Annotated in this window: 57 protein-coding genes, 1 rRNA gene and 1 riboswitch (1 of these 59 running past the window's edge); of the genes, 3 read left to right on the top strand and 55 right to left on the bottom strand. The window is 47.4% G+C overall.

Features of this window, described 5'->3' with window-relative positions:
• The 27 genes from HF638_RS26900 to pth all read right to left on the bottom strand — a co-directional run.
• A protein-coding gene (locus HF638_RS26900; RefSeq protein ID WP_169483012.1) for an anthranilate synthase component I family protein crosses the window boundary here: on the bottom strand, window positions 1-1,332 show its 5' portion. 282 nt of this gene lie to the left of the window's left edge; 1,332 of the gene's 1,614 nt are visible here — the first part of the coding sequence; its start codon is at window positions 1,330-1,332; its stop codon lies off the left edge, out of view.
• 140 nt (window positions 1,333-1,472) lie between these two features.
• The gene (cysK, locus tag HF638_RS26895) at window positions 1,473-2,411 is read right to left on the bottom strand and encodes a cysteine synthase A (protein ID WP_169483011.1); all 939 of its coding nucleotides are present in this window, start codon (window positions 2,409-2,411) and stop codon (window positions 1,473-1,475) included.
• 345 nt (window positions 2,412-2,756) lie between these two features.
• Complete coding sequence (locus HF638_RS26890) at window positions 2,757-3,707, bottom strand: peptidyl-prolyl cis-trans isomerase (protein WP_169483010.1); 951 nt, start codon at window positions 3,705-3,707, stop codon at window positions 2,757-2,759.
• A 23-nt stretch (window positions 3,708-3,730) separates the two neighbouring features.
• Window positions 3,731-4,651, bottom strand: a complete 921-nt coding sequence (gene hslO / locus HF638_RS26885) for an Hsp33 family molecular chaperone HslO (RefSeq protein WP_047844508.1) — start codon at window positions 4,649-4,651, stop codon at window positions 3,731-3,733.
• 73 nt (window positions 4,652-4,724) lie between these two features.
• The gene (locus HF638_RS26880) at window positions 4,725-5,495 is read right to left on the bottom strand and encodes a type III pantothenate kinase (RefSeq protein ID WP_169483009.1); all 771 of its coding nucleotides are present in this window, start codon (window positions 5,493-5,495) and stop codon (window positions 4,725-4,727) included.
• A 6-nt stretch (window positions 5,496-5,501) separates the two neighbouring features.
• Window positions 5,502-6,368 (bottom strand): carboxylating nicotinate-nucleotide diphosphorylase, encoded by an 867-nt coding sequence (gene nadC, locus HF638_RS26875; RefSeq protein ID WP_169483008.1) that lies wholly within the window; start codon window positions 6,366-6,368, stop codon window positions 5,502-5,504.
• Complete coding sequence (gene nadB, locus HF638_RS26870) at window positions 6,365-7,996, bottom strand: L-aspartate oxidase (protein ID WP_169483007.1); 1,632 nt, start codon at window positions 7,994-7,996, stop codon at window positions 6,365-6,367. The genes nadC and nadB overlap by 4 nt, the downstream gene beginning before the upstream one ends.
• Window positions 7,997-8,031: 35 nt before the next feature.
• On the bottom strand, window positions 8,032-8,970 hold the full coding sequence (gene nadA, locus HF638_RS26865) for a quinolinate synthase NadA (RefSeq protein ID WP_169483006.1): 939 nt from the start codon (window positions 8,968-8,970) through the stop codon (window positions 8,032-8,034).
• A 299-nt stretch (window positions 8,971-9,269) separates the two neighbouring features.
• The gene (ftsH, locus tag HF638_RS26860) at window positions 9,270-11,315 is read right to left on the bottom strand and encodes an ATP-dependent zinc metalloprotease FtsH (RefSeq protein WP_169483005.1); all 2,046 of its coding nucleotides are present in this window, start codon (window positions 11,313-11,315) and stop codon (window positions 9,270-9,272) included.
• 100 nt (window positions 11,316-11,415) lie between these two features.
• Window positions 11,416-11,955: a hypoxanthine phosphoribosyltransferase gene (gene hpt, locus HF638_RS26855; protein WP_169483004.1), complete on the bottom strand. Its 540-nt coding sequence runs from the start codon at window positions 11,953-11,955 to the stop codon at window positions 11,416-11,418.
• 52 nt (window positions 11,956-12,007) lie between these two features.
• Window positions 12,008-13,447, bottom strand: coding sequence for a tRNA lysidine(34) synthetase TilS (gene tilS, locus HF638_RS26850; RefSeq protein WP_169483003.1), 1,440 nt, complete (start codon window positions 13,445-13,447; stop codon window positions 12,008-12,010).
• 44 nt (window positions 13,448-13,491) lie between these two features.
• Window positions 13,492-14,439, bottom strand: coding sequence for a serine/threonine protein kinase (locus HF638_RS26845; RefSeq protein WP_169483002.1), 948 nt, complete (start codon window positions 14,437-14,439; stop codon window positions 13,492-13,494).
• Window positions 14,423-15,175: a VWA domain-containing protein gene (locus tag HF638_RS26840; RefSeq protein ID WP_169483001.1), complete on the bottom strand. Its 753-nt coding sequence runs from the start codon at window positions 15,173-15,175 to the stop codon at window positions 14,423-14,425. The genes HF638_RS26845 and HF638_RS26840 overlap by 17 nt, the downstream gene beginning before the upstream one ends.
• Before the next feature lie 85 nt (window positions 15,176-15,260).
• Window positions 15,261-17,768, bottom strand: a complete 2,508-nt coding sequence (gene spoIIE / locus HF638_RS26835) for a stage II sporulation protein E (RefSeq protein ID WP_211175808.1) — start codon at window positions 17,766-17,768, stop codon at window positions 15,261-15,263.
• 481 nt (window positions 17,769-18,249) lie between these two features.
• Complete coding sequence (locus HF638_RS26830) at window positions 18,250-18,780, bottom strand: S1 domain-containing RNA-binding protein (RefSeq protein WP_017691357.1); 531 nt, start codon at window positions 18,778-18,780, stop codon at window positions 18,250-18,252.
• 198 nt (window positions 18,781-18,978) lie between these two features.
• Window positions 18,979-19,314, bottom strand: a complete 336-nt coding sequence (locus HF638_RS26825; RefSeq protein WP_169483000.1) for an FtsB family cell division protein — start codon at window positions 19,312-19,314, stop codon at window positions 18,979-18,981.
• Between the two features lie 11 nt (window positions 19,315-19,325).
• Window positions 19,326-19,895, bottom strand: a complete 570-nt coding sequence (gene yabQ, locus HF638_RS26820; protein WP_169482999.1) for a spore cortex biosynthesis protein YabQ — start codon at window positions 19,893-19,895, stop codon at window positions 19,326-19,328.
• Entirely contained in the window at window positions 19,892-20,176 is a 285-nt protein-coding gene (gene yabP / locus HF638_RS26815) for a sporulation protein YabP (protein ID WP_056697424.1), read from the bottom strand. The genes yabQ and yabP overlap by 4 nt, the downstream gene beginning before the upstream one ends.
• 175 nt (window positions 20,177-20,351) lie before the next feature.
• Complete coding sequence (locus HF638_RS26810) at window positions 20,352-20,630, bottom strand: RNA-binding S4 domain-containing protein (RefSeq protein ID WP_036606120.1); 279 nt, start codon at window positions 20,628-20,630, stop codon at window positions 20,352-20,354.
• Entirely contained in the window at window positions 20,630-20,902 is a 273-nt protein-coding gene (locus HF638_RS26805) for an HU family DNA-binding protein (protein ID WP_017691362.1), read from the bottom strand. Before HF638_RS26805 ends, HF638_RS26810 begins: the two co-directional genes overlap by 1 nt.
• A 306-nt stretch (window positions 20,903-21,208) precedes the next feature.
• On the bottom strand, window positions 21,209-22,702 hold the full coding sequence (gene yabN / locus HF638_RS26800) for a bifunctional methyltransferase/pyrophosphohydrolase YabN (RefSeq protein ID WP_169482998.1): 1,494 nt from the start codon (window positions 22,700-22,702) through the stop codon (window positions 21,209-21,211).
• Window positions 22,703-22,849: 147 nt separating this feature from the next.
• Window positions 22,850-24,598, bottom strand: a complete 1,749-nt coding sequence (locus tag HF638_RS26795) for a putative polysaccharide biosynthesis protein (RefSeq protein WP_169482997.1) — start codon at window positions 24,596-24,598, stop codon at window positions 22,850-22,852.
• A 174-nt stretch (window positions 24,599-24,772) separates the two neighbouring features.
• Window positions 24,773-25,315, bottom strand: a complete 543-nt coding sequence (spoVT, locus tag HF638_RS26790) for a stage V sporulation protein T (RefSeq protein ID WP_036606123.1) — start codon at window positions 25,313-25,315, stop codon at window positions 24,773-24,775.
• Between the two features lie 323 nt (window positions 25,316-25,638).
• Window positions 25,639-26,787 (bottom strand): peptidylprolyl isomerase, encoded by a 1,149-nt coding sequence (locus tag HF638_RS26785; RefSeq protein ID WP_062838089.1) that lies wholly within the window; start codon window positions 26,785-26,787, stop codon window positions 25,639-25,641.
• On the bottom strand, window positions 26,771-30,298 hold the full coding sequence (gene mfd / locus HF638_RS26780) for a transcription-repair coupling factor (protein ID WP_169482996.1): 3,528 nt from the start codon (window positions 30,296-30,298) through the stop codon (window positions 26,771-26,773). Before mfd ends, HF638_RS26785 begins: the two co-directional genes overlap by 17 nt.
• 273 nt (window positions 30,299-30,571) lie before the next feature.
• Window positions 30,572-30,802: an anti-sigma-F factor Fin gene (gene fin / locus HF638_RS26775; RefSeq protein ID WP_017691368.1), complete on the bottom strand. Its 231-nt coding sequence runs from the start codon at window positions 30,800-30,802 to the stop codon at window positions 30,572-30,574.
• A gap of 98 nt (window positions 30,803-30,900) precedes the next feature.
• Window positions 30,901-31,461, bottom strand: a complete 561-nt coding sequence (gene pth / locus HF638_RS26770) for an aminoacyl-tRNA hydrolase (protein WP_169482995.1) — start codon at window positions 31,459-31,461, stop codon at window positions 30,901-30,903.
• Between the two features lie 141 nt (window positions 31,462-31,602).
• On the opposite strand from pth, the gene HF638_RS26765 reads away from it, so the two are divergent.
• On the top strand, window positions 31,603-31,803 hold the full coding sequence (locus tag HF638_RS26765; protein WP_024633712.1) for a hypothetical protein: 201 nt from the start codon (window positions 31,603-31,605) through the stop codon (window positions 31,801-31,803).
• A gap of 105 nt (window positions 31,804-31,908) precedes the next feature.
• Here HF638_RS26765 and HF638_RS26760 read toward each other — a convergent pair whose 3' ends face one another.
• The 14 genes from HF638_RS26760 to HF638_RS26695 all read right to left on the bottom strand — a co-directional run bounded on the left by HF638_RS26760 (window position 31,909) and on the right by HF638_RS26695 (window position 44,866).
• Complete coding sequence (locus HF638_RS26760) at window positions 31,909-32,862, bottom strand: ribose-phosphate diphosphokinase (RefSeq protein WP_017691370.1); 954 nt, start codon at window positions 32,860-32,862, stop codon at window positions 31,909-31,911.
• 100 nt (window positions 32,863-32,962) lie between these two features.
• A complete protein-coding gene (glmU, locus tag HF638_RS26755; protein WP_211175811.1) occupies window positions 32,963-34,354 on the bottom strand; it encodes a bifunctional UDP-N-acetylglucosamine diphosphorylase/glucosamine-1-phosphate N-acetyltransferase GlmU in 1,392 nt (463 codons plus the stop codon).
• A 77-nt stretch (window positions 34,355-34,431) separates the two neighbouring features.
• Window positions 34,432-34,626 carry a hypothetical protein gene (locus tag HF638_RS26750; RefSeq protein WP_124118801.1) on the bottom strand — a complete coding sequence of 65 codons (195 nt, stop codon included), beginning with the start codon at window positions 34,624-34,626 and terminating at the stop codon, window positions 34,432-34,434.
• A gap of 83 nt (window positions 34,627-34,709) precedes the next feature.
• Window positions 34,710-34,994, bottom strand: a complete 285-nt coding sequence (spoVG, locus tag HF638_RS26745; RefSeq protein ID WP_017691372.1) for a septation regulator SpoVG — start codon at window positions 34,992-34,994, stop codon at window positions 34,710-34,712.
• A gap of 188 nt (window positions 34,995-35,182) precedes the next feature.
• The gene (gene purR, locus HF638_RS26740) at window positions 35,183-36,010 is read right to left on the bottom strand and encodes a pur operon repressor (RefSeq protein ID WP_062838094.1); all 828 of its coding nucleotides are present in this window, start codon (window positions 36,008-36,010) and stop codon (window positions 35,183-35,185) included.
• Between the two features lie 97 nt (window positions 36,011-36,107).
• Window positions 36,108-36,962 carry a 4-(cytidine 5'-diphospho)-2-C-methyl-D-erythritol kinase gene (gene ispE / locus HF638_RS26735; protein ID WP_026081373.1) on the bottom strand — a complete coding sequence of 285 codons (855 nt, stop codon included), beginning with the start codon at window positions 36,960-36,962 and terminating at the stop codon, window positions 36,108-36,110.
• 149 nt (window positions 36,963-37,111) lie between these two features.
• Window positions 37,112-37,288, bottom strand: a complete 177-nt coding sequence (locus HF638_RS26730) for a small, acid-soluble spore protein, alpha/beta type (protein WP_017691375.1) — start codon at window positions 37,286-37,288, stop codon at window positions 37,112-37,114.
• Window positions 37,289-37,541: 253 nt separating this feature from the next.
• Window positions 37,542-37,817 carry a biofilm formation stimulator Veg gene (gene veg, locus HF638_RS26725; RefSeq protein ID WP_053778931.1) on the bottom strand — a complete coding sequence of 92 codons (276 nt, stop codon included), beginning with the start codon at window positions 37,815-37,817 and terminating at the stop codon, window positions 37,542-37,544.
• Window positions 37,818-37,970: 153 nt separating this feature from the next.
• The gene (gene yabG, locus HF638_RS26720) at window positions 37,971-38,867 is read right to left on the bottom strand and encodes a sporulation peptidase YabG (protein ID WP_017691377.1); all 897 of its coding nucleotides are present in this window, start codon (window positions 38,865-38,867) and stop codon (window positions 37,971-37,973) included.
• 59 nt (window positions 38,868-38,926) lie between these two features.
• Complete coding sequence (gene rsmA, locus HF638_RS26715; RefSeq protein ID WP_169482994.1) at window positions 38,927-39,829, bottom strand: 16S rRNA (adenine(1518)-N(6)/adenine(1519)-N(6))-dimethyltransferase RsmA; 903 nt, start codon at window positions 39,827-39,829, stop codon at window positions 38,927-38,929.
• Between the two features lie 4 nt (window positions 39,830-39,833).
• Entirely contained in the window at window positions 39,834-40,379 is a 546-nt protein-coding gene (gene rnmV / locus HF638_RS26710; RefSeq protein WP_169482993.1) for a ribonuclease M5, read from the bottom strand.
• A 155-nt stretch (window positions 40,380-40,534) separates the two neighbouring features.
• Entirely contained in the window at window positions 40,535-41,719 is a 1,185-nt protein-coding gene (locus tag HF638_RS26705) for a ubiquitin-like domain-containing protein (RefSeq protein WP_169482992.1), read from the bottom strand.
• Between the two features lie 271 nt (window positions 41,720-41,990).
• Window positions 41,991-42,244: riboswitch (cyclic di-AMP (ydaO/yuaA leader) on the bottom strand.
• A 241-nt stretch (window positions 42,245-42,485) separates the two neighbouring features.
• The gene (locus tag HF638_RS26700; protein WP_211175806.1) at window positions 42,486-43,256 is read right to left on the bottom strand and encodes a TatD family hydrolase; all 771 of its coding nucleotides are present in this window, start codon (window positions 43,254-43,256) and stop codon (window positions 42,486-42,488) included.
• Window positions 43,257-43,588: 332 nt separating this feature from the next.
• Window positions 43,589-44,866: an HD domain-containing protein gene (locus tag HF638_RS26695; protein WP_169482991.1), complete on the bottom strand. Its 1,278-nt coding sequence runs from the start codon at window positions 44,864-44,866 to the stop codon at window positions 43,589-43,591.
• Between the two features lie 317 nt (window positions 44,867-45,183).
• Between HF638_RS26695 and HF638_RS26690 the strand changes: the two genes are divergently transcribed.
• Window positions 45,184-45,438 carry an AbrB/MazE/SpoVT family DNA-binding domain-containing protein gene (locus tag HF638_RS26690; protein ID WP_024633700.1) on the top strand — a complete coding sequence of 85 codons (255 nt, stop codon included), beginning with the start codon at window positions 45,184-45,186 and terminating at the stop codon, window positions 45,436-45,438.
• A gap of 283 nt (window positions 45,439-45,721) precedes the next feature.
• On the opposite strand, the gene rsmI is transcribed toward HF638_RS26690, so the two are convergent.
• The 12 genes from rsmI to HF638_RS26630 form a co-directional block, all read right to left on the bottom strand.
• The gene (gene rsmI / locus HF638_RS26685) at window positions 45,722-46,606 is read right to left on the bottom strand and encodes a 16S rRNA (cytidine(1402)-2'-O)-methyltransferase (RefSeq protein ID WP_169482990.1); all 885 of its coding nucleotides are present in this window, start codon (window positions 46,604-46,606) and stop codon (window positions 45,722-45,724) included.
• Window positions 46,607-47,386: a tRNA1(Val) (adenine(37)-N6)-methyltransferase gene (locus HF638_RS26680; protein ID WP_169482989.1), complete on the bottom strand. Its 780-nt coding sequence runs from the start codon at window positions 47,384-47,386 to the stop codon at window positions 46,607-46,609.
• Window positions 47,387-47,481: 95 nt separating this feature from the next.
• The gene (yabA, locus tag HF638_RS26675; RefSeq protein ID WP_017691386.1) at window positions 47,482-47,850 is read right to left on the bottom strand and encodes a DNA replication initiation control protein YabA; all 369 of its coding nucleotides are present in this window, start codon (window positions 47,848-47,850) and stop codon (window positions 47,482-47,484) included.
• Between the two features lie 28 nt (window positions 47,851-47,878).
• Entirely contained in the window at window positions 47,879-48,679 is an 801-nt protein-coding gene (locus HF638_RS26670; RefSeq protein WP_053778939.1) for a PSP1 domain-containing protein, read from the bottom strand.
• A 118-nt stretch (window positions 48,680-48,797) separates the two neighbouring features.
• Window positions 48,798-49,769 (bottom strand): DNA polymerase III subunit delta', encoded by a 972-nt coding sequence (gene holB, locus HF638_RS26665; RefSeq protein ID WP_062838101.1) that lies wholly within the window; start codon window positions 49,767-49,769, stop codon window positions 48,798-48,800.
• A 9-nt stretch (window positions 49,770-49,778) separates the two neighbouring features.
• Window positions 49,779-50,222, bottom strand: a complete 444-nt coding sequence (locus tag HF638_RS26660) for a YaaR family protein (protein WP_017691389.1) — start codon at window positions 50,220-50,222, stop codon at window positions 49,779-49,781.
• Between the two features lie 342 nt (window positions 50,223-50,564).
• Entirely contained in the window at window positions 50,565-50,894 is a 330-nt protein-coding gene (locus HF638_RS26655; RefSeq protein WP_017691391.1) for a cyclic-di-AMP receptor, read from the bottom strand.
• Between the two features lie 61 nt (window positions 50,895-50,955).
• Window positions 50,956-51,603, bottom strand: a complete 648-nt coding sequence (gene tmk / locus HF638_RS26650) for a dTMP kinase (RefSeq protein ID WP_169482988.1) — start codon at window positions 51,601-51,603, stop codon at window positions 50,956-50,958.
• Between the two features lie 216 nt (window positions 51,604-51,819).
• Window positions 51,820-52,512 (bottom strand): LrgB family protein, encoded by a 693-nt coding sequence (locus tag HF638_RS26645; RefSeq protein WP_169482987.1) that lies wholly within the window; start codon window positions 52,510-52,512, stop codon window positions 51,820-51,822.
• The gene (locus HF638_RS26640) at window positions 52,482-52,832 is read right to left on the bottom strand and encodes a CidA/LrgA family protein (RefSeq protein WP_169482986.1); all 351 of its coding nucleotides are present in this window, start codon (window positions 52,830-52,832) and stop codon (window positions 52,482-52,484) included. Before HF638_RS26640 ends, HF638_RS26645 begins: the two co-directional genes overlap by 31 nt.
• Before the next feature lie 234 nt (window positions 52,833-53,066).
• Window positions 53,067-54,893, bottom strand: coding sequence for an aminotransferase class I/II-fold pyridoxal phosphate-dependent enzyme (locus HF638_RS26635; protein ID WP_169482985.1), 1,827 nt, complete (start codon window positions 54,891-54,893; stop codon window positions 53,067-53,069).
• A 256-nt stretch (window positions 54,894-55,149) separates the two neighbouring features.
• Entirely contained in the window at window positions 55,150-55,335 is a 186-nt protein-coding gene (locus tag HF638_RS26630; protein WP_062838106.1) for a sigma factor G inhibitor Gin, read from the bottom strand.
• A gap of 493 nt (window positions 55,336-55,828) precedes the next feature.
• Between HF638_RS26630 and HF638_RS26625 the strand changes: the two genes are divergently transcribed.
• Window positions 55,829-56,353: a hypothetical protein gene (locus HF638_RS26625; RefSeq protein WP_169482984.1), complete on the top strand. Its 525-nt coding sequence runs from the start codon at window positions 55,829-55,831 to the stop codon at window positions 56,351-56,353.
• A 591-nt stretch (window positions 56,354-56,944) separates the two neighbouring features.
• On the opposite strand, the gene HF638_RS26620 is transcribed toward HF638_RS26625, so the two are convergent.
• The gene (locus HF638_RS26620; RefSeq protein WP_082763048.1) at window positions 56,945-57,385 is read right to left on the bottom strand and encodes a hypothetical protein; all 441 of its coding nucleotides are present in this window, start codon (window positions 57,383-57,385) and stop codon (window positions 56,945-56,947) included.
• A 212-nt stretch (window positions 57,386-57,597) separates the two neighbouring features.
• Window positions 57,598-57,671: ribosomal RNA gene (rrf, locus tag HF638_RS29085) — 5S ribosomal RNA — on the bottom strand; the annotation flags it as partial.

Here is a 57,671-nt window from a genome sequence, read left to right as displayed (position 1 = left end):
AGGCTCAAGCTCCTCGATAATCTCCATGGTGCGCACTTTGGGCGCTCCTGTAATCGTTCCACCCGGGAATGTCGCAGCGATCACATCAAATGCCGATAATCCTTCTGCCAGCCTGCCTTCCACTTGGGAAACGAGATGCATGACATGGGAATACTTCTCGATGGTCATCAATTCCGGCACATGAACCGAACCGTAGGCCGCAATACGTCCGATATCATTACGTTCCAGATCGACGAGCATAATATGCTCCGCCCGTTCCTTCTCACTGCTGAGCAGTTCATCCGCCATAGCTTTATCCTCTGCTTCATCACGGCCCCTTCTTCGGGTCCCTGCGATGGGACGTGCACTGACTTTGCCATTCTCCACTTTGACCAGAAGTTCGGGAGATCCACTTACCAGTTGAAACTCTGGACTACGCAGCATACCCATATACGGTGATGGATTCACAAGGCGCAGCCATTCATAAATATGCTCAGCGCTCGAATGAAGCCGCTTCTCCTGTCTTAAGGACAGATTCACCTGGAACACATCGCCCTGCCTGATATATTCCTGTACCGTACGCACAGCTTGTTCAAAGTCCTCCTGGGGAAAGGAGGTTTCCCATCCTTCCGATTCCCTTTCCGCATCTTCAGGCTGCGGTGTACGATTGACCTGCTTGTTGCGGCGTTCCAGTGCCTGCTGTTGTTCCTCGGCCTGTGCAGCCCCCATAATATGAAGCCAACGTTTCTGCATCGCTGTCGCTCGTGTTTCTGCCGCTGAATATAGGCTAAGGATATCCGTTTCGTTCCGGTTAGGCTCTATAGCCAGATGAACCATGCAGAAAAGTGCCTGCTGCTCATGGTCATACGCCCATATTTCTTCAAAGCGCATCCACCAATAATCCGGCAAAGCCGGGTTATCTTCAGCCATAACTGGAAGCTTCTCCAACGATCTTGCTACATCGTAGCTGAGATAACCTGCGTATCCACCCCCAAAGTCTGGAGCCCCATTAACCTTGGGTGCGCTATACGGCGCAGTCCATCTCTTCAATACATCAAGCGGCTTGCCGCTGTCTGTCGAGGTGGTTCCTTGCGTCACATCATGAATAATCGCTTCTTGACCTTTACCGGAAATAACGGATACGGGGTCTAACCCCAGAAATGTATATCTCCCGCCTTTGCCATTCTCCAGCACAATTGCGTATGGTGACGCCTGCTCCCAGGCTGCCTCCCACGATAACGGTAAACCGCCATGATACGGTCCCTCATCCGACTTCGTGATATAGGGCATCATGGTCCAGCCTTGTCCAGCCCACTCCGTCCAGTCGGCGTATGTTGTCATCAGGTGTGTCATTGCGGTGTGCCGCCCTCCATCTGTCGCTAGTTCTATTGTCTGATAGTATACTAAAGCGCCGCCCCTTTTAAAAGCATTACGCCAAAAATCCTCCATACCCGTCATACGGGCAAGGAGGATTGGTTTTGTCATTTGTAGACTTAGCCTTCGAAGTTGTAAAGCGGTGTGCTGAGGTAACGTTCGCCGTTACTTGGCACAATCACGACAACGCGCTTGCCTTCACCCAACTGTTTCGCAACCTGAAGACCTGCACGGATCGCCGCACCGGAAGAAATACCGGACAGAATGCCCTCTTCCTTCGCTACCTGACGAGCCGTCTCGAATGCATCATCATTCTCAATGTGAATGATCTCATCATAGATTTCCTGATCCAGAATCTCAGGGATAAAGTTGGCACCAATCCCTTGGATCTTATGTGGTCCTGGTTTGCCGCCTGCCAGAATTGGCGAAGCTGCTGGCTCAACCGCAACAATTTTAATACCAGCGAAAGCTTCTTTGAGCACTTCGCCTGTACCTGTAATTGTTCCGCCTGTACCAATTCCCGCAACGAAAGCATCCAACGTACCACCCACAGATTGGATCGCGTCCACAATCTCAGGGCCAGTCGTTTCACGGTGGATCTTCACGTTGGCTTTATTTTTAAATTGCTCAGCCATGAAATAGGATGGGTTTTCTTTCAGCAGTTCTTCGGCTTTTTTTACAGCACCATTCATACCTTCCGCTCCAGGTGTAAGCACAAGCTCAGCACCATACGCACGAAGCAAGTTGCGACGCTCCAAGCTCATTGTCTCAGGCATTACAATAACGGACTTGTAGCCTTTGGCTGCAGCCACCATCGCGAGTCCGATTCCCGTGTTACCACTTGTTGCTTCGATAATGGTATCACCTGGTTTCAGCTTGCCTTCTTTTTCCGCTTCTTCCACAATGCTAATTGCGATACGGTCTTTCACACTTGAACCTGGATTCTGGTACTCCAGCTTCACGAATACTTCAGCACTGCCTTCAGGTACGATACGGTTCAGACGAACAAGCGGAGTACCTCCGATGAGTTCTGTTACGTTATTAACTACTTTAGCCATATGAATGCCCTCCTTAGTGGATGAATAAAACTTGAGTCCTGTTAACCTATACTGTGCGGCCGGTAGCCTCTGGATGTTATAGAAGAACTGCGGAAATCCTGTTGATCCTATCCCTTGCTGCTAAGATTTCTAGACAGGGTGGAGGTTTCCGAAAGTTTCTTTGTTCATAAAATAAAGCTTTTATATCCGAGTAAACGAGTAGGTATTTATTATTTTCATCTTATCAACGTTAACCCTTATTGTCAATATGAGTACTCAAAAAAATACTCTGCCTTCGGCCCTAAGACCGCAGACAGAGTATTTTTATCAAGATGTAGCAGTACGAGAAAATCTTCTCCATTGAATTCAGGAGGCAGGAATTTCGGACAGGATCACGGCTTCATACTTGTTGCGCAGCATTTGCTCTACCTGCGGCAACGGATCGGCCTGACTCAGAGCCAGTTGCATTCGAATCTCCTCATGGACCTCTTCGGCAGACTGCACCTGGCGTTCTTCTTTATCATTAAGTCTGATAATAGCATAGCCCTCTTCCACTCGAACTGAACCAGCAATATCGCCCACATCCAGCCCGGCAGCGAGTTGAAGGATTTCTTCTGGCTGGAATGGATCATTCCGCTCAATCCATCCCAGCCTCCCACCAGCATCACGAGAGAAGCTGTCCGTCGATTGACTGCGAGCAGCTTCTTCAAAATCTTGTCCCTTCTCCAACGCATCCAGTAAGGAATCGGCTTCCTCTTCTTCCTTCACTACGATGATGGACAAGTCATATTTCTCGGGGGAAACGTAATCCTCACGGTGTTCAGTCCAGTAATGCTCAATATCTGCATCCTTGATCTGTATGCTAATCGTTGCGATTTTCTCAAGCAGCAGCCTGTAGCCGGCTTCCAATTCAAGTTCCTGTTTCGACAGGCCCAATTGAGACTTCATTTCGTCAAAATATGATTTCTCTGAATCGTACCCATCCATCGCGGCGGCAAGTTCTCTTGCAATCTCTTGGGGAGTGACGATCAGCTTGCGTTCAATTGCTTCGGCATATACTGCTTTACGGTTTAACATCTGGAGTAATAACTCACTGCCGTAACGTCTTTTCAGCGCATCGGTCCACTCTTTGTCCGTGATAACTTCTCCGTTGATCGTCGCTACGGTGCTTCCTTCTTCCGTATTGGCATCATGGGATGCATCTGCCTCGTCTTTGCCCTGTCTGAGACCATGCATAGCCATAACCGTTCCCATAACCAGCATGCCCAGCGTCAAGACAATTACAGCCGTCCACAACCCTTTTTCCTGTCTTGTCATTCCGCATCCCGTCCCCGCATAGATCAGTTCTTGGCTTGCTCTAGGATGGTCTCAAGTTGTTCTTTGTTAAAGTCATAGGCTTCATTACAGAATTGGCAGACCACTTCAGCCTGGCCCTCTTCTTCAATTAATTGCTCCATCTCCGTTTGGCCCAGGCTGATCAGCGTCTTCTCTACCCGCTCACGTGAACACTCACAGCTAAAATGTATATCCAGTCCTTCCATCACTTGTACATCTGGCAACAATCGGCGAAGCAACTCTTCCAACTCAAGTCCCTGCTCCAGCAACGTCGTCACTGGCGGCAACGTACTAATGGCGTTTTCGATCGCCGTGATCTCTGGATCTGTCAATCCCGGCAACAGCTGCATAATGAATCCACCTGAGACAATAACGGAATTATCCGTATCAACGAGCACACCAACGCCTACAGCAGAAGGTGTTTGCTCCGATTGCGCAAAGTAGTACGTGAAGTCTTCGCCCAGTTCTCCTGAAATAATAGGCACACTACCACGATATGGCTCTTTCAGTCCCAAATCCTTCGTTATGTTGATGAAACCTTCCGTTCCAACTGCGCCTGCAACGTCCAGTTTACCCACACTATTACTTGGCAAGTGTACATGCGGATTAGAAACATATCCTCGTACTTCGCCTTTCGCATTGGCATCAGCTACAATCTGTCCAATGGGGCCATCACCGTTGACTTGTACCGTTAACTTCTCTTCACCTTTGAGCATTGCACCCATAATGGCTGCTGTTGTAACCGTACGCCCCATGGCAGCTGTAGCCGTGGGAAACGTATCGTGTCTTCTGCGTAGTTCCTCAACCAGTTCCGTAGTCTGGATAGCAAAGGCTCTTACCTTTCCATTCATTGCTGTACCACGAATTAACCGGTCATGCTTGTTGTTGTTTTCCAAGTCATTCAGCCTCCTTTGGCGTATCGCCATAATAGTCGTAACACAGAAAAAACGGCACAACACTTAAGCTGTAATCTCAGCTCGCTGTATGCCGTCACTATGCTCACCTTTCCCGGTTCCGCTCATATATAATACGCAGCCCTTCAAGCGTAAGCAGCGGATCAACTTCCTCTATACTACGGGTTTCTTCTGCGATAAGTGTAGCAAGACCACCCGTCGCGATAACTCGGGGCTTCGCTCCCATCTCCTCGCGAATACGTTCTACAATACCATCTACCTGCCCTGCATAGCCAAATATAATACCCGCTTGCATAGCATGAATAGTATTACGGCCAATGACCTTTTTAGGTTTCTCCAGCTCTATACGAGGCAACTTGGATGCCCGCTCATAGAGCGCTTCAGTGGCGATCTGAATGCCAGGTACAATAGCTCCCCCCAGGTAGTGACCTTTCTCGTCAATACAGTCAAAGGTCGTTGCAGTACCGAAATCGACCACGACGAGAGGGCCGCCATACTTCTCAACGGCTGCCACTGCATTAACAATACGATCTGCACCCACTTCACGTGGATTCTCGTATCGCAGGTTCAGGCCGGTTTTGATACCAGGCCCCACGAGTAATGGTTTTTTGCCTACATATTTCTCACACATCGCTTCGATTACATTCACCAGTGGCGGAACCACCGATGAGATGATTACACCTTCGATGTCGCTTGCCCTGATGCCGGACATATGAAATAAATTATAAATCAATACGCCGTATTCATCCACTGTTGACTGACGTGATGTACTCAGACGAAAGTGGTGCAGCAACTCCCGGCCTTGATATACGCCGAGCACCATATTGCTGTTCCCCACGTCTACAACTAGAATCAAAGAGGTTCACCCCTCTTTCTTTTCATTTAAATCCAGGCTGATATCCAGGCTCTCAAAAGAATAGGTTAACCTGCCAACCGAAATTACATCCACACCGCTCTCTGCAATTCCACGAATGGTCTGGAGAGATACGTTACCTGATGCTTCAACCTTCACATGTGGAGCCTGCTCACGAATGAGTTCAACCGCTTCACACATCCGATCTGGATGCATGTTATCCAGCATAATGATATCTGCCCCGGCTTGCAAGGCTTCTCTCACCTGCTCCAGATTCTCAGTCTCCACTTCAATCGTCATCGTGTGCGGAATAACGGTTCGTGCTCGATGTACCGCTTCGGTAATTCCGCCTGCACCCTTAATGTGGTTATCCTTAATCATAACGGCGTCGTAGAGTCCAAATCGATGATTCGCTCCGCCCCCCACGCGCACCGCGTATTTCTCGAGTAACCGGTGACCCGGCGTAGTCTTACGTGTATCCACGAGCCTAGTCTTAAGGCCATCCAGCACGTCCACATAGGCACGTGTACGCGTAGCTATTCCCGACATACGTTGCAGCAAGTTAAGTGCCAGTCGCTCACCCGTAAGCAGTGAGTGTGTACTTCCCTCTACCTCGGCCAGAATCGTTCCATGCGTGACCTTGTCTCCGTCTTTTACCTTCGGTGTAAATACAAGTTCAGGATCGACTACCTGAAATACGAGTTCGGCTACGGTCATGCCTGCAATAATACCATTATCTTTAGCATGTATAATGGCCTTGGATTGGTTGCCTGCTGGGATCGTCACACTTGTTGTAACGTCACCTGCGCCAACATCTTCACGAAGCCAGTTTTTAATCGATTCGATAAGTCCATCATTATATCCGTTCAGTATCATGACATCAATTCCTCCACAATCGCTTGTTCTCGCTGCTGCAGACTATGCTTCTGCCACACGACATCATCACGTGCCGGGAAATCTTCACGATAGTGAGCTCCCCGACTCTCCTCGCGGTGTAATGCTCCGCTAGTAACTAACCAGGCACAAGTCAGAAGGTTGGCATACTCCAGTTCTTCCTTTTGGGTAAGTGTCTGATCAAAAAATTGCAATTCCTGTTGCAGCTTGTCCATGGCCTTCTGCAGATTCTCACCATTCCGGCGTAAGCCGACCTGACGAACCATCATTTTCTGTAGTCGCAAGCGTCTTTCGGATATAGGTTTTTGCTCTTTCATGATCTTGCTATTCATGTCCACAGATGCGGTCGAAGTTCCTCTTACTTGTAGTGAACCGAGCGGGGAAAGTGATTGAATGCGATCAACAATTCTCCGGCCAAATACAATCGCTTCAGACAAGGAGTTGCTTGCCAGACGGTTAGCTCCATGCACTCCTGTAGAAGATACCTCACCACACGCGAATAACCGGGAGATGCTGCTCTCTCCACTAAGATCCGTTTTCACTCCGCCCATCATGTAATGGGCAGCAGGTGCAACGGGAATCCAGTCCGTTGTCATATCCAATCCATAACGCATACAAGTCTCATATATGGTAGGGAAACGATGCTTGATCATCTCCGGCTGTTCATGTGTAATGTCCAGATACACAAAGGTGCTGTTGGTAGACTCCATCTCACTAACAATCGCTCGTGCCACGATATCACGTGGTGCCAGTTCAAGCTGGGCATGATATCGATCCATGAAGCGTTCGCCCTTCACATTACGTAAATATGCTCCCTCACCACGTACGGCTTCTGACACAAGGAAACGTGGTGCCCCCGGGTAACAAAGAGAGGTGGGGTGGAATTGGATAAATTCCATGTCACGAACGACAGCCCCAGCCCGGTAGGCCATGGCTACACCATCGGCAGTAGCTACATCCGGATTCGTCGTGTATCGGTACAGTTGTCCCGCCCCACCAGAGCAGAGAACGGTTGCCTGTGCCTTCACGAACACTTGGGATCCATCATCCTTCTGAATCAGAGCGCCGATGCATTCCCCTCGATCTCGATCCGTAATCAGGTCAATCACAAAGTGCTCATCCCATACTTCAATTCCAGGATGTTCATTCACTTCGACCGCAAGCGCACGTACAATCTCATATCCCGTTGCATCCCCGTTGGCATGCAAAATACGGCGGTGGCTATGCGCACCTTCCTGCGTCAACGCCAACTCGCCGTTCTCCAGGTCAAACAACGTACCCAGACGAATCAGTTCCTTCACCCCGTCCGGACCCTCATTCACCAATACCTCTACCGCCTCGGAGCGGCATAAGCCCGCTCCTGCAACAAGTGTGTCCTGTAAGTGGTAAGCAGGTGAATCATCTTCAGCAATAACCGCAGCGATTCCTCCCTGCGCATACCTGGTGTTACTTTCTAGTAACGACTTCTTCGTGATCATTAATACACGTTGTTGCTCACTTGCCTTAATGGCGGTGAACAGACCAGCAATCCCTGAGCCTATAACCAGTACATCCGTCTCTACCATGGGTAGCGCAGACAGATCAAAATCAACTAAATATTGCGGTATCATGTTATTCACCTGTCTTGGAGCAAGAGTAGCGCATTCTACTTCACCAATAACATGCGCTCTAGTGATTCTCTGGCTTTGTCGGCAACGGCCGGTGGCACATAGATTTGCGGCTTCATCGTTTCCAGGCATTTCACCAGTTTCTTCAAGTTGTTGACCTTCATGTTAGGACATACGAGGAACTTGGTCGCAAAATGAAACTGTTTATCCGGACTATCCAGACGAAGCTGGTATCCAGTACCATCTTCGGTACCTACAATAAATTCCTTCGCTGATGAATTTTTGCAATACTCCAGAATGGCTGTTGTACTGCCTACAAAATCACCCATCTCTACAACCTCAGGACGACACTCTGGATGGACAACAAACTCTGCATTCGGATGCTTGGCTCTCATCTCCACCACATCTTTGACTGTGAGCATATCATGCGTGTTGCAGTAGCCTTCCCAGATAATCATTTTCTTGTCTGTATGCTGCTGCACATAATGTCCCAGGTTTTTATCTGGTACCCAGATAATTTCGTCGGAATCCACCGATTGAATAACTCGAACTGCATTCGCTGATGTACAACAGATGTCAGTCTCTGCTTTGATCTCAGCCGAGGAATTGATATACGTAACCACCTTGGCATTAGGGTGTTGTGCTTTCAATTTGCGTAGTCCATCCACATTCACCATATCTGCCATCGGGCAACCCGCACGCTCATCCGGGATAATAACTGTTTTGTTCGGCGCCAGAATTTTAGCGCTTTCACCCATAAAGTGAACACCACAGAATACGATCACATCTGCATCTGTTTGTGCTGCCTTCTGGGCTAATAGAAACGAATCTCCACGGAAGTCAGCAACCTCCTGAACCTCGTCACGCTGGTAATAATGGGCAAGAATAATGGCATTACGTTCCTTCTTCAACTCCAAAAGCCGCTCACGCAGCTCGCGGTTCATCTCAGCCTTGCGCTCTAAAGCCAGAGCTTCCACCTGTGATCCTCTCCTTTATCGGGACAGCGTCATGCGCTGTTTCGTAGGGCTAACCTAAGTCGTTATCTTCGCTTGAGAAACGAATCACAAGCGGTTTAACAACTAATTTACACAACGTTCATGACTCTGTCAATAAATGAAAAAGGTCCAGAACAGCGCTGTAACCACCCGTTTGCTAACTGGTTCGCCATCTAACTCCCGTTTATCTTTATCTATCCTCTTTTAAAATAATGGACAAAAAAAGAGAGCCCGAGGGCTCTCCTGATCTCACCTGCTGTCCTAGCCAGATGTATTATACATTAAGACGTTGGCTTCGTTCCACCATCATCCGGGTTATTGTTATTACCCTTTTCCAGATTCGGAGCTTCGTTCGGAATATCTCCGGCTGGTGGCTCAGGCGTTTCATCTTTACCTTGAATGCGGACACGCACATCACCGATGTTGTCGATGATAGGCTCTCCGCCCTCAGTTGGCGTACCTTCACCATCATTGTCGTTCTCTGCTTTTGGAGTCAAAGAACCTGTCTCGATCAATTGCTTGATCTGATCCATTTCCAAAGTCTCAACCTCAAGCAAAGTTTGAGCGATCAGATGCATCTCTTTTGAATGTTTAACAAGCAAGTCCTTACATTTCTCATAACATTCATTAATAAAGCGTTGCATTTCCTGATCAATCTCGTAAGCAATGGAATCTGAGTAATTCTGTTCATGACCGATATCCCGACCAAGGAATACCTGTCCTTGTGAACTTCCGAATTGCATAGGACCCAATTTCTCACTCATACCGTATTCCATAACCATGCTGCGAACAATACCTGTCGCTTGCTGGAAGTCACTGTATGCACCAGTACCAATTTCTCCGATGAACAATTCTTCAGCTACACGACCTCCGAGGAGTCCGGTTACTTTATCAAGCAGTTCCTGCTTGGTAACCAGCATACGGTCTTCTTTTGGCAACATGATTACATATCCACCCGCACGTCCGCGCGGAATAATGGTCACTTTATGTACCATATCAGCATGTTCGAGGAAGTATCCTACAATGGTATGACCTGCTTCGTGATAAGCAACGATTCGTTTCTCGCGATCACTGATGACACGGCTTTTCTTCTCCGTACCAACGATGACACGGTCAATCGCTTCGTCAACTTCTTTCATGGAAATATCTTTACGGTTACGACGTGCTGCAAGCAATGCCGCTTCGTTCAAGAGGTTTTCCAAATCCGCACCAGAGAAGCCTGTTGTACGTTTCGCGATAATATCCATCTTCACATCTTTGGTCAGTGGTTTATTACGGGAATGTACTTTCAGGACAGCTTCACGGCCTCTTACATCAGGGCGGTCAACCGTAATTTGACGGTCAAAACGTCCTGGACGCAGCAAGGCAGGGTCCAAAATATCTGCACGGTTCGTTGCGGCTATGATGATAATACCTTCGTTAACTCCGAATCCGTCCATCTCAACGAGCAACTGGTTGAGTGTTTGTTCACGTTCATCGTGACCACCACCAAGACCAGCACCACGCTGACGTCCTACAGCATCAATCTCATCGATAAAGATGATACATGGGGCATTTTTCTTCGCATTTTCAAACAAATCACGTACACGTGATGCACCGACACCGACAAACATTTCCACGAAGTCGGAACCTGAAATAGTGAAGAATGGTACACCCGCTTCACCGGCTACGGCACGAGCGAGCAATGTTTTACCGGTACCTGGAGGCCCTACAAGCAATACGCCCTTAGGAATCCGTGCACCTACTGCTGCGAATTTCCGAGGATCCTTGAGGAAGTCTACAACCTCAACAAGTTCCTGTTTCTCTTCGTCAGCACCCGCAACATCTTCAAATGTAACCCGCTTCTTCTCTTCGTTATAGAGACGAGCACGGCTTTTACCAAAGTTCATTACTTTACCGCCGCCGCCTTGAGCCTGATTAAACAGGAAGAAGAACAGCAGGAACATAATGATCAAAGGAATAAAGGAAGTCAGCAACGTCAACCAGATGCTGTCACCTTTCATTGGCTCCTGATGATATTGGAAATTGTTAGTTTCACTTGCAGCTACAAGTTCACTAATTGCCTCATCTGTAGGAGGAATATACGTTGAGAAATTTTCTGATTTGGCGCCATCAGGTGCCTTCTTGTATTGACCGGTCACGAGGTACGTTTGACCGTTGAATTGAACCGTCAATTCAGAGACATTGTTGGCTTTGATCGCTGTACGCAACTGATCATATCTAGGATTATCGGTGGCTTCGCCGCCATTGCTGACGAACTGGACTATCCCCACCACAACTAAAAAAAGAATCAAATAAAAACCAGAATTCCGGATGAACCGATTCATCCCCTACCTCCTCTCGAGACACTTTAATTATTTTAACATAGCCCGACATGGCTTCTCAACAGAAGCCAAGAACAGCTCAAGGCTTGGGTCGGGCAGGATATTAGCTACTGTAGACTTCCGGCTTCAAAATCCCGATATAGGGCAGGTTCCGGTACTTCTCGGCAAAATCCAAACCGTAACCAACGATGAACGCGTCAGGAATGTCAAAGCCTGTGTAATGAGCTTCCAACTCAACTTTACGGCCTGAAGGCTTGTCGAACAGCGTAACCACACGCACCGATTCGGCACCGCGGTTCTCTAGCAGTTCAATCAGATAGCTGAGTGTAAGTCCGCTGTCGATAATATCTTCGACAATCAGGACTTCCCGTCCTTCAACGGATACATCCAGATCCTTAATGATTTTGACAACACCTGATGACTTGGTGGAAGCGCCATAACTGGATACCGCCATGAAATCCATTTCAACAGGTACCGTTATGTTTTTAACCAAATCAGCCATAAATATAAACGCACCCTTGAGCACACAAATGACCAAAGGATTGCGGTTTGCATATTCGGCACTTAGTGTTGCGCCTAATTCCTTGACTTTAATCTGAATTTCTTCTTCACTGATCAATACTTCCTGAATGTCGTTCTGCAACTGTGCGAACCTCCTAAGTTATACTATGAAAGCCTTACCTGAACCATAACCACTACCCCTGAATCGCTGAATCGCCTACAGTCATGTACAGGATTGCGGAAGTGCCCTCCCTGACAGGAGCCACATTGGACCGTCGAACACCCGGTAACCAGATGATATGACCTGCTCCATCACATACCACAGGAATACGTGGACGAACAGATGGGGGGATTTTCTCATCGATGAAAATATTTTTCACCTTTTTGCTTCCGTTTAATCCCATCACTTTCATGGTATCTCCAGGTAACCGTGAACGCACAACCAGCGGCATAAGCAGTTGATCCGCATCAAACGCGGCTTGATCCGCCGATTCTGGTACATGATAGTCCTCGGGACTCACCGGCATCAACCGAATATACCGGTTAATCTCGGTGAGTGAAAGCTCATAAGTTCCACTCCATTGCTTAAGACGATACTCGTAAGATTGATCCTGTACGTCCGTCCGTATGCCAAAAGAAATCAGATTATACTCCCGAGTGCAGGCGAGTGTCTGTCCTATATCCAGGCTCCAGGTCGTCACATGGGTCTCCATGACCTTGCGACGAATGGTTTCTATACGGGTAAAGTCGACAAAATCACTGTCCAAAGGCAGATAATTCAATATTAGTTTAATCAACCTTCGTTGTAAAGCGACATGTAACTTCAAGAAGGAAGGCACCTCAAAGGTTTGCCTTCCGCCGTTCACCTGCACTAGACACCTGTATGTGTCATATGCACTCTGCTCCATGAAATCGTCTTCATCACCCACAATTTCGGCAAGCCGATTCAATGACGGCGTGAGTTGTCCATTATACTGCCCCAAAAAAGGAAGCACATCCAAGCGAATGGCATTACGCCGATATTTACGCAGGGAGTTGCTCTCATCATTGAAATACATAAAACCCTGGGTATTACAAGCTTCTACAAGGTCTGTCTTGTTTATACGAAGGCATGGACGAATAAGTTCCACATTTTTTTCTCGCCTTTTAAACTTCATTCCTGCGAGTCCCGACAAGCCGGTTCCACGAAGCAAATGAAGCATGACCGTCTCTGCCTGATCATCCGCATGATGTGCCAAAGCGATGCTTGCCGCATTATATTTGGAAGCCACTTCGTGCAGAAAGGCATATCGCTTGTTGCGGGCCGCTTCCTGTGGTCCTTGACCCGTAAGCTCCATATATGAAGGAACATCGGCCTTAGTCCATTCAAAAGCAATCCCAAGCTGCTGTGCCAGTTCCATCATTTTCTCCGCTTCATCATCAGATTCACTCCGGAAGCCATGATGCACGTGGGCACAGATCAATTCAAGTGGCACATGCCGCTTGCTGATCTCGTGCATGATATGCAAAAAAGCCACCGAGTCCGGCCCGCCCGATACTGCGACGACAATCCGATCCCCGGGAACCCATAACTGATGCTCTTCCGCTGCATCCAGCACGTTATTCACCAGCATGTTCCAGCGTAAAGCCTCCATACCTGTTCCTCATTCCTTGCGTTATGTATATGCACCCTCACAGATCAGAAACGTAGTGCATAGATGAGCACCCCAATAAGTAATATCACAGATACAGCAAATGCGTTCTTAAGCCAGCGCGGTGTTGTACTTTTGGAACGACGACGAAGAGGCGTGGGGCGTGCCATCATTTCCTTCCATCCTTGTGCCGCATGGCCTGCATCACGAAACTGACCTCGTAAGGCTTGTATCGTCCAATTGCGAAAAGGACCCAGTCGTTCACTGCGCTCCACCAGCGCTACGAGCTGATTCACACTTCGCAGTTGCGGCAAACCTTCGGCTGCAAGTGCCTTGAGCGCGTCTGCTTCAAGTACATGAATCAACAATAATGCAAAAGCAAATACATCATAGGTACCATCTGCTGTTCGACTACCTGCATTCCAGAAGCCCCGATCATACCATTCGGTGAACTGCTTGACGCTTCGACCAATCGACGTAACTCCGCCGTAGTCGATCAATTCCACCTGCCCATAATCGGATACCAGCACATTCTGAGGCTTGAGATCACCAAACACCCATCCCGCCTGATGCAATTGTGCCAGCTTCTGCAAGAGTCTAAGTCCAACCAGAAGTGTCCAGTCTGTCCCCTGACGCCGAATGAAGTGATGAAGAGCCTCACCTCGAACGTAACGCATCACATAAAAAGGAATATCCCGGCCACGAACGGCATAATCATCCACATCTTTAAGATAGGAAGGAATGCCGCTCTGCCGAAGGGCCTCATGATTACGCTGTAGTTGAAAAGATTTGAGCACATTGACTTCCGATTGCAGATCTACCGGGTCAAATCCCATTTTAAGCGCGTAGTGTTTGCCATTTTCACCCCGTTGGACAAGAAAAACGATGCCATTGGCTCCTTTGCCCAGTAGCTTCCGAATCGTGTAACGACTGCGATTCCATTTCCCTGTAACCACGGTTCCTGGCGGGAAAGAGGCGTCAGACAACGTTGTCACCGAGCATCCCTTCTCTTTCAATGCGATAGTTCCCTTCTATTTCCTGCTGTTCCTCCAGTGTACCATAACGGTAAAAATCAATCACCTTCTGAATTGCAGGACCTGTCGGCGTTGCACCCTTCATCTGCAAACGTCCAAACAGGGACCGAACCCGGCCTGGATCCGTTGTCCAGTCAATATCCATTACCGCATCTTCTCCACTGTGTCGTCCCGGAAAATGAAATACGGAAAGCTTGCTCTGACCCATGCGCGCCTGCAAACTTAACATTAAATCGCGAATGCCTTCTTCTACCGCAGCCAGTTTGGGCTTCATGCTGGCACTGACGTCAATCAGCAATATCACCTGTAACGCTGTAGTTTCAGCCATATCATCCATTACTTCCACGACCCGGGCGCGTTGTGCAGGCTCCAGATCCGTTACCGTTTTGGGCTCCTTCTCTCCCAAAATTTGTGTTAACTCTCTATTAACCGCCTGCTGAATGGTCTGAACCACCGTTTTCCTTGTCATCATCTGCATGGTATGGGCAAGCTGCCGTGTACCTACAATTTGGCTGATTCCACCTCCAGCTCTGGCAATATCCTCAATCTCCCGGCTGCCCAGCTCACCAATGGTTCCATAATCAATCACACCAACCACATTAACCGTAATCCCCTCTTCCTGCGCTTCGGCCGCTGCCAGCACCGGACTTGGTCCTACATTGGAACAACCGTCGGTGATCAACAAGATTTGCTTCATCCGATATCCCTCCGTTATTCGTTACTCTCCAACTCTATGACTAGCATTGCCAGAATGAAGAGACTTCAAACAGAAGAATATGCAATTAACTGACGGTCCGTGGACGCTCCATCCGGTTGATGCCAGGCACACGTAGTGTGGCCCATTCAGGGCGGAAATGCTCTACTTTTCCAACAACGACGGTCATATCATCCAAAATTTCATGCTGCTGATATCTTATGACACTCTCAAGCAGGCAATCGGCCAAATCTTGCGGATCATCTGTATCAATCTCTTGAATGAGTCGTTTCATCCATAGCTCTTTGTTCACCGCATACCCCGGTGCATCATAGATGCCATCCGTCATCATAATGAGGATATCCCCCGGCTGAAGCTGTACCGTCACCAGATCCACTTCAATATCTTTAATAATACCGATTGGCAAATTACTGGCTGAGACTTGAATAACCTCCTGTCCACGTTTGATAAAGCTTGGTGTTGATCCGATTTTCATAAACGTGGTCTCCGCCGTATATTCATCAATCAGCGCCATATCAACTGTGGCATACATCTCTTCAGGTGAGCGCAACATCAGAACGGAGTTCACCGATTTGATTGCCAGTTTCTCGTCCATTCCTGACTGTAGCAACTGTTCCAGAATATTCAGAGCTGCACTGCTCTCCATGCGCGCCCGTTCTCCATTGCCCATTCCATCACTGAGCGCCACCGCAAATGTACCGTTACCTAACTCAACCGTACTGAAGCTATCGCCTGACATCACATCTCCCCCTTTGGCAGCAGCAGCAACACCGGTGGTTACCTCGAACGTTTTGGCTGAACCAAACGTAACGGTCGCCAGTCCCTGACGAGGGTCGGTCATGGTCTCATGCAAGACGGCAATATGCTCGTCCAACACATCCGAGATCAGCGGAGCAATCATTTTCCTGCACTCATCGAATCCACGTGTATATGCATGTACAATCTCAATCTCTACATTGCCCGCTTCCAGATTGATGATCTCAATGGAGTGAATGGACAAGCCCAATGACTCCAGTGCGTCCCGAATCTGCTCCTCCTGTTGCACCATCTCATCACTTTCCCGCTGAATTTCTTTGGCAAGGTCCTCCATGACCTGAGATACACCAGATAATTGCTCTGCAACCAGCTGCCGGCTATCGATAATTTGACGCTTCCACTGCATGTTATGTTGATGCAGTCCATACTGGGCACGCATGACTTCAAGGACCTCTTCCGGTTTCGCACACACCCTGTTCCAGTCGACTGGAATCTGCTTGCCTGAGATCTCCGGGTTTCCTTCAATCGTACTCATCACGTCCGTCATATATTTGTAGGTTTGAATAAACTTCGCATCCCAGCATTGTGTACGCTTGAAGCAGCTTGCACATGTGCCCTCGGCAACCGCATTCATGAAATGGTCCATTCCACCTTCTTTCTGTACCTGCTCCCCTGCACCGGACATCTGATCAAAGCTACGTGACAATTGACGGAATACCTGTGAGAACCGGGTTACCCGTTCTGCCGTGATATCCCGTATCCGTTTGGCATACTCATGCTGCGATTTGGTATGATCCTGCGTACCCGGTACATATTTGGATATCGCCGTCATCAGGCTTTTAGGTGTTAACATGAATAGTACGATAGCTGCACACGTCTCCCATAATGAGTTCATCACATCGCCCAGTCCGCCCAGATATATGGATAGAATGGACGAACCCAGCAGCATGCCCAGTGCAACCGCCGCACGTTTGCCTTCTCGAAGCATACCCGCCAGCATCCCGGCAAAAGCAAGCAGGCTCATCTGATACACCGCTGACATGTCAGCCAGACTCAGAATCAAGCCGGTAATGACCCCAACTGAGGCTCCAAGGGGGGCTCCGCCCACCAGCGCAAAGATTAATATGAGGTAACGGGAGAGCATATGCTCGACGGATAAAGACTGAATGGTCCACCCTACGGCTCCCGTCATAACGGAAGCGAGCAATATGATCAGGCAGAGGATCTCCTCGTTCTTTAGGCTGAACTTTTTTTTGCGGTAGGTGAAGATCGGTATGGCTTGTATAAAAACAAGGGTGAGCACGAAACTTAGTACGGAATCCATCGTGAGCATCAGCATCGCGTACCAGCTGAAGGATGGTCCAATCACAACCGCGAATAACTTGACCATAAATGTAGTCGTAAACACCATCGTTGGTGCATAAGATAATTCAGCACGATCATATGACTCCAGACCGCGGAAGAGCAGATAAAAGATGGCGATCTCCGATGCAACAATGAGTGGTACCGGAAACGGTGCAAAGAGACTGCCTGCGAGAAGTGCAGTGCCTACCGGAATGATGTAATCCCTGCGCATGAAAGCAATTACGGCGAAGTAAGCAATGGCAAAGGGAGATAACTCATTCAGGATCATGGCCTTTCCGAGCAGGAACCCCATAAACGTAAGCAGCAGTACCCATTTGCGGGAAGCAACCATTTGGACAGCCTTGCGGGAGCCAAGCCATTGTTTCAGACGTACCGACAGCTCCTCCCGAGCTTCCGTACCTCCTTTACCTGCTTTCATTCCCGGAAATTGAATGACATTCCACTTTTCCATCATCCTCAAGGCACCCCATTCGATTAATTTGAATTTTCGTGTTTCGTTCTCGATGGTTCTGATTATAGATAGATTAGAAGACGTAGTTTGTCAGAATAGGTGGGCAGGGTTCAAAAAGTTTACGACAAAAGAAACGAGCTTGGCGCGGTGGTGCGAAACCCCCGGCCTTATTGTGGTTTCATTCACTCTCCTACTTGTTTCCGACAAGGGAAATGTCTGATTTTGAACCGGAGTTAGTTTGGCCTCGCCATCATTTGAGCAGGATAGCTGTGGAATGCCACGGAAACCTGTCGGTAAAAAATGGTAGACGACAAATGTTCTTATGGTTCCAATTTGCCGTGCAGAAAAACTGGGGATATGGAGCTTCACCTTACAAAAAAAGCTATTCAGCTACTTATCTGTGAAAGATGAAAGTAAACGCAAAAAAACCGTTAGCCCATGGGCTAACGGTTTTTTTTATATGTTTAGATCAGGTTGAGACAGATTACACACGCTTGGCTCCGCGGCCTCCGCGTTTGCCTTCTGTGTTCTTCTTAAGCGAAGAGATCCGCTCTTCACTATCTTTCAGGAAGCGTGACATTTTATCCTCAAATGAAGGTTTGCCTGCTGCGGGCTTGAAAGAACGGCCTCCGCGGTCACCACGGTTAAATCCACCGCCGCCGCCACCACGACCTTGGCCACCACTTGGGCCTCCGCCGCTGAATCGTTCGCGATCTCCTCCACTGCGTTCCGGTCTAGGAGCTCTCGGGGGTCTGGATTGTGTTTGTTGCTCAACCGGTTTGTCAACAGCTTGCTTAATGGAAAGTCCGATCTTGCCATCCTTGTCAACGTTGATAACCTTCACTGTAACGAGGTCATTCAGCTTCAGGTGGTCGTTGACATCTTTGACGTAATTGTCGGCGATTTCCGAGATGTGAACGAGACCCGTGACACCTCCTGACAGATCCACAAATGCTCCAAAATGCGTGATTCCTGTCACCTTGCCCTCTAACTTGGTGCCCACTTCAATTGCCATAGAATAAAATGATCCTCCCTTAAAAATATACAACCCGATTTTTTGAATGCCAAAATCAATGCTGCGCTAATGTAATTATACCTTATGCCGTAAACCAAGGTCAACTGAACACTACCCCATCAGAGAGCCTATTTTTTCCGGTTTAACGGCTTCAGACACACGGATAACAAACCTAGCTCGGTAATGGACCGAATTCCATCAGTTCCCTGACTCTTCAACCTGGATCGGCGTTTCCTCAGGAAGATAATATCCTTTTTTCCGTGCCAGCTGTCCTATGTATTCGGGGTCATTCAACCGGCTGACTTCGTACTTCAACTGTTCCAGCTTCTTCAACGTATCTTCCTTTGAAGCTTGCTGAGTAGCCAGATGAGAACTCTTGTCCGAAATTTGTGCAGTCTGCACAAGGAATGTATATCCTGCCCATATTACAAATACAATCATAAACGTCATCCAAAGCATGAGGCGCCTTCGTGCACCGGCAGATTTTCCTTGGTTAGTTGGAGCCTTTGATCTGCCCACAGGTGTTTTACCCATTACGGACCTCCTTAAAACCAGCGTTTCCACATCGCTGCAATTCTTGTACCCACACGGATCATCCAATGCGGCGTTACCCAATGTTTCAGGAGCGGCCTAAACATCCAGCGGAACAACTTGCCGAAAGGTACCAAACATTGCAGCACCAGCCTGCCCAGGAATAATAGTATCGCAATTACAAAACCGAATAATACGCGAATTAACTTATAAATTCCCTTAGCCGGCATAACGATCAGGATGTTAAGGATATGTCCACACCAATGAATCAGCGTTCTTGCGAGTTTAATTAACATTACCACAAAACGCTGGGTTGTAACACTTAAAAGCCAAAAATAGAAGCAAACCCCTATAATCAGCCCCAAAAAGACATAAAACCGCAGCTGTCCGTGGTTTCCGGCGTATAGCATCCGAAAAACGAACAGCGCGGAAGCAACCCAGTACAACAGATCGAGTGTGTGGATGCTCCATCTCGGAAACCGCAGCTGTCCGGACAGTACCCGGTAACTGTCGTAGGCCATTCCCATCACGACCCCCGAAGTAAGCATCCACATCAGTGTGATCCATTGAGTATCCGGACTCATCGGAACATCTTGCCAAACAGGCCTTTACTGTTTTTGGACTGGGAACCGGGGTCCAGATATTGGAGCGAACTGACTGTACCTTCAATGGATAACAGGCCTTCCTCCAGGCTCAGGTTTTTGATATGTAAATTGTGCCCTCGGATGGTCAGATGCCCAAGTTCAGTCTGCAGCAAAAATTCCTCACTGTCGAAGCTCTCCACATTGGAGACACCTGTCAGATCCAGCAGTTTCCGATTCTGCATGCTCAGATGATGCTGTTTGGCCTTACCGTGCTCAACCATGGCATGTACCCCTCCTTCTTACACCTAGCTTATGGATGAGGAGGTTGGAATAGAACCAGCGTTGTTGAACAAATAACCCTGCATCTAATAAAACAAAAAACGCCCTTCCCGGTTACAGGAGGACGTTTCGATTCAACTTGCATTGAATGAATATTCAATCATATCAGGTGTACTGTTACCAGTTCATCCCGTTATCCTTGGCGATCGGCTCTTCCTTAACCAAGGTATAGAGGCTACTCGCCTCATCCTTCTTCGTGCTCTCGGCAATTCGTTCCACCTTCACCGTGACCAGTTTCTGACCGAACTGAACCGTCAGCTCATCGCCCACTTTAACAGCGGCGCTGGGCTTCGCTTCACGTCCGTTCACCAGAACACGTCCCTGTTCAGAGACGTCCTTGGCCACAGTACGGCGTTTGATTAACCGGGAGACCTTCAGGAATTTATCAAGACGCATTATTTTACGGCTTCTTTAAGTTTGTTGCCTGCTTTGAATGCAGGAACAGTGGACTCAGGAATCACAATTTCATTCCCTGTTTGTGGGTTACGTCCGGTACGACCGGAACGTTTGCGGGTCTCAAAAGTGCCAAAGCCGATCAATTGTACTTTGTCTCCGCTGGCAAGTGCATCTGTAATTTCTCCCAAAAAGCCGTTCAATACGGACTCAACGTCTTTTTTAGTCAAACCACTTTTGGTTGAAATGTTGTTAATCAGATCTGTTTTGTTCATTTTTAAAAGCCTCCCAAATTGAAAAAAAAGTATCTGCGAGCCTGAGCAATAGGTGATTGCCGCTGGTTTCGCGTTAGGTTACTACACATGTATTCTGGCTTGGCATCTGAAATCCTGCCTTGGTCCGCGACTTTTTTAGCTTTTTGTCGATGGTCCGCAGGGGACAGTCTAAGACCAGTACCCGAAACCACCCGTCGCTAAACACCAACTCCAGTTTACACAGATGAACACATGTTCGTATATCATAACACACTGCATAGCATGATGGAATAAGGTTTATCGGTATTTCCCAGAAAATTGAACTCGTTATAATCCTGCCTTCTTCGCAGCCTGCCAGAATTGCTCCATCTCTTCTACATTGCTATCTGCTGGTGTTCTTCCCTGTTCGCGCAGACGCTCTTCGATGTACTGGAACCGCCCAACGAACTTGCGGTTGGTCGCAGCGAGCGCCTCTTCCGGGTCCGTATCGATGAATCTTGCAACATTCGCGGCTGCGAATAATAAATCACCCAGTTCGAGCTTCCGTTCTTCCGCAGACTGGCCTTGTTGCACCGCTTCTTTCAACTCCGCCAGTTCTTCCTCGATCTTGGCAAACACACCTTCAACATCATCCCAGTCAAAGCCCACCTTGGCTGCTTTCTTCTGTAGCTTATATCCCTTCATCAATGCAGGCAAGTCACGCGGTATGCCATCCAGCACGGAAACGTTCTCCTGATCCTTGCCCTTGCGCTTCTTCTCCTCTACCTTCATCTGTTCCCAGTTCTGAAGAGCTTCATTCGCGTCTTCTGCCTTATTATCGCCAAAAACATGTGGATGACGGAAAATCAGCTTATCGTTCAAACCTTCGATGACATCATACACATTGAAGGTACCAACTTCTTCTTCCATCTGGGAATGCAATAAAATCTGCAGCAGCAGATCACCCAGCTCTTCTTTCATATGGTCGGGGTCATCCTCATCAATCGTCTCAATAACTTCATAGGTCTCTTCAATCAGGTTTTTACGAATGGACTGATGCGTCTGCTCCTGGTCCCATGGACAGCCACCTGGACTGCGAAGAATGTTCACAATCTCATGCAAACGTGCAAAGGATCGACGACGCAAGGCATCATCGGTGTTCTTTGGTACATAGATCAGTGACAGATTGCCGTACCCTTCGATTCGGTCCAGTTCGTGTAGCGGAATCTTGTGAATAACTTCCTGACCCTGTACACCCAGTGCATGACCCACAAATACGGGATAATCGTCCGGGTAAACCTCCATCAGGCATAGCTTCACATCCGAAGCAGTGAACACATCGTAGACTTGTCCGATCAACGTATGTAGCTGTGGTTGTACCAGTTCCGTATTCAGGCTGCTGGCATCCAGGAGTTGAAAGCCTTCGATCGGGTCGAATCCAAGCCGTATAAAGGCTTCGTCCAGGAAGCTCTCTCCACCCATGACACGCAGTGAAATACCCATCTGTGGGCAACGTTCTTTAAGCAGACGTACACTTGCTTCTGCCACCATGGGATGACCCGGTACAGCATACACAATCTCGGTTCCAGCCTCACCCTTGCGAGCGGCCTCTATCAGTTGGTTTGCGATCTCATCATACACTTCGGGGAAGGAGGACTTCGCTTCATAGATGGCATCAAATGAGGTCATCTCCAGTCCCTCTTGCTTCAGATCATTCAATACAGGATGATCTAGGGTGCGTACATACAGCGTAGCCGCATGTTTCATTTTTTTGATAATACCTACGGTCAGTTGGTCTGCATCTCCAGATCCTAGACCCACTACGGTTAAAGCTGCACTCATTACGTAAACCTCCATCCGGACTATCCTGTCCAGGCTCACAATCATCGTGTCTGAACAGGACTAATTACACGTATTATACCAGAATCATTCGATATCCTATAATTTCATATTCCGGGTGCTGGATGCAGAAGCACCGTGAGCATGAAGCTAGCGCAGCACACGCAGTCTGCGCAGCAGCTTGGCAAGGCGAGGCCCCAACTTGGGCACGGCCGCCAGCTCCGCGGCGGTCAGTAGCCCTGTCCGGGCCGCCGCCAGCAAGAACACGGCCGAGCCGGCAGCAATGCCCAGCAGGCTCACGCCCATCGCGGCCAGCCTGCGGTCGGCCGCGATACCCATGCCGCCGAGCACGGCTTCGGCGGCCCAGGCCGTGCCTACCGCCGCCAGACTCATGGCGGCGATCACCAGCGCCGGCTTCGCCAGGACGGCGCCAGGGGCAGGGCGCAGGGCGACAAGTCGCGCCAGCAGCGCCACATTCAGGCCAGCCGCCAGCATGTAGGCGACTGCGCCTGCCAGAGCCGCGCCGCTGATGCCCAGCGCTGGCACAAGCATGACGTTCAGCAGCGCCTTGACGCCTGCGGCGGCCAGCATGCTGAACGCGGGTGCGCGCACGGCGCCGAGGCCTTGCAGCAGCGCCGCTGCAATAATGCTGACGGTGCTGCCCGCAGCCGTCAGCGCCATGTACCGCAGTGCTTCGGTGCCTGCGGCATCTCCGTACAGCATGCGGTTAATCGGCTCCGCCAGCACCGCGAGACCTGCGGATGCCGCCAGGCCGATCAACCAGAACCAGCGCAGCGCGAGGCCTGCTTGCTGCCGGACGGCTTCTGGCCCGCCCTTTAACCGGGCTTCCGCCATCGCCGGAATAAACAGCACAGACAGTGACGTAGCCAGCATCGTCACCAGTTGAACCAGCGGCAATCCACGGTTGTAGATGCCGAAGGAAACCATCGACTGGAGCTCGTCCAGTCCTTCTCCCCGCAGCAACCGGGGCACGGTGAAGGTATCCACCAGATTCATCAGTGGCACGGCCAGCGACCCAAGACAAACAGGAATGGCATACATGAGCAGCGTCCTGATCCATTTCCCGTTGGATCGTGACCGTTCTCCCAGAGCGGGATTAAGAGCACTCACCGTTTTCTTCTGCGGCGTAACCAGCCTATGCTTCTGATGCTCATGCCCGTCTGTTCCAGCCTCTCCGCCTTTACTGCTCCATTCCGAATTCAATTGTTCGGTGACCACTTCCCTGTCTTTCCGCCGATGTCGGACCATGTACCCTAACATGACTAGTAACCCAACCATTCCGCCGGCAACGGAGCCCATCATGGCGCCAGCAGCGATAGTTTCAAGCGAAGCATCCCGCCTCATCAACCAGAGAAGCAAAACAATCATGACGGTGACACGTATCGTCTGCTCCACCACTTGTGATACCGCTGTTGGGACCATCTGCTGTAATCCCTGAAAATATCCACGCAGCCCTGTCATCACCGGTACAAACAACAACGCCCATGAAGCTGCACGAATCGATGGAACGACATGGCGGTTGCCAATCATGTCAGCGATCAGCGGCGCACCTGCATACATCAAGAGCGCCATTATAATTCCAATTCCCCCGAGCAGCACGGAAGATAGTCGAATAATTCTTCTGCTCTCGTCTGGTCTTCCCAGTGCATTCTGCTCTGCTACGAATTTGGATACGGCCAGCGGCAGTCCTGCAGCAGCAAGCGTGATAATGAGCATATATAACGGATACACCGTATTGTAAATGCCAAATACACCGTCTCCCCCCAGATTCTGCAGCGGAATCTTCTGAAAAGCACCAATGATTTTAGAGATAATGGCGGCAAGCCCAAGTACAAATGCACCCTGTAGCAGCCTTGAGCCTGTAGACGGCTGTTTCATAATTCCCTCCTGCGTATGTCCCTGCGTTCAATTAAGCATACCTTGCTATTATACCTGCCTGAAGGCACACAGACTAACCCCCCCCCATGACAATCATCCGAATCAACTTCTTGTCCCTTAAAATGCAAAAACTCCCGTATGCCCAAATCAGGGCACCAGGAGTTGATCTGCTGTCTATTGTTCCATTTGCTTGCCAAGGAAACCAGCAGCCGTCTCAGACATCTTCACTTCCATCTGAGACATCTTCACCGATTCATCCTTATTGAAAAGGATAACCGTTCCGATGGGGTCACCACCCGAGATAATCGGCGCAATAACAAAAGAAGATAACGTCTCGTCATGATCTTTGCTAAGCTCATAAGAACCGTTGTTAGTTTCCAAAATGGTCTTTCTGTTTTCCATACAGCCCTCCAACAGTTGACCTACCTGCTTGTCCAAATACTCTTTCTTGGAGCCCCCTGCCACCGTGATAATGGTATCCCGGTCAGAGATCATGGTTACATGTCCTGTACTCTCGTACAGGGATTCTGCATATTCTTTGGCAAAATCACCAAGCTCGCCAATTGGCGAATATTTTTTAAGGATAACTTCTCCATCACGATCCACGAAAATTTCCAATGGATCACCTTCACGAATACGTAACGTACGGCGGATTTCTTTTGGAATGACCACACGACCAAGGTCATCTATACGGCGGACAATACCAGTAGCTTTCATTTCACATGTTGCCCCACTTTCTCGAGAAGATTTTTCAACTACTGTTCCTTAATGGGTAGAGGAAAGTCCCAGAACGTTTAGTGTGATATCTTGACCATAGTATTCATCTGTTCCCATTTCCTTATACATACATTGGAGAATATAGTTGTGTAACTTTCGAAGAAGGCGACCATATACCCATACGGCTTGAACATATACAAGAAGAAGCAAGAAGGAGGTCCTAAGTCCTCCCCTTGCTTCTCTGTATGGTTGTCCATATTTACTATTGTACAAGGCATTCATTCGGGCGGATTTAACCCTGAACGTATGCTAACACAGTCATATTACTTACTGCTTGTACCTTCGTCTGTCGTTGCATCTTTATCTGTTCCAGTCGTACCTTGGTCAGTCTTGGTATCTGTACCTGTGGAGTCATCCGTTTTTGGTTCGGTTGTTTGCTCTCCCTCAGTTCCTGTACCTGTTGTGCCTTCAGTCGTACCTTCTTCAGCTTTTTCTGTTTTTGGCAGGTTTACTTCTTTTACGATTTTGTCCAATTCATTTTGCATGAACGTATCGATCTCAGCAGCTGCCAATTGGCTCTTCAGACTTTCTTTTTGCTCAGCCGTCAATTTCGTGAAGTCAGCTTCTGTACGAGCTTCCACTTTCATGATGTGGTAACCGTACTCCGTTTCAACCGGATCACTGATTTTGTTCAGTGGCAATGTTTTTGCAGCTTCTTTAAACGCCTCTACCCAGCTACCTACAGGTGTTTCTTCATACAGTCCACCTTTTTCAGCAGAACCTGGATCTTCGGAATATTCTTTTGCAATTTCAGCAAAATCAGCTCCGCCATCCAATTTGGTTTTTACTTCTTTTGCAATTTTCAGTGCATCTTCTTTTTTACGTTCTTTTTGCGTTTTTGGATCTGTGAAGTTAATCAGCACGTGACGAACAGAAGCCGTTGTGAACTGATCTTTGTTTTTCTCAAACTCAGCCTTGATTGCATCTTCCGTAACGCCAGTTTCCTTGTCTTTGATTACCGTCATGATGCGAGTCATATAATCTTTAATGTTCTGGTCAGTCAGGTTCTGAGCTTTCAGCATCTCAGTCCATTGATCTGCCTGAACAGAAGCTTTCATTTTATCGAATTGCTCGGTTGCTGTTTTGGCACCCGCTGTTTTCGCTTCTTCACTTGCTTTGCCGCTCAGATATTCATAAGCAACTTCCTGTTTCACCAGGTACTCCTTGAAATCGTCCATATCCATCATTTGTGCATATTCCGGATAAAGGAACTTCATAACGCGTTGTTCCATGTCGAATTCATTGGCTGTAATGGTACCACCATCATACGTAGCGACTACAGCACTTGTATCTGTCGATTCCGGTGCTTTCGCTTCTTCCTTCTTGCCGCAAGCAGCAAGCAATGATAAGGATAGTACTGCGACCATGCTCACAGACAGTACTTTTCCTACTTTTTTATACTTTGGTAACATCTTTTAGTTCCCCCTTTGATTTAAAAGCAGTCTTCATGGACTCCAGAATTTTCTCTACCAGCTCCATCAGTTGCTTATCCCCAAGCCCCTTGCCTTTAGCGTGAATCAGCATATGGGGTCCTTGTTCAAATTGTACACGTCTTTCGAACTGATTTCCAATGTGCGCGATTTTCGAGAGTTCAAAGGCCTGTTCGCGCCCTTCATAGAACTTCACGGTAATGTCCTCACCACGTTGGGAAATGGATTCAATACCGTAGATTTTGCCGTATACCTTCATCCGTGCAACAGCCAGCAAGTTAATGACGGCCTCTGGAAGATCACCGAACCGGTCTACCAATTCGTCTTCCAACTCCATCGCATCGTCGAAGGATGCAATAACCGCCACTTTTTTGTAGATCTCAATCTTCTGAATACTGTCATAGATATAATCGGACGGCAAGTAAGCATCAATACTGAGATCCAGGGTTGTGTTCCACTGGTCGGAAGGTACCGGCTCCTCACCAAGCATCGTAACTTTGCGTTTGTTGATCTCCTCCGCAAGCATCTGGGAGTACAGATCGAATCCGACGGAAGCGATGAAGCCATGCTGCTCTGCTCCTAGCAGATTTCCCGCCCCACGAATCGACAAGTCACGCATGGCGATTTTGAATCCCGAGCCCAGTTCGGTGAATTCTTTGATCGATTGCAGACGTTTTTCGGCAACTTCAGTAAGCACTTTATCCCGTTGGTACGTAAAATAGGCATACGCAATACGGTTGGAACGACCCACCCGCCCGCGCAGCTGATACAGCTGGGAGAGCCCCATTTTATCCGCATCATGTACGATCAGTGTGTTTACGTTCGGAATATCTACACCCGTCTCAATGATACTTGTGCTCACAAGCACGTCATATTCACCATCCAGGAAGTCCAGAATCGTCTTCTCCAGCTCAGTTTCCGACATCTGACCATGACCCACACCAACCTTGGCTTCGGGCACAAGTTCAGAAATTTCGGCTGCCATCTCCTGAATTCCTTGAACACGGTTATAGAGGTAATACACCTGACCACCACGGGCAAGCTCACGCTCAATCGCTTCACGGACAAGCGCCTGACTGTGTTCAACCACATAAGTCTGCACCGGGAAACGATTCTCTGGTGGAGTCTCGATAACGGACAGATCTCGCACACCCAGCATGGACATATGAAGCGTACGCGGAATCGGCGTTGCCGTCAGCGTCAGCACGTCCACATTGGTTTTCAGCTTCTTCAGTTTTTCCTTATGAGTTACTCCAAAGCGCTGTTCTTCATCGACAATGAGCAGTCCCAGGTCCTTGAACACCAGATCCTGCGACAGCAGTCGATGCGTCCCGATGACAATATCCACTGTGCCTGCCTTGATGCCTTTGGCTGTTTCATTCTGCTCTTTACGCGAGCGGAAACGGCTAAGCACATGAATGTTGAAAGGATACCCGGAGAACCGCTCACGGAACGTTTCAAAATGTTGCTGTGCCAAAATCGTTGTCGGAACGAGTACAGCCACCTGTTTGCCTTCAATTGCTGCTTTGAACGCAGCACGAATAGCCACCTCGGTTTTGCCGTAACCAACATCCCCACACAATAAACGGTCCATTGGACGGTTTTGTTCCATATCCTTCTTGATTTCTTCGATCGCACGCACCTGATCACGTGTTTCATCGTAAGGGAACATGTCCTCAAACTCCTGCTGTTCCGCAGAATCCTTGTCGAATCCAAACCCTTTGGACGTCTGACGCTCTGCATACAGCTTGATCAGATCATCGGCAATATCCTGTACGGATGTGCGGACTTTATTTTTAACCCGTGTCCACTCATTACCGCCCAGCTTGTATATTTTAGGTTCTTTCTCTTCCGAACCAACGTATTTCTGAATCAGATCGATCTGTTCAATAGGTACAGACAGTTTGTCTCCACCCGCATAGAGAATATGCATGTAGTCCTTATGAATACCGCCAACCTCTAGGGTGCCGATCCCGAGGTACTTACCAATCCCGTGGTTCTGGTGAACGACATAATCGCCCACTTTTAGCTCACTATAAGATTTGATCCGTTCCGCATTGTCTACATTCCGAATCGGTTTGCGTACTTTACGCTGTTTTTGCGAGAACATCTCACCCTCAGTCACAACAGCCAAATGAATGGACGGCATTTCAAATCCGGTCTGCAAGTTACCGATCAGCATCTCCGGCTCCGGAATATCATAGTCCATCAGAACGCGGCGCATCCGATCTAATCGTTCCTCACCGTTCGCCAGCATGAGCACTTGAACTCCGGCCTTCTGCCAACGCTCCATCTCTGCCTTCAGTACGTTCATCTGTCCATGGAAATCCTGCATGCCACGACTGATGAAGTTCAGAATGTTTTGTGGTTGGGTGTGTGGAACCTGACGCAAAAAGATCGACATAAACAGCGTCTGGAATGGACGCTCATACAACAGTTCATCACCGTCTGCGGATAATGGAAGGTCCGGAAGTGTTTTTCCGTTTTGCATCAAATGCAGATTCCACTCCGATTCATCACGGTCGAGCTGTTTCGATGTCTCCGATAGTCTGGCAGGCTCATCAAGAACCAGCAGGGTATCTTCTGGCATATAGTCGTAGATCGTTTTGTTCTCCGGATAGAGCGGAGAAATATATTTGTACATTTCGGAGAAATACACGTGTTCCCGCAAAAGCTCGATCTCCCGGTGAATTTCTTCACGAAGACGCAGCTTCGCCTGCCGGTCGGTCATTTTCTCCAGCTGTTGCTCGAGCAAAAGAGCAGCTGCATCCGCAGCTTTTTCCATCCGTTCACGGTCTGCGATTAACTCCTTGCATGGCAGAACCGTAATTTCTTCAATCCGTTCAATTGAACGCTGATCCGCGGGGTCAAACGTCCGAATGGAGTCGATCTCATCATCAAATAACTCCACCCGATACGCGATCGATGAAGTAACTGGATAGAAGTCGATGATACCTCCGCGTACACTCATCTCCCCACGCGATTCTACGCGCTCCACACGCTCATATCCGAGCTTTACCATCTCCAGCAGGAAGGAATCCAGTTGAAGTGTGCTGCCCTGTTTAATCAAAATTCGAGCATTGGCCATCACTTCTGGAAGCGGGACATAACGTCTTACGCCGGAAAAGGGAATAACAACAACGCCCCTGAATCCCTGGGCGCAGCGGACCAACACATCAATACGCTGACCCAATGTTTCCGGACTGGAAACAGCAGCTTCAGCAGCGACAAGTTCGTTGGCAGGATAGATTAACACCTGATCAGGTGAAAGCGCTTCCTGTAAATCTTCTGCAATTTTTTGAGCAGCAAACATATTATGTGTTACTACGAGCAATGGTCGGTTCATTTCCTGATGCAGAGCAGCCAGCATAATCTGACGCGCCGATCCGGACAAACCGGAAACCAATTGCTCTTTCATGCCGGACTTGATTCCGGCTGTAATGGACCCGAAGTCCGGATCTTTGGAAAAAGCCTGTATAAGTGCTTGTAACAAAAGGGGCACCTCTCTTATAACTTACTTGATTATCTCACGCATACGCGTAGCATCACTATTAAAATGGATACAAATTCCTTTTTGTCCTGTTTCATCATAAAGGATTACTCGCAACATTGCCACATCTGTTGATGTGGCTGAGCCTGATTTGGAGATAGCGCTGGCTTTCATTCCAACTGAAAAGAAGCCTCAGCAGGCTGCCAAGGCTATAAAAGGTGGAGCGTTATTACGCAACCGCCCTCAACTGTCATTCGATCCTGTTACAGGCGATGTCTACTGAAGCGGACTCGCGAGCAGACTAAGCTCTGGATTGTGCTCCAGGGCTTCCTTACAGTAATCACATGTAATCCGAACGGTAATGTCACCACCGGAATTATACGCTATTATATCCCTCCGCTCGTCGGGGGTCAAGAAATGAAAGCCGAGTTCTACTTCCGTTATCCGGGCAGAATCGATTCGTCCAATAAAGGTACGGCAATGCCGACATACGTAATTCACTGACATGTTTATGCCTCCTGAACATGGTTTATACGTCCAGTATGTCCAGTATGGCTGAATCGAACCCGTCTTTTTTGATCATTTTACCAGTATGTCTTACAGAATTAACCGTTAAACTTCGCCATTGTTTGTTCGAACGTATGAGTCAAGCTATGCTCCAGGGCATCACATGTTTGCTCAATGGTCTGATCAAGGGCTTCTTTTTCTTTCTTCATAAATGTCGACAGTACATAATCGACAATGGCATGTCCTGGTTCAGGCCGGGATATTCCCATGCGTACCCGGTTAAACTGCTGTGTACCGGTATGCTGAATAATGGATTTGATCCCATTATGTCCACCTGCACTGCCTTGGTAACGCAATCTGACTTTGCCAATCTCTGTATCCATGTCGTCGTACACAACAATCAGATCTTCAAGACTAACTTTATAAAAGTCCATATACGCTCGAACCGATTCACCAGATAAATTCATAAAGGTCATGGGTTTGATCAGTACTGTTTTCACACCGCCAATGTTGCCTTCTCCAATCAGCGCCTTACATTTACTCTGAGTAATGGAGATACTATAACGATCAGCCAACCGATCCAGAGCCATAAAACCGATATTATGACGGGTTTTGGCATAATTCGAGCCTGGATTTCCAAGTCCGACAATCCACTTCATCTTGTTCCCTCCTTCGGATTAGCCTGAGGTGAGGCATAGACTTCGAATGTTATATTTCATATAATATCAGGAAAGTAAAGATCCGAATTTACTGTAGTATTCACAGTTATTATTTTATCAACCCAGGAAGGTGAGCGGGTTTTGCGCGAAGACAACGGACAACTGACTCAACATAGCGATTTTATCTATCATCTCGAATATCACGTACCTGTACAGGTATACGACCGCGACACCCATATTGAGATTGGTCTCATCACTCGTTTCGATAACCAATTCGTCGAGATTGCCGACACGCTTTTTCATCGGCGTCGTTTCCGATTTATCTCCCGCCCCGGGTATTAACTGACCAGCGTCTGTTTCACTTTTAATAAAACGGCACGCCGACAGGGGTTACATTTTCCATTGAACCGGAAAACGTAACCCCTCTACTACTTTATGCAGACATCCTTATTCAATTTCAAACAGCTTGCTGATTGACAATTCCTCATGAACCCGGATAATTGCTTCTCCGAGCAAAGGCGCTACAGACAACACTTTGAGTTTGCTTGTCGGATTCGCATGCGTAATTGGAATCGTATCCGTTACGATGACTTCCTTCAATGGTGCATTCTCCAAACGTTCCATCGCAGGTCCCGACAATACCGGGTGAGTACAGCACGCGTATACTTCTTTCACGCCGCCTTCCATCAGAGCATTCGCTCCCAGTACAATCGTTCCCGCCGTGTCAATAATGTCATCGATCAGAATGGCTGTTTTACCCTCGATGTTACCGATAATGTTCATCACTTCGCTCACATTCGGCTCAGGACGACGTTTGTCGATAATCGCAAGAGGTGCATTCAGGAAATCAGCCAGTTTACGTGCGCGGACTACGCCACCGTGGTCAGGTGACACAACAACTGGATTTTCGATCTGTTTCGACCGGAAATATTGAGCCAGAATCGGCACGCCGAGCAAATGGTCGACCGGAATGTCGAAGAATCCCTGAATCTGCATTGCATGCAAGTCCATCGCGATAACACGGGTTGCACCCGCTTTTTCGATCAGGTTGGCAACCAGTTTCGCAGTAATTGGGTCACGCGAACGTGCCTTGCGATCCTGTCTTGCATAGCCATAGTAAGGAATAACGACGTTAATCGTCTTGGCAGATGCCCGTTTAAGTGCATCAATCATAACGAGCATTTCCATCAGGTTGTCATTAACCGGCAAGCAAGTGGACTGCACGATGTAGACGTGACAACCCCGAACACTCTCGGAGAGTTTCACTTGAATCTCGCCATCGCTGAAGCTGGTTGTGTGAGATTCACCCATAGGAATCCCGATATAATCAGCAATTTGATGGGCGAGCTTGGGGTTAGAATTGCAAGTAAATATTTTTAATTTCGAATCAAAATAAGTCATAAAATAAAAACCCTCCGTGCTGGTTCATTGGAATCAATAAGCGTCTGCGACATGTCGGCACCTCCCGGTCTTCGGGAGGCAATCTTGTTATCAAAACCCCTTATTGGGGTTTGGCATTTTGTTTCTTGGCTTTGGCACGTCCGCGAATCTTCTCCGCATAACCAGGTTTATTCTCCTGACGTGGACGAGCAATGGCCAGATCATTCTCGGGAACGGAATGGGTAACGGTGGAGCCAGCAACCACATAAGCGCCTTTTCCTACCGTAATCGGTGCAATCAGATTGACGTTGCTGCCTACAAAAGCATCATCTTCAATCGTTGTCACAGCTTTATTATAACCATCATAATTGACAGTTATTGCCCCACATCCAACATTTACGTTTTTCCCTACTTTGGCATCCCCAATATAGCTGAGATGAGATACTTTGGAACCTTCGTCAATTGTAGCATTTTTCACTTCAACAAAGTCACCAATTTTTACGTTGCGACCCAGTTTAGTCCCTGGACGCAAATTAGCAAATGGACCTACCGTTGCATCAGAACCAACTTCGGCATTGGACAACACCGAATGTTTGATCGTAACTCCGTCCTGAATAACACTGTCTTCCACATCTGCCTGAGGACCAATATGGCATGCTTCACCAATGGAAGTTGTGCCTTTGAGGATCGTCCCCGGATACAGTACCGTATCTGCTCCAATCGTAACATCCGCTCCGATATATGTCGATGACGGATCAATGATCGTAACACCGTTCAACATATGGCGTACAGCAAGACGTTCACGCATGAAGGCTTCGGCTTGCGAAAGTGCGAGTCGATCGTTAACCCCGATGGATTCTGCGATATCATCTGACATGTAAGCTTCAACCACTTCTCCATCATTGCGGAAAATGCCAACCACGTCTGTGAGATAGTACTCTCCCTGCGCGTTCTGGTTCGTCACTTTTTCCAGGGCTGCGAACAATTTTGCATTATCAAAACAGTATGTGCCCGTGTTAATCTCATTCACAGCATCTTCCTGCTCTGTGCAATCCTTTTGTTCCACAATCCGTTGTACAGACCCATCTTCTCCGCGAATGACGCGGCCATAGCCTTTGGGATTGTCCAACTGAGCCGTAAGAACTGTAGCTGCTGCTCCGCTGCTCTCATGCAGCTTCATCAGACCTTCCAACGTCTCACTGGTCACAAGTGGTGTATCTCCACAGACCACAATCGTAGAGCCAGTTTCACCGCCAAGCAAGGATTTAACCTGCTTCACAGCATGACCTGTACCCAGTTGTTCCGCCTGAAGTGCATACTCCGCTCTGGAACCCAAAAATGACTGCACCGCTTCGGCACCATGACCGACTACAACCACACTGCGTTCAATGCCTGCGCTGAGTGCTGCATCCAGCACGTGTCCAACCATAGGTTTGCCGCATACGGGATGCAGTACTTTGTACAATTTTGATTTCATTCGTTTCCCTTGCCCTGCGGCAAGAACGATTGCCATTCGTTTCAAAATTAACGACCTCCTGTTCTGAAAATCCCATTGAAATGCATTACTGATCTATATCCAATGAGTATCGTTCAGCCGGCTTCAAGCCGGTCCTGTTCATCGCCTGCTGTCTCTGTAATCACACGTAACAACGCGGACACCAACGAATCGTGACCTATATGTATACGCCGTGTACCTGCGAGCTTAACCGAATCCCAATGATTCCTAAGATGCCGCCCTGCCACCAAGCGCACGATGCGCTTTTTGTTCTCTGCTAATAAACTCAATACTGAATATATCTTATTCCGGTCAAAAAGAAAAGAGAGCCATAAGACATGGCTCTCTTTTCCTTCGAACCCCAATAATGTTCTCAGGCACCTTCTTCAATGACTTCTTCCTCAGTTGCTGCGCGATCGTATTCAGTCAAAACTGCTGCCTGAATCTTCTCACGAGTACCGGAAGAGATCGGGTGGGCGATATCACGGAACTCTCCGTCCGGAGTACGCTTGCTCGGCATAGCAACAAACATTCCGTTGTTACCATCAATGACACGAATGTCATGAACGACGAATTCGTTATCGATGGTAATGGATGCGATAGCCTTCATTCTCCCCTCCGAGTTGACACGGCGGAGTCTGACATCCGTAATTTGCATGTGTGTGTTCACCACCTTTTTCCATCAGAACTTGGTGTATAATTCCACACAGCCTATACGAACTCCTTCTTTTTATAACCACAAAAATTTCCTAATTTCAGGAATTTTTTTATTTAATACACAATTCGACAACGTTAGTGCCAGGTCGATGGAAAAGAACCTTTACCGACACAAAATTCGTCATCTTTCTACAGGTCGAAATAGTTACCAGGCTTGACGGAAATGTGTCTGCTCTTGGCATCAACCGCTGTCAGCTTCGCCAGAGAGACGTAATCCGTTAGCAGGCGTTCCTCTGAATCTACAGAACCAGATTCCACCAGTACTCCTACCCCGGCTACCGTAGCATTAAACTCGGCCAAAAGATCGATCATTCCTTGCACCGTACCCCCGGCCTTCATGAAGTCATCCACAATGAGTACTCTGGAATGCTCACGCATCGCCCTGCGGGACAGGGACATGGTATGCAGACTTTTATGGGACCCGGATACATAATTGATACTTACGGCCGATCCTTCTGTAGCCTGATGGTCCCTGCGTACGAGCACGACAGGCAGGTTGAGCTGGGCTCCGGTCGCATAAGCCAGTGGGATTCCCTTGGTTTCTACCGTCATAACCACATCAATATTCATATTGCCAAAGGCCGTTGCAAAGATCTTGCCGGCTTCATTCATCAATGCGGGTTGTCCAAGTAAATCGGACATGTACAGGTATTCTCCAGGCAAGATCCGATCAGGCTGCGCGAGCTGGGTCGACAGTCGCTCCGCGAATGCCAGTGCCAGTTCTCGAGACACCTTCGGAATCCATCTTACTCCCCCGGCTGCTCCAGCCAGTGTATGCAGTTCTCCTGACCCACCTTCTTCGAACACTTCCTTGATAATCGCCAAATCTTCACTAATCGAAGACTTCGCGGCTCCATAGCGTTCGGCAAATGTGGTCAACGGTATAACCGTATGCGGTCTGGACAATAAGTATTGCGTCATTTCAACCAGCCTTGCGCTTCGTTTTAACTTCTTCACAGAGATCCATCCTCACGATCACGGAAACATCTAAATCCGAATAATTATTTAAAAATATACCACCTTTATACGTGTTTGTACATTATAAAAGCGAATTTTAAGTCAACATACGTACAGCGTAGACTTCTTTGCAGAAGCCGCGCAGACCATTGTATATCCGGGCAACCTTGGATTCTTTGGAGACTAGACCGAATACCGTTGGGCCGCTACCGGACATTAACACGCCGTCTGCTCCCAGTCGAATCATAGCATCCTTCAGATGCTGAACTTCCGGATACAGCTTCAATGTTACATCTTCAAGTACATTGCCCATCTGGTCACATACTTCCGTAAATGATTGGTTACGAATAGCCTGCTCCATTTTGGCCGCACTCGGATGACGAACGATCTTGTCACTACGGAACCGTCCGTACACATCGGCTGTAGAGACGTTGATCGGAGGCTTGGCCAGAATCACCCAGCATTGCGGCGGATTAGGTATGGGAGTCAATTTCTCACCACGTCCTGTAGCGAGTGCAGTCCCTCCTGTGATACAGAATGGGACATCCGAACCGAGTTCAGCTCCAAGCTCCTGAAGTTCGTGATCCGGTATATTCAGCCGCCACAGACGGTTTAATCCACGCAGAGCTGCTGCTGCATCACTGCTACCCCCTGCAAGTCCGGCTGCAACTGGAATCTTTTTATCCAGATGAATATGGACGCCGGTACGCACGTTATAGCGCTCCTTGATAAGTCTGGCTGCCTGGAAAGCCAGATTCTTCTCATCCAGCGGGATATATCCCGCCTGACTGGAGATGAAAATGGTATCTCGCGGCAGCTCCGACATTTCCAGCCGATCAGCCAGATCGACCATGGTCATGATCATTTCAACTTCATGGAATCCATCGCTTCTTTTATGTAAAACGTCCAGCATCAAATTAATTTTAGCAGGCGCTTTTTCGTAAATTTTCAAGGCGTTCACCCGTCCTCACCTTTTCCCTAAGACAACTTAACATATTATATCAAAATGGGGCTGTCAAGTCATTTGTATTCCGCATCTAAGGGGAAAAAGCGGGGTTATTCCTGACGGATTTCCCCGCTTTTCAGTCTGCTTGAAACGGATTAAGATTTGCGCGCAGCCTGTTCAGCAAGTTGAATTGCACGTTTTACCATGTTTCCTGCATCCTTGGCTTTAATTCCGCCCCAGCCTTCCTGTTGCACCGTATCATAGAAACCCAGGTCTTTTGCCAGCTCATTCTTCAGATCCTCTGACATGACACTTCTTCTTCTCCGACTCATGAACCATCCTCCTCCAAAGTATCCTTCATGATGTGATGAGTTCGTTCACGTTTTGGACATTTTGCCATCAGGCTAGGTTCAGTTCTTGCAGTTGCTTAGAAAACTGTTCCTTCACCTGTCCAAATAGTATGCCGCGACCATTCCTCGCTCATTCCTGAGTATGTATGGTTTACCTTTGAAGACGGATTGATGGTTTAGTAAAAAAACAAAAAAGCGACCCGCCCAGTGGGGCGAATCGCCTGTAAAACGATACTTACGTCTCCATGTAGGAGCTATGCGTCTGGCTGCCCGGGTCAAAAACCATGACTTCCACCGATTCCGTAAGTATATCCGCATAACTATAAGATACTCGCTTGAAGGTTTCTTGCTCCTCATCAAGCTTAACGATAAAAACAGAAGGGTACGTTTCTTCCAATACACCCGTACGCTCAATGGTCTTACGGCGGCCACCATTAGCCCGCAACATAATTTTCTGACCTATATGTGCGTCGAGATTGCGTTTGATATCCAACAGCGTGTTTTTAGCCATTGTCGACGACCACCTCTTTTCTTGTCCATTATACCGGATTTTACAGTCATTGTCAAATCAAAACTAATTATTATATCAGCATCAAAAAGTTGTTGTCAATGAATTTTTTTGCAAACAAAAAAAGCCCCAAATTGGGACTTTAAATGGCCTACATCAGACTGCCGATGGGTTCACTTTTAGCGTGGATAAATCATTCAATCCCGGCAGACCTACCCGGTAACTTCCCCGTGTCTCCACACCACCCACACCCTGGCTACCACTGATGGTATTGTGCAAGACATCACTCATGTTTACGGTATCCCGAACAGACGTGAAGGAGGCCTTGGCTGCGACATAGACCGGATCAAGTGCATGAATGAGAATTCGGCCCGGAGAACTGGCAAAGTTCGCTCCAGCGCGCAGCAGTGCCTCGAAATGAGACTGACAGGCCCCTGCTACAATGGTGAGTGCGTCCAGGTGGCGTTCGTATTGTCTGGCCACCTGAATGGCCGACACAAAATTTTGTGAGTTCTTGTAGCTACCAAGACTATATAAGTCATAAGGCTGTCGTGTCTTAAGTACCCCATCATGACCCGTAATGACCACGATATCCGGACGTACTTTGGGTAATAAACGGTATAAGGTATCTGCCATTGCCGATTCATGGACATATTGTCCCTCTGCGGGAACACGAAGTTGCTCATAGAGATCCATACTTTTTTTCAAATAATTCGGATCTCCATCCAGATGAAGCACCTTGCCAGGCATCTCAAAATAAGCCGGTTCCTGCTGGGCAGACCAATCCTGCACCAGACCTTCACGATTCCGCTCAGCCTGTTCCATGCGATTCTGCTGCAGGCGGGACAGGGTCTGATGTGCTTTAATATGCGCCTGTCTGGTCTTGGCGCTTTGCGGTTCGTAGGGAACCTGTATCAAATCGTCCACCGGGGAATCGGCAATCAGCCGGAACTCAGTCCCTTTAATGACCGCAGCATCCAACTGGAGGCCTTCCACCCGAAAAGTCACATCGCCGCCGTATGACTTCCGAACGACCAAGTCTCCGATATTCATCAACGTAATCACCTCTACCCCATCGTATGGGCAGAGACCCGGTTTGGTTCATTCAAATTTTACAGCGCGGCGCGTACCCCTGCTTCCCACATCACGGTGCTGAGTGTAGCATACTCCTGCAGGCTTAACGTCTCTCCGCGTCGGGACGGTTGAATACCTGCCTGCTCCAGCAGAATGTCTGCCTGTTCCCGGTTCTCCTTCGTGAAGAAGCGTGCCTTCAGGTTGTTCGAGATTGTTTTTCTCCGCTGGGCAAAAGAAGCCTGTACCACTTCGAAGTAATGTGCTTCATCCGGAATCTCCACGGGCGGTTGCTCACGCACCTTCAGCTTAATGACAGCCGATTCCACGTTAGGTTGCGGGATGAAGACCGTAGGAGGCACAATACACACAAGCTCCGGCATACTGTAGTACTGAACTGCGATGCTCAGACTACCGTAGTCTTTTGATCCAGGTGCAGCAGCCATGCGTTCAGCCACTTCTTTTTGAATCATGACAACGATGCTGTCTACCGGCAGTTTCTCTTCCAGCAGTTTCATCATGATTGGGGTCGTTACATAATAAGGCAGGTTAGCCACGACACTTACTTTATCCACGGATGCAAAATCCGTATTAAACAACTCAGCCAGATCAAGCTTCAGCACATCGCCATGATGAACACGTACATTCGAATATGGCTGCATCACTTCTCCGAGGATTGGGATCAAGCGTTGATCAATCTCTACAGCTGTGACAGGGCCTGCTACTCGAGCCAGTCGCTCCGTAAGGGCTCCAATACCGGGACCGATCTCGAGCGCGCCCTTGGACTCGTCCAAATCGGCTGCATTAACGATTTTGTTTAGTATATTTTGATCGATCAGAAAGTTCTGACCTAGACTTTTCTTGAATGAAAATCCGTGTCTTTGAATAATCTCTTTGGTTCGCTTGGGCGTTGCAATTTCTATCGTCTCTTCTATGTCCTTCATATGCTCACAATCCTTCACGTTCAATTTGCGCTAATGCTGTAGAGAACTCTTCCCGTGTAATCTGAAATACACTGAGACGTTTGTGGAACTGCTTACCGTTACAATATCCAATGCCCAGCAGATTACCCATCTCCATGCGACGTGCAGCAGCCTGCGGATGCACGATAAGTCCTGCCTCGATCAGGTCCTCCCAATCGATCAGGCTTGGAGCACCTTCGTATGAAGTATGTACCCGTTCCAGCGCGTGCCGAATGGCCTCCGGTGAGGCGTTCTCCACTCCAATGTCCCCTTTGCGCGTCGCATCGGCTTCCGGAATGAAGGCGTGCTTGCAGCCTGGAACCTTATTCGCAATAATTTTACGAATGCGTTCGCCGGCATGATCCGGATCTGTCAGTACGATGACTCCCCGTCTCTCCTGAGCAAGCGCTATTCGCTTCAGAATGCGTTGGTTGATGGCTGATCCACCCGTTTCTATCGTATCGGCTTCTACGGCCCGACGGATGGCTACCGTATCGTCACGGCCTTCCACCACAATGACTTCTTTTATCATGTTCCATTTCTTCCTTTCTAACGCAAAAAGAAGAGGAATATCCTCTTCTCTGCCAAACGGCGGGGGAGACTGAATTCAGACCCCTCCGCCGCATATTCCGCATGAATCATTCATGCAACTATTTTATAGCATTCCCATTTCAAAGTAAAACGATTTTAGTTCGCTTCCGGCTTCACCGGACCGATCACGTAGACCGTCTTGCCTTTCTTGCGTCCAAAATTCAGGGCATGCTTCACACTGTCATAATATACATCAATTTTGTTGCCTTTAATGGCACCGCCTGTATCTTCCGCACGACGGAAGCCCAGACCTTCGATATATACCCACCAGCCAATTGGAATGACTTTGGGATCAACCGCGATGGTGCGCCCTTCCGTTACACGAGTACCGGAAGCTGTTTTAGTACCAATGCCAGGCTCTTCGGAAGAGTAGGCAGTCATGGATACATTCTTAAGTACTTTGGAGTATTTAAAAGAAGTCCCGGATACGGTAATCACTTTGCTGCCCGAGGCAGCGGTTTTCTTCGAGTTCGTTGTTGTTGCCTGTTTCGTTGTTGAAGTCTGAGCCGATACGGTTTGAACCTCAGGCTCTTTTACGACCGGTTTTGCTTTGGTACCGACAGCGATCACTTTATCTACACGATTATTCGCGACGGATTTGCCGACCATTTTTTTGGAGACCAATTCTCCATCCTGAAATACCTTTTCGATATGCTGTACAAGTGTGCCTTCTTTGCCGTTTACAACGACACGGTTATCCCCTTTGTACAAGCTAGGGTCAGCCGTTTTGATCACTTTATAAGCGATCGGTTGTTCTACATCCACTGTACGCTTTGTTACCCGCACTACACGAATTTTCATATCCGCTTTGACTGCAGTTCCAAGCGCCGGATACACTTTATCATTACTTGCAACCTGAATACCTGATTTTTGAATTGCCTCTTGTACCGATGAATCGGTTGTATACAGAGTCTTGGTGTCTCCGTCTGCCGTAATGTTAACTGGAACGGCCCGCTCAATAACAATTCGGTCTCCATCTGTAATCGCCCCGTTCATGGACATGGATACCTTATCGTGAGGGCTGACTGTGATTGACTGCTCCTCCAGCATTTCCTGAAGCATTCCTGTACGAGTCTCTACCACCTGAGCTTTGCCATCAATAACCAGTGAAATTTGTTTCCCGGCCTGACCGTAAACGACTAACAAGATCATGATTGTAAGCGCAATTGAGAAAATCGCGATCAATGCCATTTGACGCATGTTCTCATGCTTCCACCGCAACGCGAAAGACTTACTGGATGATCGTGACTCATGGGTCTCTTCTGGTTGGAATGTGCCCACTTCTCCGTCCTCCTTCATAGCCTCGTCGTCTAAAGTAATGCATGATGTCTTTGACGTGACTATACCAATTTTTCTACAGAACACAGATCGGACCAAATGACCGGTTCTGCACCATGAATCAATCTTCGCAACATGATGTCATCCTCCTGAATACCTACCGTATGATGACAACATTTCTTTTATTCAAAAACAAAAAAGCCAAAGAAAGAGTGTAAGAGGAACTCTTTCGTGGCTTCCGAATGATTCTGAATATCGGAAATTCATGCACGAGGTTGCCTCTCTTTTTCCGCTTGCGAGGTTAGCTGTCGGGTTCGGGCGAAAGAGAGCCGCCCTATCTTGGGTCACCCGCTCATGGCGGACGCCCTTGAATTCACCCCGAGACCCAAAGAAGAAATCAAATATGGCTTCGCAGATCCTCTCGCTGCTTTTGGGTCAGCGAACGATGCGCATCGGCCAAATACACCGATGTTTAAGCCCTATTGGTTCCCCCGCTCTCCGTTAACGGAGACTCAGCGAGACTGATTCATGAAAGTAATGTTGTTTCCTCGGAAAGTGTCCCTTTGTTCATCCCCCGAACATCTGTCCAATTTTCCGCACAACAATTCACTGAAAAGATGATATCCTGTTTTGATGCATGTTGTAAAGCATTGATCAAGTACGTTTTTCTGAATATTTGGTTAAAATATTGTAATATTCTTGATTTATTTGGATCAAAGAGCAAATTAACTCCGCTTAACTCTCTATTTCACCTGATTTACTCGTTTTTTTAACGAATGCCAAATCGTTCCATGGCATTTTTGGTTGTTATTGCAGCAATTTCCTCTACCGAAATGCCTTTAATTTCCGCAGCTGCCTCTGCAACCAGACGTACATGCGCTGTCTCATTTCGTTTTCCACGGTACGGATGAGGTGTCAAATATGGAGCATCTGTTTCAATGAAAAACCGGTCCATAGGAACCTTCTCCAGAACCTCTTTTGGTTGCTTTGCATTTTTGAATGTGATTGGACCTCCGAAGGACAGATGGAAGCCCATATCGAGACAACTTTTCGCTGTTTCCCAGCTACCCGAGAACGAGTGCATCACACCACCAACCTCGCCAGCCTTCTCTTCACGCAAAATTTTTATAATATCCTCGTGCGCATCCCGATTGTGGATGACAATCGGCATATTCACTTCACGCGCCAAAGCAATTTGTTGTCGTAATACGCGATGTTGCACTTCCTTCGGCGAAGTATCCCAGTGATAATCCAATCCAATCTCACCGATCGCGACCACTTTTTCATGCTTGCATAAAGATGCAATCCACTCCAGATCGCCCTCCTGCATCGTGATCGCGTCTACCGGATGCCACCCTACTGCTGCATATATAAAGTCATATGTTTCGGCCAGTTTCATTGTGGTTGGAATCGTCTCCCGGTTAAAACCAATGTTGATCATGCGACCAACCCCCGCGTCCACAGCACGTTGAATCATGTCCTCGCGGTCCTCGTCGAATTGTGGTGCATCCAGATGTGTGTGTGTGTCGAACAGCATCATGTTTGTATCTCCCTTCATGTCGAACTAACGACTATCTTCTTTTTGGTAATTTAATTTATAAAATCCAATATTTTAATGCTTCATAAAGAAAATTTTAAAAACCCTTGGAATTCCATCATTACACTCTTTTCTTCACAAACTACAATATATAGAAGATATACGGATATTTAGATCTATATATTGCTATTGATGATGACTCTAACTACTTTCTTTTACAAAATTATGTCGATCTACATATACTCCCCATTAAAGCAGATTACTGTATCATGAAAAATAGCTCTTTTAGAAAGTCTTTTGAACTCGAAATTTTTCACCAAGTTGTACACTCATCATTACAAGAAATAGGGGCGTATATGGGACGGTAATTCGTGAATAATCGCATCCACCTTGTTTTGCGGGTAATACAAATGATGTTTTCCCCGATGTAGCCCACTGATGGAACGGACAATGTCGGATACTTCTGACAACTCATGTAACTTGTCCTGTCGATCGAGCAGAAGAATCTGCTTATCCGTGGATTCATCCGGACGAAACACATCATACGGATTATCCGATGGAAAATCAATTTCAAGATCATATTCGGGATTAAGACCTGCCTGAACAAATGCTTCCCGAATCTCTTCCATCATTATCAAGTCGGTCTGTTCAAGTTCTACATACTTATATAACTTGCGATCCATAAAACGTTCGCATAACTCACTTAGAACAGTATCGTCCTCCTTGCGCCACTGCGTAAATGCCGTCTGAATCAAAGCTTCATCCAACTGCAAATATTCCTCTACCGATAGTTCTCCTTCAAATAATTGAGGTAGTGGATCGATCATGAAGCGGAATTGAAAATTTTCCTGTATAAGTGTTTTCGCTCGCTTGAATATTTGCCGCAATATAATTTCGGAACTCCGGGTTACCGGATGGAAGTAAATCTGCCAATACATCTGATACCGAGACATTAAGTAATCCTCAACAGCATGCATGCCTGAGTCTTTGACTACAATCCGTCCATGATAAGGGCGCAGCATACGAAGGATACGATCAAGGTCGATTGTTCCATAGTTTACTCCTGTAAAATAAGCATCCCTGAGCAAATAATCCATTCGGTCCGCATCAAGAGGGCTAGTCACCAGATTGACTACAATCGGTTGCTCATACGTTTTTTGAATCACAGAAGCCACTTTCTCAGGAAAATCAGGAGCATACCGTCTTAAGATCGCCCCTACTTCGGTATCACCTGTAATGATGCGACAAGTCCAATCTTCGTGATTCATGTCAAAAGCTTCCTCGATGGAGTGAGAGAATGGCCCATGCCCAAGATCATGAAGTAAAGCTGCGCACAGAGCTACAATCTTTTCTTCTTTCGGCCAATCCGAATAATGACTTCTTTCAAATTGAGAGATGATCTTGCGCGTAATTTCATAAACACCCAGTGAATGTGAGAAACGACTATGCTCTGCCCCGTGAAAGGTAAGGTACGAAGTCCCCAACTGACGAATCCGACGTAAACGCTGAAATTCGGGAGTGTTGATTAACTCCCATATAACTGGATCTTGCACGTGGATGTAATTATGTACCGGATCTTTAAACACTTTCTCTTCCGTTAAACGTTGTTCCATATCGACTCACTCCTTTAATTTCTCTTATATTAACGCTTTGATCTCTACAATTCATCAAAGATTCGACACAGCATGACGAACTTTGTCGAATAACGTAGTTTTGTCGTTTTCCAAATCGACAAAGCTGACATTGATGTTTAAATACGAAAAACGGCTTTCAATCCCTTACCACCAGTAACCTTGTGAAAAACAGCCTTAATTTTAAGCTAATTTTAAGGTTGACTGTTTTGGGAATCGTTGGTATGATGAGTATCATAAAACATAAAATAATGTCGAATAATGACAATGATAGTTAGCTGAGAGGAGCACTGATTATAATGATGAAATCAACAGGTATTGTAAGAAAAGTGGACGAACTAGGACGGGTAGTTATTCCAATCGAATTGCGCCGTACGCTCGGTATTGGTGAAAAAGATGCTCTGGAAATCTATGTTGACGGCGAGCGCATCATGTTGAAAAAATACGAGCCTGCTTGTATCTTCTGTGGTAATGCAGAGAACGTTACTTACTTCAAAGGTAAAATTGTTTGTAACGAATGTATTTCCGAAATCCCTGCACCTGTGACAAAATAAGAAAAACCAGGTATACTGGACTTATCTAAATTGTTATTTCTAACCTTTTTAATATTCCTTAATGGCCTTCCCGGTGTGAACCCCACCGTGGAAGGTATTTTTTTGCCCTGTCATGGGTTCCATTACCCAAAATGGGTCTGTCACACCACAACCGGGAGAGAGCGGTAAATTTTATTTGGAATTTTTTTTGAACCGCTCTGCTTTTTTAAGATTCCACTAAGGTTGGGTATAAGGTTCTTTTCAGGTTATGTTCCCCATGACAGATGATAATTGGTTCGGTTAGCTACTCGATTAACGCATTATATACATCCCGCTTCGTAAGACCACGATCGGTTGCCGTTTTTTTCATCGCATCTTTGCGATTATGTCCTTCACCCTCATAGTGGTTGACATGATCCGCAAGCGACATGAGCTGCCACCATGCTTCGCGTTCAGCCTTACGCTCCTCTTCCTTAATGCCTTCTACCAGCAAACAGTACTCGCCAAGAGGTGGATGCTCTTCAAGCCAGTCTATGCATTCCTTCACAGTGCCCCTTGCGAATTCCTCATGACGCTTGGTTAGTTCACGGGCCAGGACAATCGAGCGGTCACCCAGAATTTCTTCGAGATGGACTAATGTTTTTCGAATACGGTGAGGTGATTCATAAAATAACAAAGTCCCGTTGGATTCGTCAAAAGCCTCCAGTACTTTTCGCATATCCTTTTTCTCCCGCGGCAAAAAACCGCCGAATGTAAAACGCTCCGTCGGTAATCCGGACACGATCAGAGCAGACAACGCAGCATTGGGTCCAGGGATGGGAATGACCGTTATTCCGGCTTCCAGCGCAAGCTGTACAAGGTCGGAACCAGGGTCTGAAATGGCTGGCAGACCGGCATCACTGACCAGTGCCAGATTTTTTCCTTCTATTATATAGCGTATCAGTTCAGGGCCACTTGCTCCCTTGTTATGCTCGTGATAACTAAACAACATCGACGGTGTAATTTCAAAATGGGTAAGCAACTTTCGGGTCTGGCGTGTATCTTCTGCTGCAATGATGTCACAGCTCTGCAATGTCTTGATGGCCCGGAAGGTCATGTCCTCCAGATTACCAATCGGTGTTCCAACCAGATATAGCTTACCTGATCCTTCTGGCTGCTCCGCATAGCTTTTCTGAATATGCAAAGTCATCTAAAGTCCTCCTTTCGTTGTGCGCTCAGCATGTTGCTGACCATAGTAAATATCCATAATCTCTTCGCAGTATTTCCCCTCTTCATTGTAGACAATGAGTGGAGGAAGCATCCTTACTTCGGGTTTACCATCTTTCATTCCTTCAATTAATACCATGTTGGCTTCCAGATGAGCACGGGGATGTACCATCCGAATCCGTTTGGGCTCCAGCTTATATTCGCGCATGAGCGAGATAATCTCTGCAAGGCGCTGTGGACGGTGAACCATCGATACTTTACCGCCATTACGTACAAGTCGACTGCAAGCCTGGATCACTTCTTCCAAGGTACATCCAATCTCATGACGTGCCATGGCCTGATGTGTATTCATCTTGAGATCACTGCCATTCAGAGGCATGTATGGGGGATTAACCGTTATTGCATCATAGACAGCATGACCCGTTTCTTTCACCAGTTCTCGCAAATCACCTTCACGAATCATAATCGACTCATCCAATGCATTTAATTGCACACTGCGACGCGCCATATCAGCCAAACGTGACTGAATCTCAATTCCTTCCAGACTAGCCTGCGTACGCGTTGTAAGCAGAATGGGAACCACCCCATTACCTGTACACAAATCAAGTACACGTCCCCGTTTAGGTACGGAAGCAAACCGAGCCAACAATACCGCATCCATCGAAAAACTGAATACTTCATCACTTTGAATGATTCTCAGATCATGAGAGAGCAGATCATCAATCCGCTCTGACTCATGTAACACTACTTCATTTGCTTTCATATGTTACGCTCATCCTCCGGTACTCTATATCTCATGTTCGTTAAGTTTAGGTTTGTAACCTTGAAAAAAAACCGTAGGGGATCCCTACGGTCACTTCATTTATTCAAAAAAGACAGGCAGAACAGACAATCGCCTTCCGTCCGCAGATGTCCATAATAGACGTTGCAGATATGGAAGCCTTCGTGATACAACCGGGCCAGGTTATCATACCCTTCACCCACAACATCTTCACCTGTAGCCGGACCTGCTGGTCTTGCTACGGGAGCGAGTGCTGAGGAGATCGGCAGATCTGCCGGAGCCTCACGCTTAAGCAGCTTGCGTAACTGCTCATTCTCGATGGTAAGCCGCTGATTATCCTCAAGCAGCTCCTTCACAATCATTTTTAACTCTCCTAAATCACCGTGCAACTGACCCAATTGGGTTTCCATTTCATGAATGTGCGTAAACAGATTTTTCTTTTCCAAGTTTCCACCCCGAAGCAACCTTTATGGTTTACTTGATAACGACGTCATCCAGCGGAAGTTCTTTGACTTTACTGATGTCGAACAGTTGAACATGGACTGTGCGGCTACCGGCATTAATTCCGACAACTTTTCCTTCACCCAATGAGGTGACGACCAATTTGCCTACAGCCGGAAGTTCTTCTCTCACACTTTCATAGTTATCATGCTCAAATTTCAGACAGCACATGAGTCTTCCGCACAACCCTGAAATTTTCGTCGGATTCAGTGACAGGCTCTGATCTTTAGCCATCTTGATTGATACCGGCTCAAAGTCTCCCAGCCAGGAAGAACAACACAACACACGGCCGCAAGGTCCGATTCCGCCAAGCATCTTCGCTTCATCACGTACACCAATCTGTCTCAGCTCGATTCGTGTCCGGAAAATACTTGCCAGATCCTTGACCAGCTCCCGGAAATCAACTCTTCCTTCAGCTGTAAAATAAAATATAATTTTATTGCGATCAAACGTAAATTCCACATCGACCAGCTTCATTTTGAGGCCATGGTCTTTGATTTTATTTAAACAAGTACCGAATGCTTCTTTGGCTGCACGCTTGTTCTCATCAACCACACGGGCATCTGTCTCGCCCGCAACGCGGATGACTTTCTTCAGCGGCAACACCACATCGGACTCGCCCACTTCCTTCTTACCTACGACAACCTTACCGTACTCAACCCCCCGCGCTGTCTCCACGATAACGCAGTTTTCTTTCTCAATGGGAAGGTCCAGGGGATCGAAGTAATAAATTTTGCCCGCTTTTTTGAAACGGACACCCACTACACTGTACAAAAAATTAACCCCCTTGTAAGCCAACCCCACTTCGTCTGAAGCCCTGTCTTCTTAGGGAACCCGGCCGAAGTTATAACCGTTTGCATATGATTGGAGCTAACGCTGCCCTCTCCCAGTCTTATGCCAAACCGATCAAAAATTGCTCCAGACAAAGCTGGCCATTGACGTTGAAACGCAATTTTTTTCTGCATGCTGCGGCCATATCCATATAGGAGACCCACTGCTCTGTGCTGCGGGTATGTGCCAACTGAGATAGCATGTCTAACTGATCTATAAAAACGATATGTTCATGCCTATCGTACTGAACATACAGCATGTCCCTAAACCATAGATGGAACAAACTGAGTAGCATGTCCAGGTGTTCAGAGAGTCCGGTTTTAAAAAGCTTCTGCTGTGCAGAGATCAATGATGTACTTCCTCTACCCAGGGACTCCTTCCCTAATTGTAACATTACGTTTCTAATTTCTGCAAACCAATTCTGCTGGAGAATTTCTCTACATGCTTCCAATCCTGACGCTAAATGGACGGCAGAGCGAGCCAGATTGGCAGGGTGCCCTTCTTCAATCAGAGATTGTAACATCTCCTCCGGATTCAGTGCACTGAACGGCACCAATTGGGAGCGTGAACGGATCGTAGGCAACATGGCCTGTCCATTATCGGTAATCAGGATGCCGACTGCAGGAACCTGTGGTTCCTCCAAAAACTTCAGCAGACTGTTCGCTGCCTGCACCGTCATTTTCTCAGCTTGTTCTATAATATATACTTTCGGATGTCCTGCCTCAGATCGATATGAAAAGATACGCTGCAGATCCCGGATTTGATCTATTTTAATGTTGTTTCCATCTGGTGCAAGCATGGTTAGATCCGGATGATTACCATGTTCCACCTTACGACATTCAAGACACTGCCCGCACGCGTCATCTTCAAGCTCTGTACAGAATATTGCTTTGGCAAAGGTAATTGCCGTCTTCCGTTGCCCGCTTCCGGATGGCCCGCTAAACAAATACGCATGGCTTATGGCCTGACGTCTCAAACTGCTCTGTAACATTTGCTTGGCCGCTTGTTGACCCATAATTTGTTGAAAGGACATACTTCCTCCTCAGAAGCTTAAATTAATAAGCATCCCCCGAATTTCGCCTACTTGTTGTAATAGAGAGATTTTTCCTTCTTCTGTATCCAGCAGTTCATCAGCCATGGATAACAGAGCGGAGTCAATTTCATCAATCAGCTTGTACCGCTTGCCTCTGCCACGACGATCCCAACCCCTTGTCTCTTTCATGGATACACCGCGACGAACGGTCTCTTCCAGGAACCTTTTAACAAGTTGCTTATACGCCTTCAGTTCACGAATCGTCATGGAACGTGCCAAGCGATCGCCCTGAAGCTGGATTTCACTAAACCGGCGATTCAGTTCAGCTTGTGAGGCTCGTTCCCCCTGGTGGTTCATCATATCAGAGAAATTTTTGGATTGAACCGGTTTGGAACCTGAATCAGTAGAACTGATCCCGCTCTGAATCGGTCTGAATCCAGGATTGATTTTCATGGATACGCCCGCTTTCTATCATAGTTGGCCAATCGCCCATCAGCACAGTGCGCGTTGCGCCTGTGCGTGAGGATGAGGCTTTTATATATGCTGGTCACACTCTATATATAATGGTAGATACACATCACCATCAAGGTCTTTTTTGTTTGTAGTCAACTTCTTCCCGGATGAGCATTCCCCAGCTAGGAAATGTTCATCCGGGAAAAGTGTGCCCATTCTTCTGATCAAGAAAGGCGTTCCGTAAGTGGCACGCACGAACTCTGTTAACTCTTCTTGCATCCATCGTTTCCAACATGCTATCGATAATGAAAGACCCTCATGGGATCCATGCAAAAGGTTTAATTAAAAATGTTCGAAGCGATCTACCGGGAGAACAAATACAGTAGCTCCACCTACTTGAACTTCAACAGGTAGCGGCAGGTAAGAGTCGGTTGTTCCACTCATCGGTGTGACCGGAGTCACGAGCTGTTCACGAACCTTACAGCTGCTGCGAATGACGTTCATTACGGACTCGACTTGACCATCATCGACACCGATCATAAACGTCGTGTTGCCTGCCTTCAAAAATCCACCCGTACTGGCCAACTTGGTTGCCCGAAAGTTTGCTTTGACCAATGCACTGGATAATCGGTTGCTGTCTTTATCCTGTATAATCGCAACAATCAGTTTCATCCTGCATAACCTCCTTCAGAATAAGCACCTTTATCAAATGCCCTGTCTATATATTAGACAATTACTCGTCAAAATCCTTCAAAATCCCTGTCTCCAGCGACAAAATCATTGCTGCCAAGACAGCCTCCTGCTTCATGGAAGCATCGATAACTCTGATTCGTTCCGGGAACTGCTCTTTTAATAGGAAGTAACCCTCTCGCACTTTACGATGAAACTCCAGATTTTCCAGATCCAGACGGTTCACTTCGCGGCCATCATGAGCGTCAATACGGGCAAGCCCCACTTCGGGCTCGATGTCCAGATATAAGGTCACATCCGGCATGAGATCACCAATTGCAAAGCGATTAATGGCCCATACATTCTCTATCCCGAGTCCACGGGCGTATCCTTGATAGACCAGACTGCTATCGACAAATCGGTCACAGATGACTGCTTTTCCAGCTTTCAGTGCAGGCTCTACCTTCTCCGCCAGATGCTGACTACGTGCGGCTGCATACAATAGCGCTTCGGTTCGAGCATCCATTGCCGTATGAAGAGGGTCCAGGATAATGGAACGTATTTTCTCCGCAATCTCAATTCCTCCAGGCTCTCGCGTAACTACGTAAGGTATACCCCGTTCTTCAAAATAAGAACCTACTCTACCGATCATCGTTGTTTTACCGGAACCCTCTCCCCCTTCCAGCGTAATGAATTTACCTCTGCCCTGCATATGCTTCCCTGCTTTCTATGTCGATAATTGCATCTATTGCTGCCGTAACACATATGTTTAGACCCTCTTGCTACAGGATATGATATCCCCCGCCCAGAGGTGTATAACAACAGCTACACCAGTACGTATTAATAACACAAAAATAATACATGCTTGTTTTCTTTCTATAATACTATAGGTCGGCAGTTACTCCAAGGTGAACAACAAAGTAAACGTTCAACCGTAGATGATCCATACCCATAACGGAAGCATGATGGATCCAGCAATGGCACTGACAATCATGGATACCGAGCTGAGGGCTACCGCATTCTCTCCATATTCGAAAGACCTTGCCATGCCGAGGGCATGAGATGCTGAACCCAGTCCGATTCCATAGGCATGTTCACTACGAACCTTGGCCCATTTCAACAGCATCGGCCCTAGTAATATCCCTGAGAAACCTGCAATCATCACAAACAGCGATGTAAATGAGGCATTCCCTCCGACCTGATCTGCAAGTTGAATAGCTACAGGAGTTGTCACGGATTTTGGCAATAAAGCGATGACCATCTCTTGAGGATAGCCGAGCAGAATGGCGATTAAAGCGCCTGTGGCTATACCTGTAATACTGCCTCCGATCGTTCCACCCACAATTGGAATGATATTTTGCTTCAGCACATGTAGATGTCTGGACAAGGGGAAAGCGAGCGATACGACTGCTGGTCCCAAAAGCTCCTGTATCCATTTGCCACCCAGCATATACGTATCCAGCTTTATACCGGAAATCACCAAGATCAGAATCAGGATGGCAGTCGTTGTGAGTACAGGCATAAGTATAGGCCATTTCAGCCGTTTATATAGACGAGTGGCTGGAATATATACAGCGATGGTTAGCGCGATCATTCCAATTCCGAGGATGAATGCTGACAAGTGATCGCCTCCTTTTTACCTGAATGAGACGATCTCCATGTCATGAGCCACTCACTTAATTTGGCAGATATCAGACATGTGATTAATGTGCTAATGATCAAACCCAGAACCAATAACAAGGTGTTCGCTCTAAAAAAATCAAAATGATTAATAATGCCCACAGTAGGCGGGATGAATAATAATTGCAAATGCGACTGAAGCCACGTTGATCCTTCTTCTCCCCAACTCATTTTGATCCATCCCAGTTGAATGGCGATAAACAATACCAGCATGCCCACAATACTACCTGTTAACGGCAGATGTAATAGACCTTGAATCAAGTTTCCTATCCAATAAAAACCGTACATCAACAAAACTTGCAGGACTATTCCTGTATATTTTTTTAGCGGAATACCCAAAGTGGTCCCTTCTTTCTTATGTCTATCTATATAAGTTGAACTAGCAAGTAGATTAATGACCAAGAGACCCTCACATATGTAGGGTCAGGTATTGCTATCCGTATTGGTTATATAGAATACCTATGGGTGAATACATTCAGATATTTCATGTTCTCTTCAATCTTTCATGACCTTTAATGACTGTAGAGATGCATCTGATACCCCGTGAAACTTTGCACCCTCATCCCGCAGGAGTTGTATACGAGCCACCATCGATGAACTTAGGCGTTCACCCGGATATACAAGCGGAATCCCTGGAGGATACGGAACTACCATCTCGGCTGATCGACAGCCCACACTTTCTTCTATAGGGACATTGATCGTATCCGTCTCCGCAATCGGTTGCAGTGTAAATGAGATCGGTTCCGAGTAGCGAGTGGTTTCTTGTAAATTGTTCCACGTGGAAATATAATGTGCCGAACCTTTCGCAATCTGTTGCGATGGCTCTGTATTGGATTGGTTCAGCTCATGCCCATTGGCAGAGCTGATATGGTGTAAAGCCTGCAACAGGTGCTGGGCATCTTGCACCGTTGAGCCCAGGCTGAAGAGCAAGACGACGTACCGTTCGTCGCTCATCTCAGGCACACAGCCGCATGCTTCGAGCTGCTCCTGTAGCCCATAACCGCTCAGCACCCCTGTGCCGTCATAAATGACGGCCTTAAATGGGTCCTGAGCGGTGTACCCCGCGGCAGCTGGCATCGCCGCCGCGGTCAGGCCCTTCCGTGTCTGCTGCCCAGCGGACACGGGTATGCCAGCCGGCTTCGCTGTTCCGGCTGGTGGTTCTTGCTGCAGCGGCTGTGTAGGCTGCAGCAACTGAAAGCGTGGCAGCTCCGCGAGGCCGCGCTTAAAGGCATTCACGGCGGCGAGCCCCGCCGTGAAGGTGTTCGCTCCCTGCACGTGCAGCAGCCGGCGCGCCAGATCAAGCGAAGCCATCACCGGGTATGATGGGCTTGAGCTTTGCACCATGGCCAGGCGCTGCCTTAATAGGGACCGGTTTAACAGTGGTCCCTGAATGTGCAGCATGGCACCCATGGTGAAGGCCGTCAGCATCTTATGCGTCGACTGCACTACACCGTCTGCTCCGCACGACAGTGCAGAGACAGGCAGCTCCGGATGCTGCCCATAATGCGCGCCATGCGCTTCATCCACGAGCAATGGCATGCCAGCAGCGTGGCATACCTCGGCTATGGGCGTCAGATCTGCGCCCATGCCGTAATAATTGGGCAACGTGACTAACATGCCCTTTGCCTCAGGGTAGGACTGGACAGCAGCCTGAACCGTCTCCACCGACGGCATGACCGCAAGTCCAGACGCAGGATCAACCCACGGCTCCAGAAACACAGCTCTTGCGCCTGCCAGCATTAAACCGTGAATAACGGATTTGTGTACATTCCGTTGTACCAGGACAATACTGTTCGGCTCAGCGCACACGGTTAGCAATAGAGAAAGATTACCCGCCGTACTGCCTCCCACAAGAAAAAAACTCTCCTCAGCGCCAAAACAATCTGCGGCAAGCTCCTGCGCTTCCTGGATCACACCTTCCGGATGATGCAAATCATCCGTGCCCGTAATCTCCGTAACATCAATCTCCATCATCTCCAGAAATGAACGCACCGGTACCAGTTCTAATTCCGAGTGAGCACCATCAGCGCCAAAATGTTCCCCACTCCCCAGATCAGCCCCATGTTCATCCACCGAACTGACACGCTCTACCCTATGGGTAGCATTTTTTCCTGCATCCCTCTGAGTCTCTCCGTTTTGCTGGTATTCCTCATTAACGATATCCTTAACAGGAAATTGTCCTGCTTCTGCTTCTTCCACCAACTGTCGGTAAGCTTGTCCATTCTTATGCCCAGGCACATGAAAAGAACGCTGCTTCGAATCACGATACGTAAGCAACGCTTCATATAAAGGGGCTCTACTTGCTTTATTTTTATGATCCATGAAGTAACCATCCTGTACATATATTATGTGCGCCCGATGCGTTCCAAAATGCATCCTAATCTATGCAACGCCCTTCTTCCCCATCTTCACACGCGTTACTGCAAATTTCCTATATCATTATATCAGCATACGCCTTCCTTGCATGGCAGACAAGACAATCTCTCCTCTTAAAAACAGAAAAAGGCCCATTGGGCCTCTATACACATCAGCATCATTGCAATGCGATGTTTAGCTTCTACTTCTATAGCAACATTCATTATGCGTTCTTTTGTACCCAAATCTGTTTCATCTGATTGATAAAATAATTGTACTTGGCATCCTGCGCATCGGTATGAACCATTTCTGCTTCACAAGTGTCACATATGAATTCAGATACAATAAAAATGCCTTCTCTTTTTCTTTGCTCGCAGATAATACATGTGTGTTCGGCATGTTCTTCCATGAACCATCCCACCTTGTTTTACGTTTACTATCAGTATTGCACAGTTTCTATTATTTTAAACATTTTCATAGTGCTTTCTTTCTATAAAATATATATATTCGCCCACCCCCTCTTGGGTGTCTGTACCGAAAAATACATTCATTCTTCCTACAAGAGCATTCACCTGCTTATGTCTACACAATTACCCTGCATTCCATCGCATTGCCCTCTAAATCACGTATTCCTTGGTCTGACTCAAACTTATATTTAATTTCCTTAAAAAAACTGTGAATCTCAGCCGATATATAATACATGATAACGATATCAAGCCTGACAGTCCGTGCATTCGGGAGTATACTGAGAGAAGCTCCGTCGAATCTCAATATCTTGTACAATCGTCATGGCGTAAGATACAAGGTTCATATATACATACATGATTCATTCCCTTTTACACGTGTAAGAACCGAATACCTACCACGCACAAACGTGAATCCGAAGGAGGATATATAATCGTATGATCGCCGAACCGGAGAATAAGGCAACATTTTATCAATACCGGCTTCTGAAAAAAAAGGCTATCGCCCGCAGTGTCATTTATAGCTATCTGTGTCTGCCGGTCATCATGCTCTTATTCAATCTACTCGCATTCTCCTGGACTAGCCTCTTCTTTTTTGTACTGGCAGGTCCGATCACCATCTGGATTCATTATGTCATCGCCAGAACCATATTACTTCTGGTCCGCACCTCTTATGCCAAACGCTGGCGCTGGAATCTGCGTATGCCCTGGTTAGGTTATATCCCTGATCAGCATTTCAGCTTCCGTATGTTTGTCCGGGTACACCTAAACATGAGCTGGATTGGACTATGTATCATTACAGTATGTTTAATATGGTCGCCCTTGTCCTTCACCCTCTCGCTGATCTTCTGGCATCTGTGGTTGCTGGGTCCTCGCTTATATGTTGTAATGGTCCTCTCCCGCGAGCGCAAAGATGGACTCATCAAATTGAATGAACAAGATGTCTCATACTATCTGCAATAATTGCCCTTCATTCATTCAATAGTACATGTACATCACTTACCTGTAATACATAATGGCTGAGCCCCTTCGGATATTCTGATACAAAACAGGATCGTCGTATTGTCCAATTGACTCAGTCTCACTTGCTCAAATAAAGGTTATCCACTGTGGATAACCTTTATTTATCGTTCCCCCTCATTCCTTATCCACAGAGTGGGTATAGTTAAATGAGTTATCCCCACGCCAGGCTCCATTCTTCTCCTCTTTTTCGCCTGTTGTTACATATCTCATAACCCCCCCGTTTGTTCCGTAGAACTTACGCCTTGAGCAATCTCTCACTCAGTCTCAGCTCTATCCTCCTTATGGTCGCTTCCATCAGCCATTCAATAGCTCACGTCTATCCGTGTACGAGAAGGTCTACTCCATTCGCTCTATTCCCTTTGTACCTCTTATGCCCTCTACTGTGCTTTACTCGAGCGATCATTTCTCCTATCACTAATACAGCCTACTTCACGAAATAACAAAAAAGCCCCCGATCAATTACATGGGAGCTTTACTATATAAGGAACATCACAGCGTTAATTAATCATATACAACCTTACTCGCAACAGCTCAATCGTCTTCAGCCAATGATTTAACTGTCGTTTGAGTAGCATCATTTCTAGGAACCATTAGTGTAAAGGAACCATCATGTACTGCTAAATGCACAGTATGTCCTTCCTTTGCAAATACACGCAAGGTACTGGATTCATTGGATGTACCCTTGGCTTGCCTCTCTGTCCAACCCCAGCTTTTAATCTCGTCTAGATATACCTCAGGCAAGCTAGTGCTTTCACTAATACCAGACAGCGTATATCGTACATAATCCATATCCGAATTGTTTTCGGACTGGTCAGATTTATTCGCTACTTTAGGTACCGGGAAACTCTTCTCGTTAACCGCACCTTCATATGAAGTCCATACAGCTCCTGAAGCTTCACCGCATCCTGCCAGAACAACAGTCAGACAAAGCAACAGAAATGATTGTAGTCCAAGTCTCCGCCAACTTAACACACACACCCTCCTTTTCACAGCTGCACATTCCAGCTCTGTGGTCAGGTACTTTTAGCATATTTAACATAGTCCTATTATACTGGTTTTGCCGCTGTTATCCGTAACAAAAATGTTACCTTCAATTGACGATCATGTTAAAGCTTACGCTTACCATATTTAATCCATATAAACAAATAAAAACCACCACCGAATTACATCGGCAGTGGTTAATTGCTTGGCGGCGTCCTACTCTCCCAGGACCCTGCGGTCCAAGTACCATCGGCGCTAGAGGGCTTAACGGTCGTGT

This window comes from Paenibacillus sp. SZ31 (genome assembly GCF_012912005.1).
Taxonomy (GTDB): Bacteria; Bacillota; Bacilli; order Paenibacillales; family Paenibacillaceae; genus Paenibacillus.
The sequence above is the reverse complement of the archived record's forward strand: the minus strand, read 5'-3'. Positions and strand labels throughout refer to the sequence as shown.

Coding starts and splice junctions, on each gene's coding strand:
- cysK (WP_169483011.1), bottom strand. CDS start 2,411: ATGGCTAAAGTAGTTAATAACGTAACAGAACTCATCGGAGGTACTCCG.
- HF638_RS26890 (WP_169483010.1), bottom strand. CDS start 3,707: ATGACAAGACAGGAAAAAGGGTTGTGGACGGCTGTAATTGTCTTGACG.
- hslO (WP_047844508.1), bottom strand. CDS start 4,651: ATGGCGATACGCCAAAGGAGGCTGAATGACTTGGAAAACAACAACAAG.
- nadC (WP_169483008.1), bottom strand. CDS start 6,368: ATGATACTGAACGGATATAATGATGGACTTATCGAATCGATTAAAAAC.
- nadB (WP_169483007.1), bottom strand. CDS start 7,996: ATGATACCGCAATATTTAGTTGATTTTGATCTGTCTGCGCTACCCATG.
- ftsH (WP_169483005.1), bottom strand. CDS start 11,315: ATGAATCGGTTCATCCGGAATTCTGGTTTTTATTTGATTCTTTTTTTA.
- tilS (WP_169483003.1), bottom strand. CDS start 13,447: ATGGAGGCTTTACGCTGGAACATGCTGGTGAATAACGTGCTGGATGCA.
- HF638_RS26840 (WP_169483001.1), bottom strand. CDS start 15,175: ATGAAGCAAATCTTGTTGATCACCGACGGTTGTTCCAATGTAGGACCA.
- spoIIE (WP_211175808.1), bottom strand. CDS start 17,768: ATGATGGAAAAGTGGAATGTCATTCAATTTCCGGGAATGAAAGCAGGT.
- HF638_RS26830 (WP_017691357.1), bottom strand. CDS start 18,780: ATGGCAATTGAAGTGGGCACCAAGTTAGAGGGCAAGGTGACAGGAATC.
- HF638_RS26825 (WP_169483000.1), bottom strand. CDS start 19,314: ATGGGTAAAACACCTGTGGGCAGATCAAAGGCTCCAACTAACCAAGGA.
- yabQ (WP_169482999.1), bottom strand. CDS start 19,895: ATGAGTCCGGATACTCAATGGATCACACTGATGTGGATGCTTACTTCG.
- yabP (WP_056697424.1), bottom strand. CDS start 20,176: ATGGTTGAGCACGGTAAGGCCAAACAGCATCATCTGAGCATGCAGAAT.
- HF638_RS26810 (WP_036606120.1), bottom strand. CDS start 20,630: ATGCGTCTTGATAAATTCCTGAAGGTCTCCCGGTTAATCAAACGCCGT.
- HF638_RS26805 (WP_017691362.1), bottom strand. CDS start 20,902: ATGAACAAAACAGATCTGATTAACAACATTTCAACCAAAAGTGGTTTG.
- yabN (WP_169482998.1), bottom strand. CDS start 22,702: ATGAGTGCAGCTTTAACCGTAGTGGGTCTAGGATCTGGAGATGCAGAC.
- HF638_RS26795 (WP_169482997.1), bottom strand. CDS start 24,598: ATGAAACAGCCGTCTACAGGCTCAAGGCTGCTACAGGGTGCATTTGTA.
- spoVT (WP_036606123.1), bottom strand. CDS start 25,315: ATGAAAGCTACTGGTATTGTCCGCCGTATAGATGACCTTGGTCGTGTG.
- HF638_RS26785 (WP_062838089.1), bottom strand. CDS start 26,787: ATGTTACCAAAGTATAAAAAAGTAGGAAAAGTACTGTCTGTGAGCATG.
- fin (WP_017691368.1), bottom strand. CDS start 30,802: ATGTCAGTGAATTACGTATGTCGGCATTGCCGTACCTTTATTGGACGA.
- pth (WP_169482995.1), bottom strand. CDS start 31,461: ATGAAGTGGATTGTCGGACTTGGAAATCCAGGCTCGAATTATGCCAAA.
- HF638_RS26760 (WP_017691370.1), bottom strand. CDS start 32,862: ATGACTTATTTTGATTCGAAATTAAAAATATTTACTTGCAATTCTAAC.
- glmU (WP_211175811.1), bottom strand. CDS start 34,354: ATGGCAATCGTTCTTGCCGCAGGGCAAGGGAAACGAATGAAATCAAAA.
- spoVG (WP_017691372.1), bottom strand. CDS start 34,994: ATGCAAATTACGGATGTCAGACTCCGCCGTGTCAACTCGGAGGGGAGA.
- HF638_RS26730 (WP_017691375.1), bottom strand. CDS start 37,288: ATGAGTCGGAGAAGAAGAAGTGTCATGTCAGAGGATCTGAAGAATGAG.
- veg (WP_053778931.1), bottom strand. CDS start 37,817: ATGGCTAAAAACACGCTGTTGGATATCAAACGCAATCTCGACGCACAT.
- yabG (WP_017691377.1), bottom strand. CDS start 38,867: ATGAATATCGGAGACTTGGTCGTTCGGAAGTCATACGGCGGCGATGTG.
- rsmA (WP_169482994.1), bottom strand. CDS start 39,829: ATGAAGGACATAGAAGAGACGATAGAAATTGCAACGCCCAAGCGAACC.
- rnmV (WP_169482993.1), bottom strand. CDS start 40,379: ATGATAAAAGAAGTCATTGTGGTGGAAGGCCGTGACGATACGGTAGCC.
- HF638_RS26700 (WP_211175806.1), bottom strand. CDS start 43,256: ATGATGCTGTTCGACACACACACACATCTGGATGCACCACAATTCGAC.
- HF638_RS26695 (WP_169482991.1), bottom strand. CDS start 44,866: ATGGAACAACGTTTAACGGAAGAGAAAGTGTTTAAAGATCCGGTACAT.
- HF638_RS26690 (WP_024633700.1), top strand. CDS start 45,184: ATGATGAAATCAACAGGTATTGTAAGAAAAGTGGACGAACTAGGACGG.
- rsmI (WP_169482990.1), bottom strand. CDS start 46,606: ATGACTTTGCATATTCAGAAAAGCTATGCGGAGCAGCCAGAAGGATCA.
- HF638_RS26680 (WP_169482989.1), bottom strand. CDS start 47,386: ATGAAAGCAAATGAAGTAGTGTTACATGAGTCAGAGCGGATTGATGAT.
- holB (WP_062838101.1), bottom strand. CDS start 49,769: ATGTCCTTTCAACAAATTATGGGTCAACAAGCGGCCAAGCAAATGTTA.
- HF638_RS26660 (WP_017691389.1), bottom strand. CDS start 50,222: ATGAAAATCAATCCTGGATTCAGACCGATTCAGAGCGGGATCAGTTCT.
- HF638_RS26655 (WP_017691391.1), bottom strand. CDS start 50,894: ATGAAACTGATTGTTGCGATTATACAGGATAAAGACAGCAACCGATTA.
- tmk (WP_169482988.1), bottom strand. CDS start 51,603: ATGCAGGGCAGAGGTAAATTCATTACGCTGGAAGGGGGAGAGGGTTCC.
- HF638_RS26635 (WP_169482985.1), bottom strand. CDS start 54,893: ATGGATCATAAAAATAAAGCAAGTAGAGCCCCTTTATATGAAGCGTTG.
- HF638_RS26630 (WP_062838106.1), bottom strand. CDS start 55,335: ATGGAAGAACATGCCGAACACACATGTATTATCTGCGAGCAAAGAAAA.
- HF638_RS26625 (WP_169482984.1), top strand. CDS start 55,829: ATGATCGCCGAACCGGAGAATAAGGCAACATTTTATCAATACCGGCTT.